Below are 46,236 nucleotides of genomic sequence, written 5' to 3'. Positions count from 1 at the left end.
CCCCGCCGCTTCGCAGCGACCCTCCCCACGAGGGGGAGGGTAAGCCTCACATGCCGGTCAGATCGCTCATCAGACCTGACGCGACCGACAGCCGCGACACGGTGATGTCGCCGCCTTCGGTCAGCGCCTGCAGTCGCTCGCGAATGCGCGCCACCCTCTCGCCGCCGGCTTCCAGCCAGGCCGCCACCGGATCGGCCGTCTTGGCATGGCCGGTGAGTGCCGCCACCGCAATGCCGCGCCGTGCAGCACCGATCGTATCGGTGGCGCGCGACAAAGCGAGCTGGTCATAATAGTCCGACGGCGTGATCGAGCGCGCCGCGTCTTCGACACGCGGGATACGGAAGGCATCGCTGACGGCGAAGAACGCCTTGGCCGCCGCGACGATGTCGGCGCCGGCGGTGCGTGCCGTCAGCGCAATGTCGGGGATCAGTTCCGCCACTTCGCTCAGCGCCAGCTGTTCGGCCAGCCGCTCCGGCGCACCGGCCTTGAACAGCCCGTGCCGCTTCTCCTCGATCCGCTCGCGCGAGAAGGCCGGCAGCAGCGAAACGAGCTTCGGCTCCAGCGCCTTGCGTGCCTCCAGCAGTTCGGCAATGCGCTGGCCGAGGGGCGCCGTGCCGGCATCGTTCTTGAGATACCAGCCGCTGGTGACATAGATCAGCCGGCTCACCATCTGATAGAGATCGAGTTGCACCTGGCCGTCGATCTGGTTGTCGAGCGCGTCGATCTCGCGATAGAGCGCCGGCAGGGCAAAGCCGTCACGCACCACAGCGAAGGTGCGCACCACATCGGCGGCGGTGCGTCCCGTGGCTTCCTGCAGGCGGTTGACGAAGGACGGGCCGCCGCGATTGACCAGATCATTGGCAACGACGCGGGCGATGATCTCGCGGCGCAGCCTGTGGCCGTGGATTTCGGCGGCGTATTTCTTCGCCATGCGGTCGGGGAAGTAGCCCATCAGGTCGCGGTCGAAATGCGCGTCGTCCGGCACGTCACTGGCGACAATGTCGGAAAACAGCACGATCTTGGCATAGGCGAGCAGCACGCCGAGCTCGGCCCGGGTCAGCGGTTCGCCACGCGCCTCGCGCTCGGCAAGAGCAGCCGGTGACGGCAACGTCTCCACCGCGCGATCGAGCAGACCGCGCGCTTCGAGCGCCGACATGAAGCGGGCCTGATGCGCGATGTCGGCAAGGCCGCGCTTGCGGGCGATCGAAAGCGCCAGCGTCTGCTGATAGTTGTTGGACAGCACCAGCCCGCCGACCTCGCCGGTCATCTCGGCCAGCAGCTTGTTGCGGGCCGGGCGCGTCAGCGATCCCTTGCGCATGGCCGACGCCAAAGCGATCTTGATGTTGACCTCGACGTCGGAGCAATTGACGCCGCCCGAATTGTCGATGGCGTCCGAATTGCAACGGCCGCCATTCATGCCGAACTCGATGCGCGCCCTCTGCGTGACGCCGAGATTGGCGCCCTCGCCGATCACCTTGGCGCGCACGTCGAGCGCGGTGATGCGGATGGCGTCATTGGCGCGGTCGCCGACCTCGGCATTGGTTTCGGTCGAGGCCCTCAAGTAGGTGCCGATACCGCCGAACCACAGCAGGTCGACCGGCGCCTTGAGAATGGCGGTCATGATCTCGGCCGGCGTGGCGGTGGTTTTGCTGAGTCCAATCGCCGCCGCCGCCGCGGCCGGCAAGGTGATCGACTTCTGGCTGCGCGAGACGATGACGCCGCCTTCCGACAGCTTGGTCTTGTCATAGTCCTGCCAGCTCGAACGCGGCAGCGCGAACATGCGCTCGCGCTCGGTCATCGAGGCCGCCATGTCGGGATCGGGATCGATGAAGATGTCGCGATGGTCGAAGGCGGCGATCAGCCTTGTGTTCGGCGACAAAAGCATGCCGTTGCCGAACACGTCGCCCGACATGTCGCCGACACCGACGACGGTGAAGGGCGAGGTCTGGATGTCGCGGTTGATCTCGCGGAAGTGCCGCTTGACCGCTTCCCAGGCGCCCTTGGCGGTGATGCCCATCTTCTTGTGGTCATAGCCGGCCGAGCCGCCGCTGGCGAAGGCATCGTCGAGCCAGAAGCCATGCTTCTCGGAAATGGCGTTGGCGGTGTCGGAGAAGGTCGCCGTGCCCTTGTCGGCGGCAACGACGAAATAGGGATCGTCCTGGTCGCGGCGCACGACGCCGGCCGGCGGAATGACCCCGTCCAACCCGATATTGTCGGTGATCGACAGCAGGCTGGAGACGAAGTTCTTGTAGGCCGAGGTGCCGGCCTCGAAGATCGCGTCGCGGCTGCCGCCGACCGGCAGGCGCTTGGGGAAGAAGCCGCCCTTGGCGCCGACCGGCACGATGACGGCGTTCTTGACCTGCTGCGCCTTGACCAGGCCGAGCACCTCGGTGCGGTAGTCCTGGGCGCGGTCTGACCAGCGAAGGCCACCACGCGCCACCGGGCCGAAGCGCAGATGCAGGCCCTCGACCTCGGAACCGTAGACGAATATCTCGCGCCACGGCCGTGGCGCCGGCAGTCCCTCGACCGCCTGCGATTCGAGCTTGATCGCCAGCGACTGGCCTTTCGCTTTCGTATCGGCAACGAAATGATTGGTGCGCAGCGAGGCTTCGATCAGATTGAGGTAGCGGCGGATGATGGTGTCGTCATCGATATTGGGCACATCTTCCAGCGCGTCCTTTATCTTGGCCTTGAGGTGCTTTGCCGCGACCACGCCTTCGGTCTCGGCCGTCGGGCCGAGCCGGGCGATGAACAGCGCATGCAAGCCGCGCGCGATGTCGGGATAGCGGTTCAATGCCGCTGCGATGAAATCCTGGCTTTGCGGAATGCCGACCTGCTGCAGATAGCGCCCATAGGCGCGCAGGATAGTGATTTCGCTAGACCACAGGCCAGCGGTCTGGGCCAGGCCGCTATAGCCGTCATTGTCGACGTCGCCGCGCCACACCGACAGGAACGCGTCCTCGAACAGCGCGCCGCCATCGGCAAGGTCGATCGGCTTGCCGTAGCTGTTCTCCAGTTCCATGTCGTGGATGAAGACCATGCCGGGCTGATCCCTATTGATCATGCCGGACTGCTCGTCGCCGACCTCGAAGGTGCGCTCGCTGATGACGCGGAAGCCGATGTTTTCCAGCACCGGCACGCGCCGCGACAGCGCCACCGGGCTGCCATGGTGATAGATCTTCAACGCCGCCTGGTGCGGCTTCTGCTCGCCATGGCGGTAATAGTCGATAGCGATCGGATTGGCGGCGCTGATCTTCGCGATGCGCCCGGCATCGGCCAACGCCACGGCCGGCGAGAAACTGTCGCGATAACTTTCGGAAAACCGCGCGGCGATCGCCGTCCGTGCGGGATCGGCTCCAGTCTCGGCCGCTGTTTCCCGAAGCGCGTCGTCCCAAGTGCGGACAATGTCGCGGATCGCTTCCTCGATCGTCGCCTGTTCGATTTTCGGTGTCTTGCCACCGGAGCGGCCGATGATGAAATGTACGCGCGCCAGCCCGCCTTCCGGAAAGGCGGGGTAATAGGCCGACAGCCTGCCCTCGAACACCGTCTTCAGGTAGGCGCCGATCTTCTCGCGCACGACGCTGTCGTAGCGGTCGCGCGGCACGAAGACGAGGATCGAGACGAAGCGGTCGAACTGGTCGGCACGCACCAGCGCCCTGACGCGAGGCCGCTCGACCAGGCCCAGAATGGCCTCGGCGTGCTTGCGCAGGATCGGCACCGGCACCTGGAACAGTTCGTCGCGCGGATAGCTCTCCAGCACGTTGATCAGCGCCTTGCCGGAATGATCTCCGGGATTGAAGCCGGATTTGGCGATGATGGTTTCGGCCTTCGACCGGAGGTACGGGATCTTCATCACCGAGCGCGTATAGGCGGTCGAGGTGAACAGGCCGACGATGCGCAGTTCGCCCGACAGCACGCCCTTGGCGGTGTAGGTCTTGACGCCGATGTAGTCGAGATAGATGCGGCGGTGCACAGAAGACTTGGCATTGGCCTTGGTGACGATCAGCGGCTCCGGTCCATGCAGGAAGGCGCGGATCTCGGGCGTCGTCGTCACCGCTTCGGTGCCGCGCCTGAGCACCAGCACATCGGGATCGGACAGGATGCCGAGGCCGGGCTTGTCGGCGCGCTCCAGCATGCCGCTCTTCTCGCTGCCGGTGTATTTGAACTCGCGCATTCCGAGGAAGGTGAAATTGTCGTCGCGCAGCCATTCGAGAAAGGCTATCGCCTCGGTGACGCTGGTCTTGTCGAGCGGTACCGGCGCGTAGCGAAATTCGGAGATCGCCTGGTCCAGGCGGGCCAGCATCGGCTTCCAGTCGGTGACCGCGGCGCGCACCTGGCCCAAAAGCTTCTTCAACCGTCCGGCCAAAGCCTGGGCATGTTCGACGGAAAGCCGACCGATATGGACATGAATCAGGCTCAGTCGGTCGTGGGCGGTGTCGCTCTTGACGGAGCCGCCGTCGCCGAGGATTTCCTCGACGCCGCCCTTGCCATGTTTGACGACAATGACTGGATGGGTGACCAGCAACGGCTCGCCGGCGCCGTCGGTGATTTCGCCGAGGATGGAATCGAACAAGAACGGCATGTTGTCGTTGACGACAGTGATCACCGTCACCGGCCGGCCCTGGCGGACAACCCCGGAATCGACATCTATGGCGACGACGCAGTCACCCTTCTTGTGCCTGGCGACAGCGCGCCCGGCGAGATCGGCGGCGCGCACGAGATCGGCAACGTCATAGGCCGCAATGTCTTCGGCAGGGGCTCGGGCCAGCAGATAGTCGGCTAGCTTGCCGGACTTGTCTTCTCCCCTTGCCGTGCTCTTTTTTTTCGGATTTGCGGATTTCACGCTGGCCATGACGCTATTCCCTCCCGTCGAATGCTTTTACGACTATCGTAGCAGATGACCGCTGTTTGGCGACAAAGGTTTGACGGCTTGCCAAGAATTATCCGAATTCGGCGGCAAGCCACCGCCCAAAGAGGAGAAACGCCCCATGACCGGCAAAATCACCGCACTCGATCTGGCCTCGGGAGAGTTGAGCGAGGCGACGAAAACCTATTTCGCCAAATGCGAGGAGAAGCTCGGCCTGGTCCCCAACGTGCTCAAGGCCTACGCCTTCGACGACAAGAAGCTGCGCGCCTTCACCGATATGTACAACGACCTGATGCTGGGCGAATCAGGCCTGTCGAAGCTGGAGCGCGAGATGATCGCGGTCGCCGTCTCTTCGATCAACCATTGCTACTACTGCCTGACCGCGCATGGCGCCGCGGTGCGCCAGCTGTCCGGCGACCCGGCGCTCGGCGAGATGATGGTGATGAATTTCCGCGCCGCCGATCTCTCGCCGAGGCAGGCCGCGATGCTCGAATTCGCCGTCAAGCTGACCGAGGAGCCGGCCAAGATCGTCGAGGCCGACCGGGCGGCGCTTCGCAAAGCAGGCTTCAGCGACCGCGACATCTGGGACATCGCCTCGACCGCGGCCTTCTTCAACATGTCGAACCGGGTGGCGGCGGCGATCGACATGCGGCCGAACGACGAATACCACGCCATGGCGCGATAGCGGATCCCATCGAATGGCCCGTCGCGCTGTACATTAGCGACAACGCATTCTCGTTGCTTCTCCGCCGGTTTGGTCCGATGATCGGCAGGCGGCATGACCGCATGCCGGTTCGATGCCGCTCATCAAGGGAGGAGAACATGGCGAAGTTTCTCTATGTCTATCATGGCTCCGGCAAGATGCCGACGAGCGAAGCCGAGCGAAAGGCGATGACCGACGCCTGGACAGGCTGGTTTGGAAAGCTCGGTTCGGCCGTTGTCGACCCAGGCAATCCGGTCGGAATGTCGAAGACCGTCCTGCCCGGCGGCAAGATAGAAAACAACGGCGGCAGCAACCCGACCGGCGGCTATTCGATCATCGAGGCCCAAGATATCAACGACGCCGCCGAGAAGGCCAAAGGCTGTCCGATGCTGGCCATGCCGAACTGCAACGTCGAGATCGCACCGATCATCAATATGATGGGCTAACGTCGCCTCAGGATCGCGCCGCGATAGCCGCCGCGGCACCGGCCATCGTCGTGGCGCTGATCCGGTTGGCGATCTTCATGGCGCGCTTGCTTTTCAACAGCTTGCGCGCCTGCGAGGCGGCGAGCACCCAGGCGAGATCGATGGCGATCAGCACCACGGCCATGGTCGCCGTCAGTTCGACCCAGCCGACGATGCTGACCGAAGCGAGGTCGATGATGGTCGGCAGCAGCGCCAGGTAGAACATCATGATCTTGGGATTGCCAAGCGTCACCGCCATGCCGGCGAAGAACAGTTTTATCGCCGAATCCTCGCGCGGCATCTCGCCCTCTTTGGCATCGACAGGCGCCGTCCACATCTTCCAGGCAAGGTAAGCGAGATAGGCGACGCCCACCCATTTCACGACAACAAAGGCGAGGTGAAAAGTCTGCGCCACCACAGCCAGTCCGAACACCGCCAGCGACAGCCAGATGCCCTCGCCGATCCACATGGCGAGCAGGAACGGAAACACATCGCGAAAACCCTTCGAGATGACGCGTGCGACGAGTGCGGCGATCGACGGGCCGGGCGAACCGGCGGCGACGAACAAAGCGGCGGCGAAGATCAGGAGCGAGGTGAGGTGCATGGCACTGCCTTCCAAGCGGTTGAAGGACGGACGATATCCGATCGATATCACCGCTTGCAACGCTGGCGGCGGAAGATCCCAGACCGGCTCCGCATTCGGCCATGCCCTTGACTGCCATGCCTGACTTGCAGTCAGGTTGATCTTGCCCTGCAGGCGGAGGAGGAGTTTTCGTGGTTGTGCAAAGTTGGCGCAAGGTCGTTCGACGGCTCTCCATTCTGGCTGTCCTGTTAGCCAGCATGGCGCTAAACGGAGCGCCCCAAGCCGTAGCATCGTCGAGGAAGCCGCCGAAATATGATCACGTCGTTGTCGTGATCATGGAGAACCACAGCTTTGAGCAGATTTCTCTGGCGGGACGAGCTGCTCCCTATTTGAACAAGTTGGCAAAAGGCGGCGCGCTGTTCGATCGATCCTATGGAGTTGCTCATCCCAGCCAGCCCAATTACTTCGCGCTGTTCAGCGGCTTGACACAAGGCGTCCATGACGATGGCATGCACGGCTTTGCTGCGCCGAACCTGGCCGCTCGTCTTCGGGCTCACGGCAAGACATTTACGGGCTACGTCGAAGCCGGATCGCCGCGAAAACATAATCCGTGGGAATCGTTTGCCGACGCGAAGGGATCTGAGAAGTCTCTTGCCCACCTCCCTCGCGACTACGCGAAGCTACCATCCGTCAGTTTCGTGATCCCCAATCTCGAAAATGACATGCATGACGGCACAATAGAGACGGCTGACACTTGGTTGAGAACTCACCTTGGAGGCTACGCCGCCTGGTCGAAGAAAAACAACAGCCTTTTGGTAGTGACCTTCGATGAAGACGACTACCATACAGAGAACCATATATTCACTGTATTCTACGGATCCGGAATCGAATCAGGACGTTACTCGGAAAGGATCGATCACTATTCGGTCTTGCGAACCATTGAAGACATAGAGAGCATACCCCCCTTGGGCACCAGTGTCATCAGAAGGGTGATCGCAAGTGGCTGGAGCCGACGGTAATTTCGCGCTGGACATGTCACAAGCACCGATCGCCGGCGTCGTCGCTCCTCCCCATCGTCTCGACAATCGGTCGGCTCCAAACAAGTTGGAAAGCCATCATTCGTTTGAAGCCATTGGCACCCTTGCAGTCCTCATTGGCTACGGCTAGAAGGGCCGCCGCGAAACAATCTCGAGCTTCACTTTGCCTCAGTAACCGCCGGTCTCGTCAACTCCCCCGACACACCTGATGGCGCCGCACTCGCGGTGCCTGTTTCATGTTCATGTGTTCCTCTGGGCGGCGGTTCGAGACCGGTTTGGCACTGCTGAACCGCTGTCGCGCGCTTTCCGCCAGCGACACCTGACTTCAAGAATCTCCGCAGCCTACCGCCACGCCGCGCCCGCAGGGGCATCTCGATCGTGCCGACCTGATGAACTTCCCGACGGGAAGGGCTTACCGGCATGTCTTCTACTGTGCGCATCCACTGGGCGATCACGCCTCAAATCGCACCGCAACCCCTGATCAACTGCAATCGCTGCGGCGGTGTGAAGGCCTATCGCTGCAGCGGCAAATTCCGCGTCAACGCCAACGGCAAGCGCATCGACGTGTGGCTGATCTACCGCTGCGTCACCTGCGACAATTCCTGGAATTTCGGCATTTTCGAACGCAGCAACCGCCGCGACATAGAACCGGCGCTGCTTCAGGCGCTCGAAAGCAACGATCCGGGGCTGGCGCGGCGCCATGCCTTCGACATCGTCACCCTGCGCAACCAAGTGGGGCGTGTCGAGGAGTTTCCCGATGTCGCCGTGCACAAGCGGTTGCTCGACGGCGCCAGGCAAAGCGCGGCGGCCCTGGAACTCCGGCTTGGGTTGGAAATGCCGACATCACTCCGGCTCGACCGTCTGCTTGCCAATGAACTCGGCATTTCGCGCTCGCGGCTCCAGGCGCTGGAGGAGCGGCGCCTGCTGGTCGTCGATCCGGAGGGGGCAAAAGCTTTGCGCAAGCCGGCCCGCGCGGGAACAACAATCCGCGTCGCCCTGGCCGGCGAGCCGGATCACGAAGCCATCATCCGCGCGGCCGGCGGATGAACGAAAGAGGGCGGAGCACTTGATGCTCCGCCCTCTCAGAAATCGCCAGAAGAAAAATTACGCCGCGCCGACCGCCTTGGCCGACTTCTCGAAACGCTTGCGCTCATTCGGATCGAGGTAGAGCTTGCGCAGGCGGATGGTCTTCGGCGTCACCTCGACCAGCTCGTCGTCCTGGATCCAGGCCAGCGCGCGCTCCAGCGTCATGCGGATCGGCGGCGTCAGCTTGACCGCCTCGTCCTTGCCGGCGGCGCGGATGTTGGTCAGCTTCTTGCCCTTCAGCACATTGACCTCGAGGTCGTTGTCCCTGGAGTGGATGCCGATGATCATGCCCTGATAGACCTTGACGCCCGGGTCGATGACCATCGGGCCGCGGTCTTCCAGGTTCCACATGGCGTAGGCGACCGATTCGCCCTGCTCGTTGGAGATCAGCACGCCATTGGTGCGGCCGGGCAGTTCGCCCTTGTAGGGCTCATAGGCATGGAACAGCCGGTTCATCACGGCGGTGCCGCGCGTGTCGGTCAACAGTTCCGACTGGTAGCCGATCAGGCCGCGCGTCGGCGCGTGGAAGACGATGCGCTGGCGGTTGCCGCCGGAGGGGCGCAATTCGACCATCTCGGCCTTGCGCTCCGACATCTTCTGCACGACGACGCCGGCATGCTCCTCGTCGACGTCGATGACGACTTCTTCGACCGGCTCCAGCAATTCGCCGTTCTCGCCCTTCTGCATGACGACGCGCGGACGCGACACGGCGATCTCGAAGCCTTCGCGGCGCATCGTCTCGATCAGCACGGCCAGCTGCAACTCGCCGCGGCCGGAGACGAAGAACGAATCCTTGTCGGGCGATTCCTCGATCTTCAGCGCGACATTGCCTTCGGCCTCGCGCAGCAGGCGGTCGCGGATGACGCGGCTGGTCACCTTGTCGCCTTCGGTACCGGCGAGCGGGCTGTCATTGACCAGGAAGGACATGGTCACGGTCGGCGGATCGATCGGCTGCGCGTGCAGCGCCTCGGTCACCGCCAGGTCGCAGAACGTGTCGGCGACGGTGCCCTTGGACAGGCCGGCGATGGCGACGATGTCGCCCGCCTGGGCCTCTTCGATCGGCTGGCGCTCGAGGCCGCGGAAGGCCAGGATCTTCGAGATGCGGCCGGTTTCGATCTGGGTGCCGTCATGGTGCAGCACCTTGACCGCCTGGTTGGCCTTCAGCGTGCCGGATTCGATGCGGCCGGTGATGATACGGCCGAGGAACGGGTTGGCTTCCAGAATGGTGCCGATCATGCGGAACGGGCCAGGATGGACGGTCGGCGCCGGCACATGCTTGATGACGAGGTCGAACAGCGGCGCCAACTGCTGGTCCTTCGGGCCTTCCGGATTCTCGGAGACCCAGCCATCGCGGCCCGAACCGTAGAGGATCGGGAAGTCGAGCTGCTCATCGGTGGCGTCGAGCGCGGCAAACAGATCGAACACCTCGTTGACGACCTCGACATGACGGGCGTCCGGGCGATCGATCTTGTTGATGACGACGATCGGCTTCAGCCCGACCTTGAGCGCCTTGCCGACGACGAATTTGGTCTGCGGCATCGGGCCCTCGGCGGCATCGACCAGCACGATAGCCGAATCCACCATCGACAGGATGCGCTCGACCTCGCCGCCGAAATCGGCGTGGCCGGGGGTGTCGACGATGTTGATGCGGGTATCCTTCCAGTCGACCGAGGTCGCCTTGGCCAGGATGGTGATGCCGCGCTCCTTTTCGAGGTCGTTGGAATCCATGGCGCGCTCGGCGACGCGCTGATTGTCGCGGAAGGAGCCGGACTGCTTCAAAAGCTGGTCGACAAGGGTGGTCTTTCCATGGTCGACGTGCGCGATGATCGCGATATTACGGAGTTTCATGTTCTGGGTCTCGGAAGCGTTGCAGGCAGCAGGCCAAAGGCGCTGCCTCTTTCGGTTGCGCGGCTCATACAGGGTTTTTCGCAGTTGCGAAAGGGGAAGCGCGACACCAAATACTCATCAAATCTTAAGCATCTGCGTGTGAGATGATTTTGTTAACCAAGGCGGGAACCTTTTGAGGGCCCGGGCAGTTCGACCGTCATGACCGATAAACTCAACCGATTTTGGCCGCTCATCGCTTCGGTGGCCTTTGCCTTGCTGCTGGCGGCCAACGCCGCGCAGTCGGCTGCCGCGACGCAGAAAGGTGCGCGCGCTGTTGCGCAGTCTGACACCCAGACCGCCGAGCAGGCCTTTGCCGATGCGCCTGATGGTGTTGACCCGATGGTGACGGGACCGGTCAGCGCCGCCTTCAAGCAGCGCCAAGCCGCTGCCAACTGCGACAGCGCGGTGTGGCCGAACATTCCGATGGTCTGCTACCCCGACTGACGATTGCCAGCGCTTACGCCGATCGCACCGGATCGAGCGTGACCTTGTAGAGTTCGTTGTCGTCGCGATCCATCAGTCGCACTGTGAGCTGCTCGGTCGCGCCTGAGATATCGACAAGGCCGAAGAACTGCAGGCCGGCCGACGGCGGCAAGTTCTGGCCCTGCTCGGTGGTCGGCGCCTTGATGAATTTCAGCTCCGGACCGAAGGTCATGTCGAGATCGTTGGGGCCGAAGGTGCCGGCGTGGATCGGGCCGGAGACGAATTCCCAGAAGGGATTGAAATCCTGGAACTGCGCCTTGTCTGGGTTGTAGTAGTGCGCGGCCGTATAGTGCACGTCGGCGGTGAGCCACACCGTGTTGGTGACGCCGGCAGTCTTGATGAAGCGCAGCACGTCGGCGAATTCCATCTCGCGGCCCTTCGGCTTGCCATTGTCGTTGTTGCTAACGGCTTCGAAGCCGACCTTCTTCGCCGCGTCGTCCCAGACCACGAGGCTGAGCGGCATGTCGGCGGCGATGATCTTCCAGGTCGCCTTGGAGTTGGCCAGTTCCCGCTTCAGCCACTTCGACTGCTCCTCGCCGATCATGCGCGACTGCGGTGTGAGGGTTTCCTGCAGGTTCGGGCCGTTCGGGCCGCGATAGGAGCGCATGTCGAGGAAGAAGACGTCGAGCAGCGGCCCGTGCGAGATCTTGCGGTAGACCCGGCCCGGTTCCGCCGGCTCGTAACGGATGGTGGTCATCTCGTGGAAGGCGCGCGCCGCCCGCGCCGCCAGTACGTGGATGGATTTTTCCTTGTAGCGGTCGTCCTTGCTAAGGTCCTTCGAGTCCGACCAGTTGTTGAGCACCTCGTGGTCGTCCCACTGGTAGAAGGTCGGGCAGATGGCGCTGAGTTCCAGCACGTTCTTGTCCATCATGTTGTACTTCCACTGGTCGCGGTATTCGTCCAGCGTCTCGGCAACCTTGCGTTTGCCGTCGATGAGCACGACGTTCTTCCACTTGCCGCCGCCGGGCAGGTCGACCTCGTCCTTCATGGCGCCGTCGGCATAGATGGTGTCGCCCGAATGCAGGAAGAAGTCCGGCGTGTGCTTGGCGATGGTGGCGTAGGTTTTCATGCCGGTCTCATCGATGCCCCAGCCCTGGCCGGCGGTATCGCCCGACCAGGCGAACTTGACATCGCGCTTCGAGGCCGGCGCTGTGCGGAAGCGGCCGACGATCGGCTCGGAGACGGCGTTGACGTCGGCGAGATCGGCCGCAACCATGCGATAGAAGATGTCCTGGTCGGAGGCGAGATCAGTGAGCAGCCGCTTCACCGTGTAGTCGCTGGCAGGCGAGGTATCGAGCGGCGCCAGACGCGTCGCATTGGCAAAGCTTTCCGTCGACGAGACCTCGAACATGACGCGCGCCGGACGATCCGTGCGCGTCCACACCATGCCGCTGGAGGCATCGACGTCGCCGGACTGGACGCCATGGGTGAAGGCCGGACGCTGGCTCGCGCGGGAATAGTAGGGCAAGGCGAGGCCCGAGGCGCCAAGGAGACCGGCAGCGCTCGCGGAGGTGACAAAGGCGCGGCGGGTCATCGAAAGCTTGTTCATGGCTGTCTCCTGGATGGCTTTGAACGTCGCCATCAAGGTCCGGCCTCAATGTTTCAGCCGCATCTCGGAACCATGACATTTTGATAACAGTGAACAGGCCAGGCAGCCTCGCAACAAAACCGGGCGGCTTGGTCGTCAGGCCACCCGGTTTGAGGTTTGGATATTGCAATCGGCAGCGAAGGTGTGTCGAGATTCAGGTCAGGCCGAGTCGAAAACGGTGGTTTCCGAGAACCGGAGCGGAGCGTACTCAAAGTACGTGAGCACCGGAAGCGCAGGAAATCACCGTTTGCAGGCCGGCATCACCTGAATATCGGCGCGCCTTAAGCGGCCTGCGGTTCCGGATCGAAAGCCGGCCGGCTGGTGTTGATCAGCAACGAGATACAGGCCGCCGCGATGGCCGTCATGCCGGCGATCAGGAAGGCCAACTCGTAATTGCCCTGCAGCTCGCGCATGGTGCCGCCGAAGGCAGCCGCTGCCGCAGCACCAACTTGGTGGCCGGCAACGATCCAGCCGAACACGATCGGCCCGCTGCGGTCGCCGAACGCCTCGTTGGCGAGCCGCAGCGTTGGCGGCACGGTGGCGATCCAGTCGAGGCCGTAGAGCACGGCGAAAATGATCAGGCTGGTCGCCGAGAAGCCGGAATAGGGCAGGTAGATCAGCGACAGGCCGCGAATGGCATAGTAGACGCCGAGCAGCTTGCGCGGGTCGAAACGGTCGGTGAGCCAGCCCGACAGCGTCGTGCCGATCAGGTCGAAAATGCCCATCATCGACAGCAGGCCGGCGGCCTGCACCTCGCCGATTCCCATGTCGCCGCAAAAGGCGATGAGATGCGTGCCGACCAGCCCGTTGGTGGTGAACCCGCAGACGAAGAAGGTAGCGAACAAGTACCAGAACACCCGTGTGCCGGCGGCGCGGCGCAGCGTGTTGAGCGTATGCGCCAGGAAATTACCTTGCGAGGCGGGCGATGTCGGCGGCACGTCATCGGCCTCGGCGCCATAGCGCACCATGCCGATCGAGGCCGGCCGCTCCGGCACCAGCAGCCAGACCAGCGGTATCATTGCCGCCGTGGCGACCGCGACCGCAACGGCAACCGGCTGCCAGCCGCCCGATTGCGCCAAAGCGGCTATCAGCGGCAGGAACACCAGCATGCCCGACGCACTTGAGGCCGACATCAATCCCATCACCAGGCCACGATTGGTCTTGAACCAACGATTGACGATGGTGGCGCCAAGCACGCTGGCGACCGCGCCGGAGCCGATGCCGGAGAAGACGCCCCAGGTGATGAAGAGATGCCAGGGCTTGGTCATCAGTAGGCTGAGCGCCGTCGAAGCCGACATGACCAGCAGCGAGGCAAGCAGCGTGCGACGCAGACCGATTCTTTCCATCAGCGCGGCGGCGAACGGACCGGTCAGGCCATAGAGCAGGATGCCAACGCCGGCGGCCAGCGAGATGACGTCGCGCCGCCAGCCAAAACTGTTTTCCAGCGGCAACATCATGACCGAGGGTGCGGAACGAAGCCCGGCCGCAACCAGCAGGCAGAGAAAGATGACGCCGACCACGACGAAAGCGTAGCGCTGGCCAAACGGACGGGATTGAGCTATCATGTTACTGACCGGTACGTTGCAAGATGGGAGCCTGTATACGTACCGATCGGTAACATTGTCAATCGAGTCCCATGATGCCAACTGACAAAAATATTGAACTAACCATCAGCGACGGTCATGCATCGGCGCCGCCGAAGGCCGCCAAGAAGATCCTCGACGTGGCGTATGATCTTTTCTACCGGCGCGGTATCAGGGCGATCGGCGTCGACGAGATCGTCAAACGGGCCGGCGTCACCAAGCCCAGCCTCTATCGCAGCTTCCCTTCCAAGGACGAGTTGGCCGCCTCCTATCTTCGGCAATACAATCGTGAATATTGGGAACGTTTCGACGAGGCGGTCAAAGCCCATCCGGGCGACCCGCGCACGCAGATCAAGGCTTTCCTGACCCGCATCGGCAAGCGCACGCAAGTGGCGGACTATCGCGGCTGCGGCATGACCAACGCGGCGGTCGAATATCCCGACCACAGCCATCCGGCCCGCGTGGTGAGCGAAGCCAACAAGCAGGAGCTGCGCCGCAGGCTGCGCGCCATGGCCGCCGCGATGGGGGCGCAGGACCCCGACACGCTGGGCGACGGACTGCTGCTCCTCATCGAAGGCGCCTATATCAGCGGCCAGCTGTTCGGCCTCGGCGGTCCGGCACAGTCGGTCGCCCGAAACGCCGATCTGCTGATCGAAGCGAGCTTGAAGAAATAGCGATTGGCGGTACGCTGCTCCGGCCCGAACCGGAGGTGCCCGCCATGCGTGCCGTTCTGATCCCGCTTGCCCTCGCCGGTCTCTGCCAGGCAGCCCATGCCGGCGACATATCGAGCGCCTACACCGATCTCGACTCGAAGAAGGATTGCGTGACCTATGCGCAGGCCGATGAGGGCGATGGCGACTGGGCCGATCTCGCCTGTTCGGGCTATCGCGGCTACCCTGTGCTGATCGCCTATGACGACGCCCGCGAATCGCTGTTCTACGGTTTTCCGCCGGGCGGAGACATGACGTCCGTCTGGGAGAGTTTTTCAGGCTTCAATTCGTCCGGAGCCAAGGTCGAATGGCGCATCGAAACCAATGGCGACAAGGCCGTGCCCTTCGCGGTCATCCACCGCCGCACGATCAGCAATGGCGAGGATCAGAACAAATCAACGGATGTGCTGCTCGTCGCCAAGGTCGGCCAGATGGACGCGCGCGAAAGCTGCACGGTCGGCCTCGTGCTGGCCACCGGCAACCCGCAAGCCAACGACCAGGCGCGAAAACTCGCCGATGAGAAGGCGCGCACCTTCACCTGCGGCAAGGACCGGCACACCGTCATCGGCAATGTGCCGGCCTTCGGCCGGATCGATAACTGACTATTTGCTATTCTTCGCCCGTTCGATCGCGTCGACGATCATCTTCTTGGCATACTTGGAATCGTGCCAGCCTTCGATCTTGACCCATTTGCCGGGCTCGAGATCCTTGTAGTGCTCGAAGAAGTGCTGCACCTGCTGGCGGGTGATCTCGGGCAGATGCGTGTATTCGGTGACGTTCTCGTAGCGCAGCGTCAGCTTGGGCGACGGCACGGCGATGACCTTCTCGTCCTGGCCGGCATTGTCTTCCATCACCAGCACGCCGATCGGCCTGACATTGATGACGCAGCCCGGCACAAGGGCGCGCGTGTTGCAGACCAGCACGTCGATCGGATCGCCATCGCCCGACAGCGTGTGCGGCACGAAGCCGTAATTGCCGGGATAGCGCATCGAGGTGTGCAGGAAGCGGTCGACGAACAGCGTGCCGGCCTCCTTGTCCATCTCATACTTGATCGGCTCGCCGCCGATCGGCACTTCGATGATGACGTTGACGTCTTCAGGCGGATTCTTTCCGGTGGCTATGGCTTCAATGCGCATGGATTTGTCCCTCTCTCGGTTGGGAGGAGATAGCGGGCGGCGCAGAATGGTGCAATGCGGCGAATGGTGCTCGCGCACGTCAGTCGAGACGCGATGGCATCCAACGCGTTCAATCATTAGCACAAGATGTTTCAGCGGCGTGATTTCACGGGGATGCGCACCGCGTACCGGCCTAGCTTTCCACGATCATCTCCGGGCAATCATTCCCAGACGAAGGCGACCTTCTTCAGCGCTTTCTGCTCGAAGATCTCGACACCCTCGGCAACGTCGCGGCCGCCGGCGCCGGCATAGAAGGCCAGCGCGTTCTGGTTGTCTTCCAGCGCCCACACCACCATGCCTTTCAGGCCATGGTCGGCCAGACGCGCCCTGGCTGCCGAAAATAGCCGCCGGCCAAGACCGATGCCCTGATATTCCGGGCGCAGGTACAGTTCGTAGATCTCGCCTTGCTGCTTGAGTTCCCGGGCGCGGTTCTTGCCGATCGTCGCATAGCCGGCGATCGTGCCGCCGATTTCGACGACCAGAACGGTGGCGGCGCGGCGAATCGCATTCGCCCACCAGTCGGCGCCGCGGCGGTTGATCATCGACGTCAGCGTACGATGCGGAATGATGCCGGAATAGGCGCCGCGCCAGGCTTCCAAGTGCACTTCGGCAATGGCGCCTGCATCGCGCGGGTCGGCTTTCCGGATGTCGATCGTCAGCGTATTCATGATTTGTTAACCATAAACCCGCGTCGCCCGATTGCAAGAGTCCGGGCGGCCCGCCGGCCGCTTTCTCACAGCCGATCCTGACATTGCTGACATCGGGCAAAAGCCGTCCGGAAACAGGCCGGATCGGCAAAATGGTGTCTACCAGCAGGCTCTCAGATTTCGACCAGATGGTCGTCCAGCTCGTTGGTATCGCCTGAGGTGACCGGGAAATGCTCGGCCAGCACCGCCCCCACCTGCTCGATCGCCTTGACGAAACCATCGGCAAGCCGGTCGTCGCCGGCGTGCGCCGTGAGGTCACGCACCACGCCATCCCAGACATGCTGGCCGACCTTGGCGTCGATGCCGGAATCGGCGACCACCTCGGCATAGCGTTCGACGATCGAGACGAAGACCAGCACGCCGGTGCGCGCCGTCGTGCGGTGGACGTTGCGGGCGAGGAACTGCTTGACCGCGTTGGCGTGCGCCGCCTGATAGCGCAGCCGCCGTGGCACCATGTGGATGCGCAGGCCGGGAACCGCCCACAACAGAACCAGCACGCAGGCCAGCGCCAGCAATTGGGCGATGACGAAATGCGGCAGGCGGATGGTGAGCCACCAGGCTTCCAGCCCATGGGCGACGGCGAGGCTGACGACCAGCATGCCCAGCGTCGCCATCAAGGCGGCGGGGGCGAAATAACCGTCGCTGGCATGCGCGACGACGCAGTAGATCTCGCCGTCGGTTTTGGTTTCCGCGGCGCGGATCGCATCGGCGATGCGTTCGTGATCTTCGGGACTGATCGGTCGTGTTGCCATTGTCTCACCAGCTTCCTGAAGAACCACCACCACCGGACGAACCGCCGCCGCCCGAGAAACCGCCGCCGCTGCTGCTCGACCCGGACGACCAGCTGCTGCCGGAACTCCCCGAAGACCAGCCGCTGCTTGACGACCCCGATGTCCAGCCGCTGGAACCCGACGACGATCCGCTTGGCCCCCGGCCGTAGCGAAACGTCATGCCCAGCCATTTGTATACGCCCGGTGACAGTTTTGTGCCGAACATCGGCGGCAGGAACGCCATCGCCAGGCCACCGAAGAACATCGTCCCCCACAGGATCAGGAAGATCACGACAATCGGGTCCACTGGGTTGCTGTTGTCGGCGGGATTGCGCTTGCCGCGCGCTTCGAGCTCCTCCGGATTGCCGTCCAGCACCATCACCATATCGTCGACGGCCTTGGAGATGCCGCCGGAGAAATCGCCTGCGCGGAACGCCGGCACCATGTCGTTTTCGATGATCAGCTTGGTATGCAGGTCGGTCAGCGTGCCTTCCAGCCCATAGCCGACCTCGATGCGCATCTTGCGGTCGTTCTTGGCCACTAGCAAAAGCACGCCGTTGTTCTCACCCGCCTGGCCGAGCTTCCAGAAGCGGAACAGCCGGTTGGCGTATGGTTCGATCTCCTCGCCGTCGAGGCTGGGGATCGTCGCGACGACGATCTGGTCGGAGCCCTTTTTCTCGAAATCCGAGAGTTTTTGCGTCAGCGCAGCCTTGGTCCCGGCATCGATGATGCCGGCATTGTCGACGACACGGCCGGTCAGTGCCGGCAACTCAGCGGCGAAAACCGCGAAGCAGGACAAAAGCATCGCCAGCGCCGACAGGACAGCATGGATCACCGGGTTAAAATGGCCGGGCCTCGAAGGGTTGATGGTGCGTGTCGTCATGCTGTCACCAGCTTCCCGAGGAGCCGCCACCGCCGGACGAACCGCCGCCGCCGGAAAAGCCACCGCCGCCGCCACCTGAAGACCAGCCACCGCCGGAACTGCCCGAGGACCAGCCGCCACTAGAGGAGCGCCGGCCAGGCTCGAAGGTCATGCCGAGCCAGCGATAGCGCCCTGGGCCGAGCTTCTGGCCGAAGATCGGCGGCAGGATGGAGGCCGCGATGCCGCCGAAGAAAATGACCGCCCAGATGCCGATGAACACAGCGAAGAACAGATTGTCGGTGTTGATGGGCGGCTGCTGGTTGCGTTCGCCGCGCGCCACCAGCTCCTCCGGATTGCCTTCCAGCACCATGATCATGTCGTCGACCGCTTTGCTGATACCGCCGGAGAAGTCGCCGGCGCGGAAGGCCGGCACCATGTCGTTCTCGATGATCAGCTTGGTGTGCAAGTCTGTCAGCGTGCCTTCCAGCCCGTAGCCGACCTCGATGCGCATCTTGCGATCGTTCGGCGCGACCAGCAGCAAGACGCCATTGTTCTCCTTGGCCTGGCCGAGCTTCCAGAAACGGAACAGCCGGTTGGCGTAGGGTTCGATCTCCTCGCCGCCGAGGCTGGGGATGGTCGCGACGACGATCTGGTCGGAACCCTTGGTCTCAAAGGCGGCAAGCTTTTGCGTCAGCGCCGCCCTGGTCCCGGCATCGATGATGCCGGCATTGTCGACGACACGGCCGGTGAGGGCAGGAAGGTCGGCGGCGATGGCGGCTAGGGGGAGGAAAAGTAGGCTGGCAAGAAGCCCAAGAAGGGTGAGGTAAGCGCGAGGCCCCCCTCTCTGTCCTACCGGACATCTCCCCCTCAAGGGGGGAGATTGGCGGCTTCGCCGCCGGCTCTTAATTTGAGAGATTGAAAATTGGCGAAAGCCTAGACCACGGCTGATCTTCCGCCTTGAGGGGGGTGAGAAGTGGTTCGCGCAGCGGACGGGAAACCAATTGCTTGGCTTTCCGAACGACGAACGCCCGAAGCGACAGCGAAGGGCCGGGTCCGGCAGGACAGAGGGGGGTGTTTGCACGCCAGCGGTCCGTCATTTTTGCGGGATTTATTCCGATGACAAGTTGTCGTTCACCCGCCCTGCTTCGTGCCGAAATCGACCTTCGGCGGCTGCATCTTGTCTTCGTCGACGGTGAAATTGGCGAAGGGTTCGTTGCTGCGGAACCAGAAGGTCGCCCACAGCACGGACGGGAAGGTCTTCAGCGTCAGATTATAATCCCTGACAGCCTGGATGTAGTCGCGCCGCGCCACCGCGATGCGGTTCTCGGTGCCCTCGAGCTGGGCCTGCAGCGCGAGAAAGTTCTGGTTGGCCTTGAGGTCGGGGTAGGCCTCCGATACCGCGATCAGCCGCGACAGCGCGCTGGTCAGCCCGGCCTGGGCATCCTGGAACTTCTTGAGGGCTTCGGGATCCTTCAGCGTTTCCGGCGTCACCGTGATCTGCGTCGCCTTGGCGCGCGCCTCGACCACCGCGTCGAGCGTGTCCTTTTCATGCGAGGCATAGCCTTTGACCGTCTCGACCAGATTGGGGATGAGGTCGGCGCGGCGCTGATACTGATTCAGCACCTCGCTCCAGGCCGCCTTGGCATTTTCCTCAGCCGTCGGGATCGTGTTGTAGCCGCAGCCGGCAAGCAACGGCAGCACGATTGCCATCATCAGGAAGGCGGGCAGCGTGCGGAGTGATGGTCGAGCAAGGCGCTGGGCAAGCATGATGGGATCCCTCGGTAGAAGTTGCATGCGAAGCATTACCACAATCAGCGCGCAAGAAAACGGCCACGGGCGGCAACCGCCGGCCCGGAACGACCCGCGCCGCGCAAGGCCCTGTGATTGGCCGCACGAACGCGATAAGGTCCGGTCAAAACGGGACATCATCCATGGCAGGGCGCCAGGACAGCGACAGGGAATCACGCCGCATCCTCGAGCGCGTCGCGCAAGAGACCGATCCGGCCGGCACCTCCTTCGTGGCACGGACGACGAAAGGCGTGCGCGACCATGTTGGCGCGGCCGACGCCGACCGTACCGACCCGATCGAAGTCTGGGGCACGCGCATTGGCAGGATACTAGGCCTGCTTCTGGCGCTGGGCCTGATGGTCTGGCTTGTGCTTTTCCTCACCCGGGGCAGCTAGGAATCAAAAAACAATGAGCGCCGAAAAACCCGACGCGCCGCGTGCGGTCATCGTCATTTCCAGCCATGTCGCCCGTGGCTCGGTCGGCAACCGTGCCGCCGTCTTCGCCCTGGAGACGCTGGGCTTTCCGGTCTGGGCCGTACCCACGGTCATCCTGCCCTGGCATCCCGGCCATGGGCGGGCGACGCGCATCGTGCCGCCACTCGACCAGTTCAAGGCGCTGATGGCCGATCTCGAGCGCGCGCCATGGCTGGGCGAGGTCGGCGCCGTGCTGTCGGGCTATCTCGGCGAAGCCGGCCAGGCCGAGGCCGTCGCTTCGCTGGTCGCCACGGTCAAGGCCAGGACGCCGGACGCCGTCTACATCTGCGATCCGGTCATGGGCGATTCCGGCGGCCTCTATGTGCCCGAGCCCACCGCCGCCGCCATGCGCGACCGGCTGATGCCGATCGCCGACATCGCCACGCCCAACCGCTACGAGCTGGAATGGATGGCCGGCGCGCCGCTGCCCGACCTAAAATCGGTGATTTCGGCAGCACTTCATGCCGGGCCGTCGACGATGCTGGTCACCTCGGCACAGTCGATGATGACCGGCGGCACCGGCAACCTGCTGCTCGACGGCACCCAGGCGCTGCTCGCCGAGCACCGGCTGATCGACAAGCCGCCGAACGGCCTGGGCGACCTGACGGCGGCCGTCTACCTCGCCCGCATCCTTTCCGGCCAGCCGCCAATCAAGGCGCTGCAGTCGACCACGGCGGCGGTCTACGAAATCCTGGCGCGCACGGCAAAACGCGGCGGCGACGAACTGCAGCTCGAAACCGACGCCCAGAGCCTGTCGCACCCGATGGCCATGGTGCAGCTACGCCACCTCACACATCCGGGGCGGGACCGCCGGGCGTGATCTCTGAGGTCGCGCTTGTCGGCGCCGATGGCTGCAAGGCCGGCTGGATCGCGGTGCGGCGCAACCCCGGTTCGACACCCTCGGTCGAAATCTTCGCCAGTTTCGCGGCACTGGTTTCGGCAGTACCGGACGATGCGGTTGTCGCCGTCGACATGCCAATCGGCCTGCCCGAATTTTCCAGCAAAGGCGGACGCGGACCGGAAGCGCTGGTCAGGCCACTGCTCGGGGCGCGCCAGTCGAGCGTCTTTTCGATCCCGTCGCGCGCCGCGCTTTATGCCGATACCGATGACTTCACCACGGTCGAAGCCTGGTATGCCGCGCATCGCAGGGCAAGCGAGGTGGCCAGTGCCACATCCGACCCGCCGCGCGGCGTTTCGATCCAGGCCTTCGGCATCTTTTCGAAAATCCGCGAAATCGACGCCTTGCTGATCGCGCGGCCCGATCTGCGCGGCCGAATCTTCGAATCGCATCCGGAAGTCGCCTTCTGCCGCCTGAATGGCGATCAGGCGATGCAACTGCCGAAAAAGATCAAGGGCGCCGTCAATCCGGCCGGCATGGCGGAGCGCAAGACGCTGCTGTGCCGGCACGGCTATGCCATGGACTTCCTCGACCAGCCGCCGCCCCGCGGCGCGGCCGCCGACGATTTCCTCGATGCGGCCGTCATGATGCTGATCGCCGGCCGCATCGCCAGCGGCAAGGCCAGGCCGTTTCCGGACCCGCCGCTCACTGACGGTTTTGGCATACCGGTCGCCATCTGGGCATGACAATATTGGCGGACGTCCCGCTTATGCGCATGGCATTTATAGCTAGCCCCCACAATTCTGCATTGCTCGCGACAGGCTTTTACCGTTAGAGCCTTCTCGACCGCAAAGAGCTGCCGCCTCCAACCCCGGAAAGGCCTTAGCCGCCCATGCCTCATCTCCCCGACCATCTCCTCGCCGGCTACCGCAATTTCATGAATGGCCGCTACCTCACCGAGAGCGGCCGCTATCGCGAGCTCGCCCGCGAGGGGCAGGCCCCGGAGACGATGATCGTCGCCTGTTGCGACTCCCGCTCGGCCCCCGAAGCAATCTTCGACGCCGGGCCGGGCGAACTCTTTGTGCTGCGCAATGTCGGCAATCTGGTGCCGCCCTACGAGCCGGATGGCGAGTTCCATTCGACCTCGGCCGCGCTTGAATTCGCGGTGCAGAGCCTCAAGGTCAAGAACATCGTCGTCATGGGCCACGGCCGCTGCGGCGGCATCCGCGCCGCGCTCGACCCCAATGCCGCGCCGCTGTCCCCCGGCGACTTCATCGGCAAATGGATGAGCCTGATCGCTCCGGCTGCCGAAACGGTCTCTTCCAGCACCTTCATGACGGCAACGGAGCGCCAGACAGCCCTGGAACGCATCTCGATCCGCTATTCCATCGCCAACCTCAGGACCTTCCCTTGCGTCTCCATCCTCGAGGGCAAGGGGCGGCTGTCGCTGCATGGCGCCTGGTTCGACATTTCGACCGGCGAGCTCTGGGTGATGAACAAGGAAACCGGCGATTTCGAGCGGCCGGTGCTGGAATGAACGGTAAGGCGCGCCAGGTGAGGAACGTCCGCTCGGTCGTTTTCACGGCGGCCGCCCTGCTGATCGCGATCGTTGCCGCGCGCGCCGATGACGGCGCCATCATCAGCCGCTGGTATTCGGCGCTGCTGATCGCAGACCGCACCGAACTCGCCGACCTGCTTGCCGACGACGTCCGCATCAAGCTCGATGACCTCGGCATCGTCCAGAGCAAGCAGGAATTCATCGCCTCGCTCGATGAATGGAAAGGCGCGGTTGCAGGCGCCGCGATCCGGCACCGCATCGAAAAGAGCGAGGGCGGCGTCACCACGGTGATCGCCTGCTACGACTTCCCCGACAATGACATGCTGATGCAGGAAACCTTCGCGGTGACCGACAACCGCATCACCGCCAGCTCGCAGGCGGCCATCGCCGAAAACTGTGAAGGCTATTGAGGCGGATCGGTCAGCTGCCATATTGCGGCCTCGTGGGCCGCGCCCTACATCGGTGACATCCCTCCTTGATGCCCAGCGAAAGACCCTCCATGCCCTCTCCGAAAGCCGTCAACCTCGCCGCTCATCCGCTGACCACGTGGCAGGGGCCGCTCGGCCTGCCCGACTTCGCCCATATCGGCGACGACGATTTCTCCCCGGTCTTCGACGCGGCGCTGAAAGCGCATGAGGTCGAGATCGAGGCGATCGCCGGCAACAAGGATGCAGCGACCATCGAGAACACGCTTGAGGCGCTGGAACTCGGCGGCGAAGCGCTCGATCATGTCTCGTCGATCTTCTGGTGTCGGGCCGGCGCCTACACCAACGACGCGATCCAGGCGCTGGAGCGCGACATTTCGCCAAAGATGTCGAGACACTTCTCGGCAATCTCGATGAACGAGAAACTGTTTGCCCGCATCGACGACCTCTACCAGCGCCGCGAGAGCCTTGGCCTCGACGCCGAGACCCTGCGGGTGCTGGAGAAGACCTGGAAAGGTTTCGTCCGCTCCGGCGCCAAGCTCGATGCCGAGGGCAAGAAGCGGCTGGCCAAGATCAATGAGGAACTGTCCTCGCTCGGCACGACTTTCGGCCAGAATGTGCTGGCCGACGAGCGCGACTGGGCGCTGTTCCTCGACGTATCAGACCTTGCCGGCCTGCCGGATTTCCTGAAAAGTTCGATGGCCGAGGCCGCCGAGATGCGCGGCCAGAAGGGGCGCTACGCCGTCACTTTGTCGCGCTCGATCTACGAGCCGTTCTCGACCTTCTCGGAACGCCGCGACCTGCGAGAGATCGCCTTCAAAGCCTTCACCATGCGCGGCCAGAATGGCGGCGCTTCCGACAACACGTCAGTCGTGCGCGACATGCTGAAACTGCGCGCCGAAAAGGCCAAGCTGCTCGGCTACGCCTCCTTCGCCGCGCTGAAGCTCGACGACACCATGGCGAAGACGCCGAAGGCGGTGCACGACCTGCTCGATCCGGTCTGGGAAAAAGCGCTGGAGAAGGCCGCAGCCGACCAGAAGGAGTTGGAGCGGCTGGCAACGGAGGCCGGCAGCAACGAAAAATTCGCCGCCTGGGACTGGCGCTTCTACCAGGAAAAGCTGCGCGCGGAAAAATTCGCTTTCGACGAGGCGGAGCTGAAACCCTATCTGCAGCTCGACCGCGTCATCGACGCCTGCTTCGATGTCGCGACAAAACTCTTCGGCATCACCTTCGAGGAGAAGAAGGGCATCGTCGCCTGGCACCCCGACGCGCGTGTCTTCGTGGTGAAAAACGCCGATGGCAGCGAGCGCGGCCTGTTCCTCGCCGATTATTTCGCGCGGCCCTCGAAGCGTTCCGGCGCCTGGATGAGCGCGCTGAAGTCCGGTTATAAGCTTGGCCACGGCTCGAAGCCGATGATCTACAACATCATGAACTTCGCCAAGCCGCCGGCCGGCGAGCCGGCACTGCTGTCGGTCGACGAGGCGAAGACGCTGTTCCACGAATTCGGCCATGCGCTGCACGGCATGCTGACCGACGTCACCTGGCCGTCAGTGTCCGGCACTTCGGTCAGCCGCGATTTCGTCGAACTGCCCTCGCAGCTCTACGAACACTGGCTAACCGTGCCGGCTGTGCTGGAAAAACATGCGCTGCATGTCAAGACCGGCAAGCCGATGCCAAAGGCGCTGCTCGACAAGATGCTGGCCACGCGCACCTTCGGCGCCGGCTTCGCCACGGTCGAATTCACGTCTTCCGCCTTGATGGACATGGCCTATCACGCCCGGCCCGATGCCCCACAGGAACCGCTTCGTTTCGAAGCCGAAACGCTCGATAAGCTCGACATGCCCGACACCATCGCGATGCGCCACCGCACCCCGCATTTCGGCCATGTCTTCTCGGGCGACGGCTATTCGGCCGGCTACTATTCCTACATGTGGTCGGAAGTGCTGGACGCCGATGCCTTCGCCGCCTTCGAGGAGACCGGCGATCCCTTCAACCCGGCACTGGCCGAACGGCTGAGGAAGAACATCTACGCCGCCGGCGGCTCGAAGGACCCGGAAGAGCTCTACACCGCATTTCGCGGCAAGATGCCGTCGCCGGAAGCAATGATGGTGAAGCGCGGGCTGGTGTAGCGCCAGCCTTTCCCTTCTCCCCCTGTGGGGGAAGGTGGATCGGCGCGCAGCGCCGAGACGGATGAGGGGTGTTCCAGCGGAGTGAGGCGTTGGCGAGAGGCCCAGTCGTGGCTTGGTAAGCGATGACGCCAAGCTGGAACACCCCTCATCCGACCTCGCTTCGCGAGGCCACCTTCTCCCACAAGGGGAGAAGGAAGAACCCTACACCTTCCACGGATCCGCCACCCTTGGCCACACCGGCCGCGTCAGCTTCCTGTAGTCCGTCACCGCCGGATTACTAGGATACGAACTCGGCGCGGAGACATAAATAATCTCCGCCGCGATCGGCTCGAAGCCGGCATAAAAATGGTTGGTCGACTTGATCAGCAAGATATCCTTGCTCATCGGATCGACGCCGATATTGGAGAAAATGTCCGGCTCGAAAGTCTGGGTGCGGTTGGTGTTGAGGAGGATGTCGACCTCGGTGCCTTCGATCCGGATGAGTGCGGTTGGCCCGAGCGTCACCCGGCTCGGCCCGAAACTCTGCCAGCCCTCCGGAACGGCCTTCAGCACCTTGACGCGCGCGTCGATCGGCTCGCCAGCCAATGGCCCGGCCTTACCGCCAAAGCGCAGATCGATGACGGCTCCCTCGCCCGCCGCCTGACAGAAGGTCACGGCGATCGGATCCCAGATCGTCGCCACGCCGACATTGTTCAGGCCACGTTCCAGCATGGCGCGCAGCACGACCGTACCGTCGCCGGCAACGCCGCCGCCGGGATTGTCCCAGATGTCGGCTATCACCACCGGCTTGCCCGGATTTTCGACGCGAACAGCCAAGGCGCGATCTATGCCGTCCTCGGTGCTCAGCATCGTCATCGCCGTCTTTTCGCGCAAGGCATAGAGCTCGCGTCCCAGCCGCTCCGCCAGCGCGTCACCCTTGGCCTTGTCATTGTCGGTGACGACAAGGATGCGCGTGCCCATTTCCGGCACGTCGGCGGCCATGAAGCCGTGGACGACGGAGACCGACAGCACGCCGTCCTTGCCGTGCAGCGCTTTGATGCGGTCGACGAAGGAGCGCATCGGCTCGCGGCTGGTCGGCAGCACCTGGATCATGCGGCAGTCGAAGGTCGAGATGACAGGTTTGATCTCACCGCGCGCGGCGGCCAGCCCCAGCTCGACGACATGCTCGCCGCGTTCGTAGAAATCAGTGTGCGGGAATTCAAGGAAGTAGGCCATGATATCGGACGCCGCCACGCGCTTTGGCGTCAGATGGCTGTGCGGGTCGAACTCGGAAGCGACCACCACATCCGGTCCGACGATTGCCCGCACACGTTCCAGCAGATCGCCCTCGCAATCGTCATAGCCTTGCGCCACCATGGCACCATGCAAGCCGAGGATAACCGCATCGACCGGCAGCGCCGCCTCGAGTTGGCCGAGAATCTCGTCGCGCAGCGCCTCGAAGGTCTGGCGCTGCACCAGACCGCCGGGCTCGGCCCATGTGGCGGTGCCTTCGATCACGGTCAGGCTTTCTTTCGCCGCACGCCGCCGCAAGGCGACGATCGGCGAGGAGCACAGCGTCGGCGTGTCCGGATGCTTGCCTGGCCCGGCATAGAACGCCATCTCGAACGAGGCCCGGTCGGTCGGCACCGGCGAGAAGGTGTTGGTTTCCGTCGCCAGCGAGGCGGTGAAGATGCGCATACAAGCTCCGTGGAATGCTAAGTCTATTTGACGGCCCCGAGCGCCAGGCCTCGGACCAGGTAGCGCTGCAGCCAGATGAACAGGATCGCCACCGGCAAGGTCGCCAGCAGTGTCGCCGCCATGACGTGGTGCCACTCGATCGTGTAGCGGCCGGCGACCAGCGAAAAAACCTGGATCGGCAGCGTGTAGCTTTCCTGGCTGCGCAGCATGGTCAGCGCCACGACGAATTCGTTCCAGGCGTTGATGAAGGTGAAGATCGCCGTCACCGCGATCGCCGGCAGGCAGAGTGGCAGGAACACTTTGCGCAAGGTCAGCCAGCGGCCGGCGCCTTCCATCCAGGCGGCTTCCTCGAGATCGCGCGGAATGGTGTCGAAATAGCTCTGCAGCATCCACACGGTGAAGGCGACGTTGAAGGCCATGTAGATGAAGCCGAGCGCCGTGGTCGATTCGACCAGCCCCCAGGCCGCCATCAGCCGGAACAGGCCGAGCACCAAGACGATCGGCGAGATCATCTGCGAGATCAAAAGGAACTGGCGGAAGGCGCCATAGCCGGCAAAGCGAAAGCGCGACATGGCGTAGGCGGCGGGAACGGAGATGAGGATGGCGCCGACCGTGGCGATGACCGAGACGTAGAGCGAATTGGCTAGCGCCTGCCCAAAACCGGTGGCCACCCACATGTCGGCGAAATTCGACCAGCGGAACTCGCTCGGCCACCATGTCGGCGACAGCACCTCCTGCCGTGGCTTGACCGCGGTCAGGAACATCACCGCGAAGGGAAAGAGCGTCACCACGATCAGCGGCGCCAAAAGCAACCAGGCGATGACGGTGCGCTTGAGCTTGCTGGTCATGCGCGCTGCTCCCGCATCGCCAACCGCACATAGATCATGGTGAAGACCAGCAATATGGCGAACATCACCAAGGACACCGCGGAGGCTTCGCCGAGTTTGCCGATGCGGAAAGCGAGCTTGTAGAGGTGGGTGACCAATATGTCGGTCGAGTTGGCCGGGCCGCCCTGCGTCATCACCCAGATGATCGGGAACGAATTGAAGACGTAAATGGTGTTGAGCACGATGGCGATGTTGATGAACGGTTTTAAGAGCGGAAAGGTGATCTCGCGGAACTGCTGCAGCGGCGTCGCCCCTTCGAGCGCCGCCGCCTCGTAGAGATCGTCGGGGATCGACGACAGGCCGCCGAGGAAGATCGTTGTCGTGAACGGCACCGTCACCAATATGCCGATCAGCACCTGCATCGGGAACGCCGTCTCGGCGCTGGCCAGCCACTGGATGTTGTGGTCGATCAGGCCAAGCCCGAGCAGCGCCGAATTCAGCATGCCGCTTTCGCCGCTGAGCGCCCAGCGCCAGACCACCGCCGTCATGGTCAGCGACACCGCCCAGGGCAGCATGATGATGACGCGGGCAAGGCCACGGCCGTAGAAATCGGTGTTGAGGATCATTGCCACCGGGACCGACAGCAGCAGCGCGCCGCCGACCACCAGCACGGTCCACAGGCCGGTGCGCCAGAGTGCAGCGACGAAGTCGGGATCGGCGGCGAGTGCCGCGAAATTGGTGAGCCCACTGAACTCGCGCAACTGGCCGAAGCGGTTGACGTCATGCGTCGAAATCTGGATCAGGTCCCAGACCGGCCAGAAGATGACGACCGCCGCCAGGAACAGGCTGGGCAAGGTCAGGAGATAGGGCAGGAAACGATTTTGCATCGGCTGACCTGGCTGGCGAATCCAAAATTCGCAACGGCAAGATGTGGCGCGCCCCGCCTGAGTCTGGGGCGCGCCACGGGGCGCAGGGAGATACGCCCTATTTCTTCAGCACCGCGTTGGCCTTCGCCGCCGCGTCCTTCAGGCCTGCCTCGGGGTCGCCGCCGAGATAGATCTTCTGCATGGCGTCGGACGTAATCTGGGCGACTTCTTCCCAGCCCGGAATGACCGGCGCGAAGCGGGCGTCGGGCAACAGCGCGGTGAAGGCTGCGAGATCAGCATTGTTGACGTAATAATCCATCTTGGCCTCTTCCTTGTTCACCGGCAGGAAGCCTTCGCCTTGCGTGAACTTGGCGCGCTGCTCCGTGGTGAACAGGAAGTCCATCAGCTTCCAGGCCTCATCCTTGTTCTTGGAGTTCTTGAACATGATCATGGAATCGGTGACGCCATAGGTTCCGCGCGCGCCGGTCGGGCCGGCCGGAATGGCGGCGACGCCATATTTCAGGGTCGGGGCCTCATCCTTGATCTGGTTGGACAGGAAGGGCGCGGTGATCATCATGCCGACCTTGCCCTGCTTGAACAGGTTCTGCACATCCTCGCGGTTGTTGGAGGTGACGCCGGGCTCGGTCAGCCCCTCGTCGATCATCGACTTGTAGAGCTTGGCGGCTTCCAACGCGCCCGGCGTGCCGAGGCCCGACGTGCCGTCCTTGTTGAGGATCTCCGCGCCTTGCGACCACATGGCGTAGTAATAATAGACGTCGGTCTCGATCTCCTTGCCCTGCAGGCCAAAGCCGAATGCGCCGGTTCCCAGCGCCTTGATCTTGCGCGCATCGTCCTGCAGCTCGGTCCAGGTTGCCGGCGGCTTGGCGATACCGGCCTTCTCGAACAGCTCCTTGTTGTAATACATGGCGCGCGCCGAGGCGGCGATCGGCAGGCCGTAGGTCTTGCCGCCCATGATCGAGGGCGACAGGAAGGTGTCGATGAAGCGGCCTTTGAATTCCGGCGTGATGTAGCCGTCGAGCGGCTCGGCGACATCCTGCTGGACGAAGTCGATCAGCCAGCGTGTGCCGATGATCGACAGATCCGCATTGGTGCCGGCGGTGATGTCCGTGGTCAGTTTCTGCAAAAGCACATCCCACGGCACCACTTCGAACTTGACCGTAATGCCGGGGTTCTTCGCCTCGAACTCCTTCTTGACCGCTTCGAAATACGGACCGGTCTTGGCGCTGTATTCGGCGACGGTGACGCGCACTTCACCTGCATTCGCCTGCGCCGCGAGGGCCAGCATGCTCATTCCGGCCATCAGGCCGACAGTCCATTTGGCAAGGCTCATCTGATCTCTCCCATTGTTCCGCGCATTTGCGCTCCTTGTGCCGATGGCTGGCACAAGATTTATGTGACTTTCCTACATTATCGAGGAATTCAGCGCATGCAAGCGGATTATCATGTTGCTTAATTACATTCCTTTCAGTAGCCTGCCGGCATCTGCCAGACCTGCGGGAGGAGCAAGCGCCGTGGTTTCGAAAGCCGAATTCGAAGGCCGCACTGTCGTCGTCACCGGTGCCGGCGGCGGCCTTGGCTCGGCGATCGTCGCATTGCTGGCGGGCAGGGGCGCCCGGGTGGTCGGCTGCGACCAATCGCAGGAGGCGCTGGCAAGCCCGCACCTTGCCTCGCGCCACGTCTTCAACCTTCTCAACCGGGCTTCGATCGAGGCGGGGATCGCCGCCGTGCTGGACAAGGACGGCGTGCCCGACATCCTGATCAACAATGCCGGCTGGACGCGCGCCGAGACGATTTCCGCGCTCAATGCCGACAGAATAGAGCACGAGCTCGACCTCAATCTGACCGGTGTGATGACATTCGCCGACCCTATCGCTAAGGCGATGGCCGCGCGCGGGTCAGGCAGCGTCGTCTTCATCTCCTCCGTCAACGCCATCGCGCATTTCGGCAACCCTGCCTATGCCGCGGCCAAGGCCGGCATCAACGCCTATGCCAAGGCGATCGCCGTCGAGCTTGGCCGCAGCGGCGTGCGCGCCAATGTCGTCTGCCCCGGATCGATCCGCACCGCCGCCTGGGACCATCGCCTCGCCAAGGACCCGGAAATCCTCGGCAAGCTCAAGCGGCTCTATCCGCTCGGCCGCATCGTCAATGCCTCGGAAGTGGCCGAAGCCGTGGCTTTCCTTGCCTCGGAGCGCGCATCGGGCGTAACAGGCGTGGTGATGCCCGTGGATGCGGGGCTGACCGCCGGCTGCCTGCCGTTCATCGACGACATATTGGGAGCGTGACCATGACCGATGTCCTGTTTCGCAACCTGTCGAAATCCTTCGGCCAACACAGGATCCTCGAGAACATCGATCTCGATATCAAGACTGGCGAGTTCGTGGTGCTGGTCGGCCCATCTGGCTGCGGCAAATCCACCTTGTTGCGCATGCTGGCCGGCCTGGAGACGATCAGCTCGGGCGATCTTCTCATCGGCGGCACACGTGCCAACGATTTGCCGCCGCAGCAGCGCAACATCGCCATGGTGTTCCAGTCCTATGCGCTGTTCCCGCATTTGAAGGCCTCGGACAATATCGGCTTCGGCCCGAAGATCCGTGGCGAGAGCCGTGCCGCGATCGACGACAAGGTCAAGAAGGCCTCAGGCGTGCTCAACCTCTTCTCCTATCTCGACCGTTATCCGCGCCAGCTCTCGGGCGGCCAGCGCCAGCGTGTCGCCATGGGCCGCGCCATCGTGCGCGAGCCGTCGGTGTTCCTGTTCGACGAGCCGCTCAGCAATCTCGACGCGCAATTGCGCGTGCAGATGCGCACCGAGATCAAGGCGCTGCACCAGCGGCTGAAATCGACCATCGTCTATGTCACCCACGACCAGATCGAGGCCATGACCATGGCCGACCGCATCGTCGTGATGGATCGCGGCCGGATCCAGCAGGTCGGAGCACCACTCGAACTCTATGACAAGCCAGCCAACAAGTTCGTCGCCGGCTTCCTCGGCTCGCCATCGATGAGCTTTGTCTCCGGGGCCCTCAAGACAACGCCCGAGAAAAGCTGGTTCGAATCGGCGGGTGGCGGGCGGCTTGCGCTTGCCGGCAAGGCAGCATCCGCGGGCAATGCGGTAGAGGCCGGCATTCGGCCCGAGCATTTCATCATCGGTGAAGCCGCCGACGCCATGGCGCTCAAGGTGGATGTCGTCGAGCCGACTGGCTCTGAAACCCATGTCTATGGCGCGATTGGCACGGATACTGTACGCGCCGTGTTCCGCGATCGGGTACCGGTCAGGCCAGGTGACCTACTGCCGGTCTCGGTCGATCCCGGCAACATCCATCTGTTCGACAAAGCGACGGGCCTGCCGCTATAAGGCCTACCCCTGCGAAGGCAATGGCATGAAGACGAAGCGACAAACATGAAGACGCCGGCCGACATCATCACGCGGCTGCAGCTGATGTCGCAGGACGGCACCAAGTCGGATCGCCGGCTGGCCAGCCTTGTGCTCTCCGATCTCGATTTCGCTTCCAAGGCGGCGATCTCCGAGATTGCCGCGCGCGTCGGTGTCAGCGAACCGACGGTGACCCGCTTCTGCCGCAATCTCGGCTGCGAGGGGCTGCGCGATTTCAAATTCTATCTGGCGCAGGCCATCGCCATCGGCGGCCAGTATCTCTCGCCCGAGCCGCTGAGCCGCGACGCGCGTGAGCAGCGCATCGCCTCGGCCATCACCGAAGCCGCGATCTCGGCCATCCAGCGCGCCAGCGAGAACCTCGACATGACGACGCTGATCGCCGTCGCCGAGCGGCTTGCGACGTCGGGCAATGTGCTGTGCATCGGTTCCGGCGGCATCTCCTCGATGATGGCGACGGAGATGCAGAACCGGCTGTTCCGGCTCGGCCTGCCGGTGCTGGCGCAGATCGACGGCCAGTTGCAGCGCATGTACGCCGCCGTCGCCACTCCGGACACAACTGTGGTCGCTTTTTCGGTGTCCGGCTATGCCCGCTCGGTCATCGAGGCGGTGCAGGTCGCCCAGCAATACGGCGCCACCACGGTCGCCATCACCGCACCCGATTCGGCGCTGGCCAAGGCCGCAGACACGGTCATCCATTTGCAGCCGCTCGAGGACGGCAACATCTACAAGCCGACATCGTCGCGCTACGCGCTGCTGGCAATCGTCGACATGATCGTGACATCGGTTGCCGAGACGCGCGGCCCGAAGGTGCTGGAGAATTTGCGCCGCATCAAGCAGAGCGTGCACGCTGAAGGTTGATGATCCACGGCTGCCGCTGGGGGATTGAGTGCGACCGGGGTGATTGCGCCGAGCTAAGGCCCCCTCGGCAAACCGGGCTTCGGGCCGAGCGCCTCAACGCGCTGCGCCAGCGTCTCCGGATCACCCGCGACATGCAGCGTCTTGAGCCGCGCCGTGCCACCCGCGACCACCGAAACAGCCGACGCCGGCACACCCAGCGCCTTGGCGACCAACTTCTCCAGCGCTTGATTGGCGGCGCCGTTCTCCGGCACGGCACGGACCCGCGCCTTGAAATGGCTTCGCCCGTCCGCCGATGTTTCGACGCCTTCCAACCTGTCCACGGAAGATTTTGGTGTCAGCCGCATGAACAGGTCGATGCCGTTCTCGCGGATGCGGAGCGGCGCACTCATACGGTCGCCGGGCTCACAGCACCAGCGGCGCTATCGTGGTCAGAATGAACTGCCTGATGAAGAACAGGATCAAGAGCAGGATGATCGGCGAAATATCGATGCCGCCAAGGTCGGGCATGAATCGACGGATCGGCCGCAGTGCCGGCTCGGTCAGCCGATAGAGCATGTTGCCTATGCTGCCGACGAACTGGTTGCGCGAATTGACGACGTTGAAGGCATAGAGCCAGGAGAAGATCGCCGAGGCGATGATGATCCACCAATAGAGGTCAAGCGCCATGACGATGGTTTGAATGAGGGCGAGCATGCCGGTCTCCAATTGTTGCCGACATGTAGCCATTGCGCGCCAAACCGGCAAGGGCCGCCGGCCGGTGGGCTAGGCAACAAGGATTTCGGCAAAACGCCGCCTTGACATAAATCCGCCGCGCCCGATAAATGCGCCATCCGTTGGACGGGGCTGTAGCTCAGCTGGGAGAGCGCGTCGTTCGCAATGACGAGGTCAGGAGTTCGATCCTCCTCAGCTCCACCACCGGATCATCTCGAAGTTTTGGTTGTCTCTGACAGATAGGGCCCGCGCAGAGGGCAAGGCGTGCTCGATTGGCACCGCATCCTGACGCCTGTTCATTGATCTTGTCGCGCGCGCTACCCAATTCCCGGGCACGACAGGTTCACTCGGCAGTATTCTCCTTGCGATGCCGTCCCTGTTCCTCGACCGCTTTCAACCGCACGACTGAAACCGAACAAAAGGCCCGCGCCACGACTTTGGTCGAGACGCTGCCAAGGTGCCGGCGAATTGCCGAGGAAGACCGGGCACCGACGACGATATGTCCGACGTCGTTGTGCTCGGCATAGTTGAGGATCGCATCGGCGGGGCTGACAGCCTCCAGCACATGATAGCTGATGCGGTCCTCCGGCATATGCAGCGGATGCGCCCAGTCCTTCAATGCCACGAGCCGCTTCACGTAGGCCGAGCTTCCTGATTCGTCAGTCGCCGGCGTGTCGCCGATGATCTCGGTCTTCAGCACAGTCACGCAGGCCAGCCAGGAATCCTCCCTCGACGCTAGCACACGCGCGGTTTCATTCAGTACCTCGCGTGCCAGCGCATCGCTTCCGTTGGCCAGATCGACGGCGGCGAGGACAATTGATGGCCCAGCTTGCCCCCTCGGACCTGCCGGTCTTCCCACAAGCGATTTGTCGTCCACCTTGCGAAACAGATTGGCGATCGCGGCCCACATCCCCTTCTCCGGGCGCGCGCGCCCCCTGGCGACCACGACCTGGTCGGGGTTCCGGAGATCGGAGAGGACATGCGCCGCCTCGCTATATCGCCGAGACCTGTCCACCTCCATGCACCGCAGGATGATGGCCTCCAGCCAGCGTGGGATGGCGTCGTTGATGTCTCGCGGTGGCCTGGGGGCATGATAAAGCCTGCGCTTCATCCCTGCGAAAGTCGCCGGACGTCCGAACGGCTCTTCGCCGGTAGCCAGTTGATAGAGGATGCAGCCCAGCGCAAACACGTCGCTTGCCGGATCGGATCTCTCGCCGAGCACCTGTTCAGGTGAAATATAGGCGGCGGTGCCCATCGGCACGGAGCTTTCCGCGCCGAGAAGATCGGGGAGCTCCGCGTGCCGGGCGAGCCCGAAGTCGAGCAGCACCGCGCCGCGCGTGGCAAGGATGATGTTCTCGGGCTTGAGATCGAGGTGAACCACCTTCTGCCGATGGAGGGCGGCGAGCGCCTTGGCGATCTCGACCCCGAACCTTGTCACCTCGTCCGCTGGCCGTGGCGCATTGTCGATCTCGTCCGCCAGGCTCCGCCCGGTCACGAACTCCATCGCTATGTAGGGAACTTCGGCGAGGCTGCCGGATGCGGCGAAGCGCGGCACATGCGGCCCCGTCAGGCGCTTGAGGATCAGCTCTTCCGTCTCGAAGCCGAGAATGACGGAAACATCGGCGCCTGGATCGAGAAAGGGGATTTTCAGCACAAGCGGGAAGTCAAACCGCGGATTGGTCGCCCGCCAGACTCCCGCCATGCCACCGGACGGAAGCCTTTCCACCAACTCGAAACCATCGATCTCCGTCCCTGCTTCAAAGCGCTGCATCGATCGTCTCCAGCAAAACTAGCGGCCGATCTTCAACCGCATGCCGAGCCACGCCGGCAGACCGGCGGCCTTGATCTTGCGTTCCGTCTCTTCGTGATCATAGGGAACCCGCACCATGGTGACCTCGCGTCGATCCGTATCGACAACAGCAAAGCACGCCGCCGGATTGCCGTCGCGGGGTTGGCCGACCGCGCCGACGATCACCAAATGCCGCGCAAGAGCGGACAAAGGCGCCGCCACATTGTCCAACGGCTGAAAATGGATCGGCCGGCGGCCGGGCAGCGCATAGTAGACGGCTGGAATGTGGGTGTGGCCGCAGAAAATGAAACGAGCGTCGCTTGAAGACAGGCAGCGTTCCGCCGCGTCGACGTCGCGTATGTAAAGCCATTTTGCCGGCCGCTCCGCGCTGGCGTGCACATACAGTCGGTCTTCGGATTGCAGCGAAAGTGGCAGCCGCGCCAGGAAATCGAAATGCGCCGGTGCGAGGCGCTCGCGGGTCCACTGGACGGCGAACCGTGCGTTCTCGGTCATGTCGGTCCGGTTCAGCACCACGGCCTCGTCGTGGTTGCCAAGAACGCAAAGCGCGCCCTGAGCAATCAGGCCAGCAGCTTTCTCGACCACATGGACGGGATCAGGCCCATAACCAACCAGGTCGCCCAAGAGTACCAGCTGGTCTGGCCCAAGCTTGTGCACAGCATCGAGCACCGCGTCTAGCGCCTCACGATTGGCATGGATGTCGGACAGGATCGCGACGCGCATTCGACATAATTCCGACGACGGGCAACCATCGCAAGGCACTTGCCACGAATGATTTGATCCGGCTCAGTATCACCATGCGCGCCGCCAGGCTGGAAAACCAGACCCCGGCCACGAGGCTGCCCACCTATTGCACATTGCGGACGATCCAGGCCAAGAGGCCTTTGTCGATGCGAGGGATGCCGGCGCGCTGCCGGATCAACTCGGCGGAATACTCTTCCCGTGACTGCCTGGATACGAACCCCTGTTCGACCGCCGTCTTGTAGGCCGCCCGCAAGGCATGAAAATCCTTCGTACACAGAAGCGGTCTTGAATCCCCTTTTCCCATATGGATCAATCTTACGACAGACGTGGGTACCCCCAGCCCTCGACCAACCCTAGCGTCATCACGACGCGAAACCTTCGACTTGAATCAAGCTCGGCCAGCCGGGGAGGCGGTAATGTCCTGCATCAACCGTTGCTCTATGGAGAGCAGGCGTCTGGTGGCTTCATGCAGATTTCGGATTCCCACGGAATCAGTTCGGGGCAACGGTACTCACGATCGGTTATGGCAATCGATTTCCGATACTCGCGACAGGGGCGCTACGGCGTTTGCCGCCGCGATCGCACGATATTTCGTGCGGCAACGTCCATCGAATCAGGATCAATGGTTCTGCGCCTGGCGCATTGAGCAAAGGGGCGTCAATTGGACTTATGGCGATGGCCGCTGCCGGAATCGGCGCTATTTTTTTTGAAAGCCATCCCATTAGACTGGCGTTCTCAAATCAGTTTTTTCTGTGTGTTGTGACAAGGCGTTTCGGCGGGGGCGACCGAAGGCGCTATATGGATTCCTGAGTCGAAATGAAGAATTCGCCTGTGAAAGCAAAGACGTGTCCATTCGCGAGAACCTCGCTGCAAATCTCAGACGGCTCTGCAAGGACCATGCCTCCGTTAGCGCGGTATGCCGTGAGTTGGGTATCAACCGCACGCAGTTCGAGCGTTACCTGCAGGGGCAGACCGTACCGAACAAGGCCACTGCCAAGCTGATCTGCGACTACTTCCGCATCGACGAAGCGGAACTCTACCAGGACCCTGGTGCCCCCGAGCCCAGGGACCCCGGCCTGCCGCCGATTTCCGAAAGCCTGTTCAACCAGATGATCCGCCCACCCGCGCCATCGATCGCGGGCGGCACCTATTTCACCTACTTTTCGATCCCGGCCCGTTCCGACCTCTTGATGCGGTCGGTGACCTTCGTGCGGCGCGAAGCCGAACTGGTCACATTCCGCCGGGTGACCGGATGGTCGGAGCGCCGTGGCTCCACATGGGCGCGGGCGCGCGGCAACCACTATGGCGTGGCGATCTCGCGCCTGAACTGGATCTATTTCAGCGGCGTCAACCGACGCCAGACCGGCGAACCCTCGCTGATCTCCGTGCAGTGGGCGCCCATCTCCGAACCGGTGCTGATGGGCAAGGCCATGCTTCTGACCGAGGCTGGACCGGCATTCGTATCGGTCATCATGCGGCAGGATATGTCCGGTATCCGGCCACGACATGCGATCCGCATGGCGCATGTCATCAAGCCTGACGATCCGAGCATCGATCAGCTCGTCGTCAGCCTCGCCCGGGACGGGTTGGGCTAGCTGTCCGGTTACGCTAAATAAGAATAAGAATATCCCGAAAAAGCGTATGCTAGCGACTGCCTACTCCATATCTGAGCAAAATCGATATTTTAGACTTTAACGCCAAGAAAGATATTTTAGACCACGTTGTCTTTACTACAATTTTAACAAACCATTAACTCTTTCGACCTTACCTTTCTTCACGCAGATCCCCCTGTGGGGATCTTTCAACAGATCCCACTGGGGGGTCGGGAAAGGGACGAAAATGGCCAAAAAAGTGAACAATGCCCCGAAGCTGACGGTCGCCGCAGGCACGCAGACCGTCTTCTTCTCGCAGGGCATGCACTACAACAAGCGCTGAAGTCGTTCGGCGCCGATCGGCTCTTCGCTTGTCGGCGCCTCACACTCGCAAACGGCATTCAGCATCATGAAAATGCGCTCTTCAAAAACGCTTGTTTTCTATCCCGGGACCAACAAGGTCACGGCCTGCAACTTCCTGACCAGAAGCGTCTTCGAATGCAGCCCCGAGGTGATCGGCCTTCTTGCATCCTGGGACGAATGGGCGTCCACAGCGGAAATCGCACGCACCCACGGATGGTCGAAATCCGACCTCAATGCCGTCGTCCCGCAGTTGCTTGATTTTTCCGCACTGGTCACCGCCGGTTCGCCGCTGGCCGAACAGGAAACGAAATTCTCAGGACAGTGGAACTGGGGCATCCCGACCGCGCTGATGCATTTCTGCGTCCAGGACTCGGAGTTCATGACCATTGAACAGGCCGAGGCACGCCAGATCGAACGCGCCGGTCACGTCGCTCAGCCCGACCTCCTGCTCAAGAATGCCACGGGTGCCATCCGGCTGCCGAACGCACTCGACGACAACGAACTTCTGAGCCTGATGGCGCGGCGCCGCACCAACCGCACCGCGGCCGCGCCCACCATCACCGCGCAGCAGCTTTCCGACTGCCTGTTCGCCGGCATGGGTATTACCGGCGAAACCAGCAACTGCGTCGGGGCCCTGCCGCTTGGCATGACCCCTTCGGGCGGCGCGCGGAACCCCTATGAGGCCTATGTGGTTGCGCTTGGCGTCGAGGGTCTGGAGCCCGGCGTCTATCATTATTCGGCCGCCGATCACGACCTCGGCAGGATCTCGGCCAACCATCTGCCGAAGATCTCCGAGCTGGTCGGCGGGCAGGAATGGGCTGACGCCATGCCGTGCCTGATCCTGCTTTGCGCCAGGCTCGACCGCACCATGTGGAAATATGAGGATGCCAACGCCTATCGCGTCGTGCTGATCGAGGCCGGCCATATCGGTCAGAACATGATGCTGGCGGCGACCAGGCATGGCCTGTCGGCCTGCCCGACGGCGGCGCTCAGCCATTCGGTGATCAAGCGCCTTCTCGGCCTCGACCGCCTCACCGACGCACCCATCTATGCGTTGACCCTTTCGGCCCCGGAACCAAGCCCACATTCGGCGGGTCAGTCACTTAATTAGCCGTCTTATTATGTCTGTTGTAGCCGGTACGCGTTCCCTGAGTTCCACCAGATGACAGGAGAAGCACGTGGCAAATCAGTCCCTACGTCAGTCAGAGATCGATAGCCTTCAATACATCGCGACGATGAGCAATGAGCTGGTGCAGATGGCCGAAGCAAGCCGTTTTCCCATGATCTCTTATCTGCTCGGCATGGCCTATGCCGAAGCCTTCGATGTCCTGCGCGGCGCGCGGCCGGCAAGGCATGCCCAGCTCAGCGGCAACCCGATGCACTCCAAGCCGAAGGAAAACCACGCTCAGCCAAGGAGAGCGTAGCGGATGCAGCCGTCAGCCCTGTGCGCGCCGGCAGGCTCTTCGCCGAACCGGTGGGAGACGCTGTGTGCGCTGCAAAGCCTGCTGCCGCTCCTGAAAAAGGCCGCCGCCGACATTGACCGGCCCGACATGGTCTACTGGTTCGCGCAGGCCGACGCCGGGCTTGCCAACGTCATCAGGGGCCGGCCATCCGATGCCGCGGCGATCCCCGCCTTGATCGCCCGCAGCCCGCAAATGGACTTTATGCATAAAGATTTGAGGGGGCCCCACCAATGAACATGATCGCACCCATCAGGAGCGCCGACGCCAGGGACAGCGTCTTTGGCCGGCTCCAGGCCCTGATCGCCAGCCGGCCGGCATCGCCGGATGCCGCACGCGTCGAGGCCCGGCACCTGATTTCCCTGGCGATGGCCGACACCTGGCAGGCCGATAGCCTGTGGGGCGCGGCGGACGCCTTTCACGCCCATTTCGATTTCATGATGCAGACCATTGGGATCAATGGCGCCGACGATCCGAACCTCAGGATCCTGCGCACGAAATGCCGCTTCTACCTGGAGCAGGTCGAAGCCCTGTGCCAGTCAATGAGCCACTGACTGCGGTTCTTACGGAGGTCGCACGCTACCAGTATTTGGTCGCGCCAAGCCCTTGCTCTAATTCCGCAAATTGAACACGAACGGCGCCGTGCGGCTGACGCGCGCGCCGAGTTCCGGCGGCGGGGCCGGCACCGTTGCGCCCTGCAGCACGGCGAGCGCGGCGCGGTCGAGGTCAGGATCGCCCGAAGAACGGGCCACGCGGGCCGACATCACCCTGCCGGATGCATCCACCGTGAAGGTCACGTTCACATTGCCCTGCGCGCCCCTGGATTTCGCGGCACTGGGATAACGCTTGTGCCGATTGATCCATACCGTCAGCCGGGATTCCCACTTGGCCGGGCTGACGCCTGAAACCCCGGCCGCCGATTTCAGCGCGGCCGCCCTGGCCGCCGGCTTTGTCTCGGCGCTTGCGGTGGCAACGGTCTTTGCCGGCTCGGCCTCTTCCTTCTTTGGCCGCGGCTTGGGCTTTTCGACCAGCTTTTTCGCCTTGGCCTGGACCGGTTTCTTTTCCTTGGGCTCCTCGACCGGCTTTGGCTGCGGCAGCGGAACGACGACCTCTGGCGTCACGGCCTCGGCGATGTCGGGAATGACCGCATCCGGCGGCGGCTGGTCGACCGGTTCGGCCTCGGCTGTCTCGGTCTGCTCGGTCTTGTCGGGCGGCACCGTTTCCGGTTGCTCGACGGTCGGCTCGGCCTGTTCGGCCACTTTCTCGGGCTCGGCCTCAGTGACCTTTTCGGTCTCCCCGACGGGTTCGGTCTGGTCGGGCATCGCCGCATCCAGCATCGCGGCCTGTACGGGCACCGCCGGCGTCACCACCATCGGCGCCATTTCGATCACCGGGGCCGGAGGCGGCCCGCCATCCATCTCGATCGGACTGAAGCTCTGCACCGCATAGGCGACCGCGACATGGGCGCCAAGCACCAGCACCGCCGCACCCATCCACAAGCCAAGATCGCGCCAGCCGAAGCGCGACAACTGCATCGTGGGCAAGGCGGCGGACTGTCTCATGGCGCGGCCGTTCCCGCTGGAGCGGGTGCCGGTGCATCGGCCGCGGGCGCCGTCTCCAGCCCCACCAGTGCGATCTTCAGATAGCCGGCGCCGCGCAGCAGGTTCATCGCCTCCATCAGGTCGCCATAGGCGACCGCCTTGTCGGCGCGCAGGAAGATGCGCGTCTGCTTGTCGCCCTTGGTCTTGGCTTCCAGCGTCGCCGCGAAGGCCGGACGCGGCACGCTGTCGTTGCCGATCGCCAGCGTAAGATCATCCTTCAAGGTCAGGAACAGCGGCGTTTCGGGCCGGGGCGCCGGCGTCGCGGTCGAGCCCGGCAAGTCGACATTGACGTCCACCGTCGCCAGCGGTGCGGCGACCATGAAGATGATCAGCAGCACCAGGATGACGTCGATGAAGGGCGTGACGTTGATCTCGTGGTTCTCCTCGAGATCGTCGTCCATGGTCTGTCGGATTCTGCTTCCCATGGCGTCGCTACTCCGCCGCCAGCGCCGTCGCCGGCGCGACCGTGCGGAAATCCAGGTCACGGCTGACCAGCCTCTCGACGCCCGCCGAGGCATCGGCGAGTATCTGCCGGTAGCCGGCAATCGAGCGGGCGAAGACGTTGTAGATGACGACGGCCGGTATCGCCGCGACAAGACCCATCGCGGTGGCCAGCAGCGCTTCGGCGATGCCGGGCGCGACCACGGCCAGATTGGTGGTCTGCGCCTGCGAAATGCCGATGAAGGCGTTCATGATGCCCCAAACCGTGCCGAACAGGCCGACGAAGGGTGCCGTGGAACCGATCGTCGCCAGCACGCCGGTGCCGCGTGACATGCGCCGCGACGCTGCCGCCTCGATGCGCGACAGGCGCGAAGAGACCCTTTCCTTCAGCCCGTCGCCACCGACATGGTCGAGCGCCCCGGCCGAAAGCGCGGTCTCTTCCTCGGCCGCCCGCACCAGAAGCGCGCCGGGACCACCGCTGCGGTCGAGCGCGCGGCTGGCCTGCTTCAAGGTGGCGGCCTCGCCGATCGCGCGGACGGCACGGCTGATGCGCAGCTTGCCGCCGAAAATCTCCAGCGATTTGGCCAGCCATATCGTCCAGGTGACAAGCGAGGCGAAGGCCAGTCCGACCATCACCGCTTTCACGATGATGTCGGCGGCCATGAACATGCCCCATGGCGACAGATCGTGCGGCAGGCTCAGCTCCATCGCCCCCGCGGGCGCGGCCCCGGTCGGTGCCGCCGGCGCCATGGTGGCCGGTGCTGCAGCCGCCGGTGTGGCAGGCGCTGGTGTGGCAGGCGCTGGTGTAGAGGGTGCCGGTGCGACAGGCGCTGGTGCGAGTGGAGCAGCAGGTGCCATCGCTGTGGGCGCGGCGGGTGCCTCGACTGCCGGGGCAGCGCCAGCCGGCTGTTCCTGGGCCGTGGCGCTGCCGCCTGCCAGGATCACCGATGTGACCAACGCCGCCAACAAACTGGTTCTAGACAAAAGCTTCTTCCTTGTTCTGACAGCGGCCAGCCGCCTTCCGTTTCCTGCCGCCTACTGCACATAGCCGACGGGTTGGCCGGTGACGGGATGCGCGAAGACGCCCATCTCCACGCCGAAAATGCCTTTCAGCACGTCGCCCCGCATGATTTCGCCCGGTGTGCCGCGGGTCAGCAGCTTGCCGTCCTTCAGCGCGATCAGCTCGTCGCAATAGCGCGCCGCCATGTTGGGATCGTGCAGCACGACGACGACGCACAGGTCGCGTTTGCGGCTGAGTTCCTTGACCAGCCCCAGCACCTCGACCTGATGGGCGATGTCGAGTGCTGAGATCGGCTCGTCGAGCAGCATGACGCCGGCATTCTGCGCCACCAGCATGGCAAGCCAGGCGCGCTGGCGCTCGCCGCCGGACAATTCATCGACCAGCCGGTCGGCAAAACCGTCCATGTCGGTCAGAGCAAGCGCCTCCTCGACATGGCGCCTGTCTTCCGCGCTGAAGCGGCCGAGCGCGCCATGCCAGGGATAGCGCCCGAGCGTCGCCAGTTCGCGCACGGTGAGGCCGGTTGCGGCCGGCGTCGTCTGTGGCAGATAGGCGAGTGCGCGGGCGAGCTCACGCGCGCCCCATTGCGGCAGTGGCCGTTTGGCGAAAGTGATGGCGCCCGAGCTTGCCGGCTGCTGGCGGGCCAAAAGCTTGATCAGCGTCGACTTGCCCGAACCATTGTGACCGATCAGCCCGTAGACGCGCGAGCGTTGCAGTTCGAGCGAAACCGGACCAAGCAGCGTCCGCTCGCCGACGGCAAACCGCACCGCGTCGATGTGAAAGGCAGTCTCAACTCCAGCCACGGTCACGGCTCTCTCCAATGCGGCCGCCGATCGCCCATTTCTGGCCTCGGCAGTCCGATGTCCGGATTATGAAACATGACCTTACTAGTCAACATTGAAGATGGCTGCAACGGTCAACAATTCGTCGTGGCAGCCGATGCCGCTGGCCAGAGGCAGCACGACCGCCCCCAGCATCCTGCTTCTTCGCGTCAGGGCGGCGACCTGAGTGGACGACTTGAATTTCGCCAGTCAGGATGGCTCTCACGACCGGTAAGGAGACACCTTCGGATGATCAAGGCAACGCCCTTCGACTTCCCCTATGACGGCAGGCTGGTGGCCGGAAACACGGCACTTGTCGTCATCGACCTGCAGCAGGATTTCCTGTCGACCACGGGCTACTTCGCCCGAAAGGGATATGACCCCTCGCCGCTGCGGGCGATCCTGCCGACGGTGAACCGGCTGATATCAGCAGCGCGCAGGGCCGGGGTGAGGATCATCCACACCAGGCAGGGCTATCGCGCCGACATGGCCGACATGACGCCTTACGAGAAATGGCGCCGCAAGCGCTCCGATCTCGACGGCACCGATGTATTGCTGCGCTCGGGCGCGGGGTTCCAGATCGTCCCGGAGATCGATGTCGCGCCCGATGACATCATCGTCGACAAGACCTGCAACAGCGCCTTCACCTATACGGATTTCGAGCTCGTGCTGCGCGCGCAAGGCATCACGCATCTGATGTTTTCCGGCTGCACGACCGACGTCTGCGTCCACACCACGCTGCGCGAGGCCTGCGACCGCAATTTTCAGTGCCTGACGATCTCCGATGGCTGCGCCAGCGGCGACAGACAAGCCCACGAGGCGGCGCTTCACATGGTGACGGTCGAGGACGGCGTCTTCGGCGTGTTAGCCGATTCAGCCGCCGTCATCGACGGCCTGTCGCGGCTTGGCGGCAGGCGTCACGCGGACGATTGATCGGCTTCAGCCTGCTGCCCGCGTCTCCAGCCCGGTGCGAGGCGCATAGGCCCCCGGCTGGAAGGCATCCTGTTCGCGGCGCGCCAGCGAATTGCGCAGCAGGGCGATCGTTTCGCGGCCGACTGTCGCGATCTCGCGCGGCGTGTCGACGCCGACGATCATGAATTCGTCGATCCCGAGCCCGGCATAAGCAAGCAGCGACAGCGCGACCTGGGCCGGCGGCCCGGACAGGTCGACCGCCTTGTGGCCGGCGGCGGAAGCGCCCTGGTGGATCCTGACCGGAAGCGCGAAGCGCAGCTTGCTGGCCCGGCCATGTTCGGCCGCGGCGCCACGCACCCGCTCCATCAACTGCCGGACCTCGTCGATCGAGCCGGGCGCCAGTTCGAAGACATCGGCATGCCGGCCCGCCACTTTCAGCGCGGTTCCGGATTGCCCACCCATGCGGATGGTCAGGTCGGCACCGTGCGGGCCTTTGCGCGGCACATAGCCGCCCTTGATGCTGTAGAAGGCGCCTTCATGGTCGAAGGGCCTGTCGTTCGACCACAGCCGCTTCAAAAGCACGAGATATTCGTCCATGCGCTGCCAGATGACGCTGTGCCCCACCGGCCGTGACTCGGCATCGTCATCATTCAACGGCTCGCTGATCATCCTGAGCGCCAGCCGTCCGCCGCTCTCCCTGTCGATCGACGCCAACTGGCGCGCAGCCACCGTCGGGTCGATCACGCCGGCCCAATGGGTCAAAACGACTTCCAGTGACGCGGTGCGATTGAGCACCTGGGCACCAAGATCCATATTGGTCAGCAGCCCGGCTGGATCGTCGACGACGATCTTCTGGAAGCCGCCATCCTCGATCAGCCCGAGCTTGGTCGCGGTCTCGGCAAAGTCGTAGAAGAAGGGAACGGCGGCATCGGCGGTCTTGCCGGGGACATAGGTGAATTCGATCGGCATTGTCATCTCCTCCATCGCTGGAATCATGGATGCGGTGAAATTCGAAGCACGGCCGCGCGCAAACGCACCGGGATCCGGTTCATTCAACTCCGATTGTCTTGATACAGCGGGGCAACTAACCCCTGTCGATCCTGTGCCTTAGGGAATGAGGCCCAGAACGACGGCCCCGGTGAACACGAACGCAAGGGCAAAGACGAGATAGGCGAACGCTCCGGCATAGGCCGGGCGAAAGGTCTGGGCATTGGCCAACCTCTGGCCGCTGCTGTCAGTCTGAGCGTTCTGGATATAGGACATATCGACCTCCGTCTCGCTGGTTAATCTATAAAACTTGTAGACTTTGTCGATTGCTATTTTTGAGCGATAGGCAGAATAATTTTCTCATTTCACCCGCTAGATTGGTTGTGAATTGCTGGGATTGCCTGTCGCGCGATCGATCGGCGG

The 46,236-nt window shown here is 63.3% G+C and carries 46 protein-coding genes, 1 tRNA gene and 1 pseudogene; 23 read left to right on the top strand and 25 right to left on the bottom strand.

Features of this window, described 5'->3' with window-relative positions; all coding sequences use genetic code 11:
• Window positions 1-46: 46 nt before the first annotated feature.
• A complete protein-coding gene (locus AC04SF_RS31505; protein ID WP_488480955.1) occupies window positions 47-4,852 on the bottom strand; it encodes an NAD-glutamate dehydrogenase in 4,806 nt (1,601 codons plus the stop codon).
• 136 nt (window positions 4,853-4,988) lie between these two features.
• Between AC04SF_RS31505 and AC04SF_RS31500 the strand changes: the two genes are divergently transcribed.
• Window positions 4,989-5,552, top strand: a complete 564-nt coding sequence (locus AC04SF_RS31500; protein WP_488480954.1) for a peroxidase-related enzyme — start codon at window positions 4,989-4,991, stop codon at window positions 5,550-5,552.
• Window positions 5,553-5,689: 137 nt separating this feature from the next.
• Entirely contained in the window at window positions 5,690-6,016 is a 327-nt protein-coding gene (locus tag AC04SF_RS31495) for a YciI family protein (RefSeq protein ID WP_488480953.1), read from the top strand.
• A 7-nt stretch (window positions 6,017-6,023) separates the two neighbouring features.
• Here AC04SF_RS31495 and AC04SF_RS31490 read toward each other — a convergent pair whose 3' ends face one another.
• Window positions 6,024-6,638: a LysE family translocator gene (locus AC04SF_RS31490; RefSeq protein ID WP_096458118.1), complete on the bottom strand. Its 615-nt coding sequence runs from the start codon at window positions 6,636-6,638 to the stop codon at window positions 6,024-6,026.
• 170 nt (window positions 6,639-6,808) lie between these two features.
• Here AC04SF_RS31490 and AC04SF_RS31485 point away from each other — a divergent pair, with 170 nt between their 5' ends.
• On the top strand, window positions 6,809-7,636 hold the full coding sequence (locus AC04SF_RS31485; RefSeq protein WP_488480952.1) for an alkaline phosphatase family protein: 828 nt from the start codon (window positions 6,809-6,811) through the stop codon (window positions 7,634-7,636).
• A 438-nt stretch (window positions 7,637-8,074) separates the two neighbouring features.
• The gene (locus tag AC04SF_RS31480) at window positions 8,075-8,701 is read left to right on the top strand and encodes a DUF1062 domain-containing protein (RefSeq protein WP_488480951.1); all 627 of its coding nucleotides are present in this window, start codon (window positions 8,075-8,077) and stop codon (window positions 8,699-8,701) included.
• A gap of 57 nt (window positions 8,702-8,758) precedes the next feature.
• Here AC04SF_RS31480 and typA read toward each other — a convergent pair whose 3' ends face one another.
• The gene (gene typA, locus AC04SF_RS31475) at window positions 8,759-10,588 is read right to left on the bottom strand and encodes a translational GTPase TypA (RefSeq protein ID WP_095204316.1); all 1,830 of its coding nucleotides are present in this window, start codon (window positions 10,586-10,588) and stop codon (window positions 8,759-8,761) included.
• 198 nt (window positions 10,589-10,786) lie between these two features.
• Here typA and AC04SF_RS31470 point away from each other — a divergent pair, with 198 nt between their 5' ends.
• Window positions 10,787-11,071 (top strand): hypothetical protein, encoded by a 285-nt coding sequence (locus AC04SF_RS31470; RefSeq protein WP_096451442.1) that lies wholly within the window; start codon window positions 10,787-10,789, stop codon window positions 11,069-11,071.
• Between the two features lie 13 nt (window positions 11,072-11,084).
• Here AC04SF_RS31470 and AC04SF_RS31465 read toward each other — a convergent pair whose 3' ends face one another.
• Window positions 11,085-12,659 (bottom strand): alkaline phosphatase D family protein, encoded by a 1,575-nt coding sequence (locus tag AC04SF_RS31465; protein ID WP_488480950.1) that lies wholly within the window; start codon window positions 12,657-12,659, stop codon window positions 11,085-11,087.
• A 320-nt stretch (window positions 12,660-12,979) separates the two neighbouring features.
• Window positions 12,980-14,263 carry an MFS transporter gene (locus tag AC04SF_RS31460; RefSeq protein ID WP_488480949.1) on the bottom strand — a complete coding sequence of 428 codons (1,284 nt, stop codon included), beginning with the start codon at window positions 14,261-14,263 and terminating at the stop codon, window positions 12,980-12,982.
• A gap of 74 nt (window positions 14,264-14,337) precedes the next feature.
• Between AC04SF_RS31460 and AC04SF_RS31455 the strand changes: the two genes are divergently transcribed.
• Both AC04SF_RS31455 and AC04SF_RS31450 read left to right on the top strand, forming a co-directional pair.
• Entirely contained in the window at window positions 14,338-14,955 is a 618-nt protein-coding gene (locus tag AC04SF_RS31455; protein ID WP_488480948.1) for a TetR/AcrR family transcriptional regulator, read from the top strand.
• A gap of 44 nt (window positions 14,956-14,999) precedes the next feature.
• Window positions 15,000-15,593: a hypothetical protein gene (locus AC04SF_RS31450; RefSeq protein WP_488480947.1), complete on the top strand. Its 594-nt coding sequence runs from the start codon at window positions 15,000-15,002 to the stop codon at window positions 15,591-15,593.
• On the opposite strand, the gene ppa is transcribed toward AC04SF_RS31450, so the two are convergent.
• The 6 genes from ppa to AC04SF_RS31420 form a co-directional block, all read right to left on the bottom strand.
• On the bottom strand, window positions 15,594-16,127 hold the full coding sequence (ppa, locus tag AC04SF_RS31445) for an inorganic diphosphatase (RefSeq protein ID WP_488480946.1): 534 nt from the start codon (window positions 16,125-16,127) through the stop codon (window positions 15,594-15,596).
• A gap of 200 nt (window positions 16,128-16,327) precedes the next feature.
• Window positions 16,328-16,834 carry a GNAT family N-acetyltransferase gene (locus AC04SF_RS31440; protein WP_010912199.1) on the bottom strand — a complete coding sequence of 169 codons (507 nt, stop codon included), beginning with the start codon at window positions 16,832-16,834 and terminating at the stop codon, window positions 16,328-16,330.
• Window positions 16,835-16,986: 152 nt separating this feature from the next.
• A complete protein-coding gene (locus tag AC04SF_RS31435) occupies window positions 16,987-17,625 on the bottom strand; it encodes a TPM domain-containing protein (protein ID WP_096451450.1) in 639 nt (212 codons plus the stop codon).
• Window positions 17,626-17,629: 4 nt separating this feature from the next.
• On the bottom strand, window positions 17,630-18,526 hold the full coding sequence (locus tag AC04SF_RS31430; RefSeq protein ID WP_488480945.1) for a TPM domain-containing protein: 897 nt from the start codon (window positions 18,524-18,526) through the stop codon (window positions 17,630-17,632).
• A 4-nt stretch (window positions 18,527-18,530) separates the two neighbouring features.
• Complete coding sequence (locus tag AC04SF_RS31425; RefSeq protein ID WP_096451454.1) at window positions 18,531-19,376, bottom strand: TPM domain-containing protein; 846 nt, start codon at window positions 19,374-19,376, stop codon at window positions 18,531-18,533.
• Between the two features lie 260 nt (window positions 19,377-19,636).
• Entirely contained in the window at window positions 19,637-20,272 is a 636-nt protein-coding gene (locus tag AC04SF_RS31420) for a LemA family protein (protein ID WP_202352300.1), read from the bottom strand.
• A gap of 164 nt (window positions 20,273-20,436) precedes the next feature.
• On the opposite strand from AC04SF_RS31420, the gene AC04SF_RS31415 reads away from it, so the two are divergent.
• The 6 genes from AC04SF_RS31415 (at window position 20,437) to AC04SF_RS31390 (ending at window position 25,716) form a co-directional block, all read left to right on the top strand.
• The gene (locus tag AC04SF_RS31415) at window positions 20,437-20,688 is read left to right on the top strand and encodes a hypothetical protein (protein ID WP_096451458.1); all 252 of its coding nucleotides are present in this window, start codon (window positions 20,437-20,439) and stop codon (window positions 20,686-20,688) included.
• Between the two features lie 13 nt (window positions 20,689-20,701).
• Complete coding sequence (pdxY, locus tag AC04SF_RS31410) at window positions 20,702-21,586, top strand: pyridoxal kinase PdxY (protein WP_096451460.1); 885 nt, start codon at window positions 20,702-20,704, stop codon at window positions 21,584-21,586.
• The gene (locus AC04SF_RS31405) at window positions 21,583-22,350 is read left to right on the top strand and encodes a DUF429 domain-containing protein (protein WP_488480944.1); all 768 of its coding nucleotides are present in this window, start codon (window positions 21,583-21,585) and stop codon (window positions 22,348-22,350) included. Before pdxY ends, AC04SF_RS31405 begins: the two co-directional genes overlap by 4 nt.
• A 146-nt stretch (window positions 22,351-22,496) precedes the next feature.
• Window positions 22,497-23,141: a carbonic anhydrase gene (locus AC04SF_RS31400; RefSeq protein ID WP_095204325.1), complete on the top strand. Its 645-nt coding sequence runs from the start codon at window positions 22,497-22,499 to the stop codon at window positions 23,139-23,141.
• Window positions 23,138-23,572 carry a nuclear transport factor 2 family protein gene (locus AC04SF_RS31395; protein ID WP_488480943.1) on the top strand — a complete coding sequence of 145 codons (435 nt, stop codon included), beginning with the start codon at window positions 23,138-23,140 and terminating at the stop codon, window positions 23,570-23,572. Before AC04SF_RS31400 ends, AC04SF_RS31395 begins: the two co-directional genes overlap by 4 nt.
• An 89-nt stretch (window positions 23,573-23,661) precedes the next feature.
• Entirely contained in the window at window positions 23,662-25,716 is a 2,055-nt protein-coding gene (locus AC04SF_RS31390; RefSeq protein ID WP_488480942.1) for a M3 family metallopeptidase, read from the top strand.
• 201 nt (window positions 25,717-25,917) lie between these two features.
• Here the strand turns inward: AC04SF_RS31390 and AC04SF_RS31385 are convergent, their stop codons facing one another.
• The 4 genes from AC04SF_RS31385 to AC04SF_RS31370 form a co-directional block, all read right to left on the bottom strand.
• Window positions 25,918-27,393: a M81 family metallopeptidase gene (locus AC04SF_RS31385; protein ID WP_488480941.1), complete on the bottom strand. Its 1,476-nt coding sequence runs from the start codon at window positions 27,391-27,393 to the stop codon at window positions 25,918-25,920.
• A 23-nt stretch (window positions 27,394-27,416) separates the two neighbouring features.
• On the bottom strand, window positions 27,417-28,241 hold the full coding sequence (locus tag AC04SF_RS31380) for a carbohydrate ABC transporter permease (RefSeq protein ID WP_488480940.1): 825 nt from the start codon (window positions 28,239-28,241) through the stop codon (window positions 27,417-27,419).
• Window positions 28,238-29,107 (bottom strand): carbohydrate ABC transporter permease, encoded by an 870-nt coding sequence (locus tag AC04SF_RS31375; protein WP_488480939.1) that lies wholly within the window; start codon window positions 29,105-29,107, stop codon window positions 28,238-28,240. Before AC04SF_RS31375 ends, AC04SF_RS31380 begins: the two co-directional genes overlap by 4 nt.
• A gap of 97 nt (window positions 29,108-29,204) precedes the next feature.
• On the bottom strand, window positions 29,205-30,437 hold the full coding sequence (locus AC04SF_RS31370; RefSeq protein WP_096451474.1) for an ABC transporter substrate-binding protein: 1,233 nt from the start codon (window positions 30,435-30,437) through the stop codon (window positions 29,205-29,207).
• A gap of 181 nt (window positions 30,438-30,618) precedes the next feature.
• On the opposite strand from AC04SF_RS31370, the gene AC04SF_RS31365 reads away from it, so the two are divergent.
• The 3 genes and pseudogenes from AC04SF_RS31365 (at window position 30,619) to AC04SF_RS31355 (ending at window position 33,384) form a co-directional block, all read left to right on the top strand.
• The gene (locus tag AC04SF_RS31365; RefSeq protein ID WP_488480938.1) at window positions 30,619-31,389 is read left to right on the top strand and encodes an SDR family NAD(P)-dependent oxidoreductase; all 771 of its coding nucleotides are present in this window, start codon (window positions 30,619-30,621) and stop codon (window positions 31,387-31,389) included.
• Between the two features lie 2 nt (window positions 31,390-31,391).
• Window positions 31,392-32,459, top strand: a complete 1,068-nt coding sequence (locus AC04SF_RS31360) for an ABC transporter ATP-binding protein (RefSeq protein WP_488480937.1) — start codon at window positions 31,392-31,394, stop codon at window positions 32,457-32,459.
• 45 nt (window positions 32,460-32,504) lie between these two features.
• Window positions 32,505-33,384: pseudogene (locus AC04SF_RS31355) on the top strand (MurR/RpiR family transcriptional regulator).
• A gap of 25 nt (window positions 33,385-33,409) precedes the next feature.
• Here AC04SF_RS31355 and AC04SF_RS31350 read toward each other — a convergent pair.
• Window positions 33,410-33,745 carry a DUF167 domain-containing protein gene (locus tag AC04SF_RS31350; RefSeq protein WP_488480936.1) on the bottom strand — a complete coding sequence of 112 codons (336 nt, stop codon included), beginning with the start codon at window positions 33,743-33,745 and terminating at the stop codon, window positions 33,410-33,412.
• Window positions 33,746-33,758: 13 nt separating this feature from the next.
• Window positions 33,759-34,049 (bottom strand): YggT family protein, encoded by a 291-nt coding sequence (locus tag AC04SF_RS31345; protein ID WP_027053128.1) that lies wholly within the window; start codon window positions 34,047-34,049, stop codon window positions 33,759-33,761.
• 146 nt (window positions 34,050-34,195) lie between these two features.
• Between AC04SF_RS31345 and AC04SF_RS31340 the strand changes: the two genes are divergently transcribed.
• Window positions 34,196-34,271: transfer RNA gene (locus tag AC04SF_RS31340), tRNA-Ala, on the top strand.
• A 139-nt stretch (window positions 34,272-34,410) separates the two neighbouring features.
• Here AC04SF_RS31340 and AC04SF_RS31335 read toward each other — a convergent pair.
• Together AC04SF_RS31335 and AC04SF_RS31330 are read right to left on the bottom strand one after the other, a co-directional pair.
• A complete protein-coding gene (locus tag AC04SF_RS31335; RefSeq protein WP_488480935.1) occupies window positions 34,411-35,838 on the bottom strand; it encodes a protein kinase domain-containing protein in 1,428 nt (475 codons plus the stop codon).
• Window positions 35,839-35,856: 18 nt separating this feature from the next.
• Window positions 35,857-36,597: a metallophosphoesterase family protein gene (locus AC04SF_RS31330; protein ID WP_488480934.1), complete on the bottom strand. Its 741-nt coding sequence runs from the start codon at window positions 36,595-36,597 to the stop codon at window positions 35,857-35,859.
• Between the two features lie 866 nt (window positions 36,598-37,463).
• Between AC04SF_RS31330 and AC04SF_RS31325 the strand changes: the two genes are divergently transcribed.
• The 5 genes from AC04SF_RS31325 (at window position 37,464) to AC04SF_RS31305 (ending at window position 40,587) form a co-directional block, all read left to right on the top strand.
• The gene (locus AC04SF_RS31325) at window positions 37,464-38,213 is read left to right on the top strand and encodes a helix-turn-helix domain-containing protein (protein WP_488480933.1); all 750 of its coding nucleotides are present in this window, start codon (window positions 37,464-37,466) and stop codon (window positions 38,211-38,213) included.
• Window positions 38,214-38,625: 412 nt separating this feature from the next.
• Window positions 38,626-39,684 carry a SagB/ThcOx family dehydrogenase gene (locus AC04SF_RS31320; RefSeq protein WP_488480932.1) on the top strand — a complete coding sequence of 353 codons (1,059 nt, stop codon included), beginning with the start codon at window positions 38,626-38,628 and terminating at the stop codon, window positions 39,682-39,684.
• A gap of 67 nt (window positions 39,685-39,751) precedes the next feature.
• Window positions 39,752-39,997 carry a hypothetical protein gene (locus AC04SF_RS31315; protein ID WP_096451492.1) on the top strand — a complete coding sequence of 82 codons (246 nt, stop codon included), beginning with the start codon at window positions 39,752-39,754 and terminating at the stop codon, window positions 39,995-39,997.
• A 3-nt stretch (window positions 39,998-40,000) separates the two neighbouring features.
• Window positions 40,001-40,270 (top strand): hypothetical protein, encoded by a 270-nt coding sequence (locus AC04SF_RS31310; RefSeq protein WP_488480931.1) that lies wholly within the window; start codon window positions 40,001-40,003, stop codon window positions 40,268-40,270.
• Window positions 40,267-40,587, top strand: a complete 321-nt coding sequence (locus AC04SF_RS31305) for a hypothetical protein (protein ID WP_096451496.1) — start codon at window positions 40,267-40,269, stop codon at window positions 40,585-40,587. The genes AC04SF_RS31310 and AC04SF_RS31305 overlap by 4 nt, the downstream gene beginning before the upstream one ends.
• Before the next feature lie 57 nt (window positions 40,588-40,644).
• Here the strand turns inward: AC04SF_RS31305 and AC04SF_RS31300 are convergent, their stop codons facing one another.
• The 4 genes from AC04SF_RS31300 to AC04SF_RS31285 are packed head-to-tail and all read right to left on the bottom strand — an operon-like array spanning window position 40,645 to window position 43,896.
• A complete protein-coding gene (locus AC04SF_RS31300; RefSeq protein ID WP_488480930.1) occupies window positions 40,645-41,595 on the bottom strand; it encodes a TonB family protein in 951 nt (316 codons plus the stop codon).
• Window positions 41,592-42,059: a TonB system transport protein ExbD gene (gene exbD / locus AC04SF_RS31295; RefSeq protein WP_488480929.1), complete on the bottom strand. Its 468-nt coding sequence runs from the start codon at window positions 42,057-42,059 to the stop codon at window positions 41,592-41,594. Before exbD ends, AC04SF_RS31300 begins: the two co-directional genes overlap by 4 nt.
• A gap of 7 nt (window positions 42,060-42,066) precedes the next feature.
• Window positions 42,067-43,059 carry a tonB-system energizer ExbB gene (gene exbB, locus AC04SF_RS31290; RefSeq protein WP_488480928.1) on the bottom strand — a complete coding sequence of 331 codons (993 nt, stop codon included), beginning with the start codon at window positions 43,057-43,059 and terminating at the stop codon, window positions 42,067-42,069.
• 51 nt (window positions 43,060-43,110) lie between these two features.
• Window positions 43,111-43,896 carry an ATP-binding cassette domain-containing protein gene (locus AC04SF_RS31285; RefSeq protein WP_488480961.1) on the bottom strand — a complete coding sequence of 262 codons (786 nt, stop codon included), beginning with the start codon at window positions 43,894-43,896 and terminating at the stop codon, window positions 43,111-43,113.
• 267 nt (window positions 43,897-44,163) lie between these two features.
• On the opposite strand from AC04SF_RS31285, the gene AC04SF_RS31280 reads away from it, so the two are divergent.
• Complete coding sequence (locus AC04SF_RS31280) at window positions 44,164-44,847, top strand: cysteine hydrolase family protein (RefSeq protein ID WP_488480927.1); 684 nt, start codon at window positions 44,164-44,166, stop codon at window positions 44,845-44,847.
• Between the two features lie 6 nt (window positions 44,848-44,853).
• On the opposite strand, the gene AC04SF_RS31275 is transcribed toward AC04SF_RS31280, so the two are convergent.
• Window positions 44,854-45,795, bottom strand: a complete 942-nt coding sequence (locus AC04SF_RS31275) for an LLM class flavin-dependent oxidoreductase (protein WP_488480926.1) — start codon at window positions 45,793-45,795, stop codon at window positions 44,854-44,856.
• A 138-nt stretch (window positions 45,796-45,933) separates the two neighbouring features.
• Entirely contained in the window at window positions 45,934-46,089 is a 156-nt protein-coding gene (locus AC04SF_RS31270; RefSeq protein WP_010912229.1) for a hypothetical protein, read from the bottom strand.
• Between the last annotated feature and the right edge of the window lie 147 nt (window positions 46,090-46,236).

The sequence above is a fragment of the Mesorhizobium sp. CNPSo 4671 genome, from assembly GCF_057784245.1.
Note: the sequence above shows the minus strand (reverse complement) of the source record. Positions and strands in the feature narration are given on the sequence as shown.

Coding starts and splice junctions, on each gene's coding strand:
- AC04SF_RS31505 (WP_488480955.1), bottom strand. CDS start 4,852: ATGGCCAGCGTGAAATCCGCAAATCCGAAAAAAAAGAGCACGGCAAGG.
- AC04SF_RS31500 (WP_488480954.1), top strand. CDS start 4,989: ATGACCGGCAAAATCACCGCACTCGATCTGGCCTCGGGAGAGTTGAGC.
- AC04SF_RS31495 (WP_488480953.1), top strand. CDS start 5,690: ATGGCGAAGTTTCTCTATGTCTATCATGGCTCCGGCAAGATGCCGACG.
- AC04SF_RS31490 (WP_096458118.1), bottom strand. CDS start 6,638: ATGCACCTCACCTCGCTCCTGATCTTCGCCGCCGCTTTGTTCGTCGCC.
- AC04SF_RS31480 (WP_488480951.1), top strand. CDS start 8,075: ATGTCTTCTACTGTGCGCATCCACTGGGCGATCACGCCTCAAATCGCA.
- typA (WP_095204316.1), bottom strand. CDS start 10,588: ATGAAACTCCGTAATATCGCGATCATCGCGCACGTCGACCATGGAAAG.
- AC04SF_RS31470 (WP_096451442.1), top strand. CDS start 10,787: ATGACCGATAAACTCAACCGATTTTGGCCGCTCATCGCTTCGGTGGCC.
- AC04SF_RS31465 (WP_488480950.1), bottom strand. CDS start 12,659: ATGAACAAGCTTTCGATGACCCGCCGCGCCTTTGTCACCTCCGCGAGC.
- AC04SF_RS31460 (WP_488480949.1), bottom strand. CDS start 14,263: ATGATAGCTCAATCCCGTCCGTTTGGCCAGCGCTACGCTTTCGTCGTG.
- AC04SF_RS31455 (WP_488480948.1), top strand. CDS start 14,338: ATGCCAACTGACAAAAATATTGAACTAACCATCAGCGACGGTCATGCA.
- AC04SF_RS31450 (WP_488480947.1), top strand. CDS start 15,000: ATGCGTGCCGTTCTGATCCCGCTTGCCCTCGCCGGTCTCTGCCAGGCA.
- ppa (WP_488480946.1), bottom strand. CDS start 16,127: ATGCGCATTGAAGCCATAGCCACCGGAAAGAATCCGCCTGAAGACGTC.
- AC04SF_RS31440 (WP_010912199.1), bottom strand. CDS start 16,834: ATGAATACGCTGACGATCGACATCCGGAAAGCCGACCCGCGCGATGCA.
- AC04SF_RS31435 (WP_096451450.1), bottom strand. CDS start 17,625: ATGGCAACACGACCGATCAGTCCCGAAGATCACGAACGCATCGCCGAT.
- AC04SF_RS31430 (WP_488480945.1), bottom strand. CDS start 18,526: ATGACGACACGCACCATCAACCCTTCGAGGCCCGGCCATTTTAACCCG.
- AC04SF_RS31420 (WP_202352300.1), bottom strand. CDS start 20,272: ATGCTTGCCCAGCGCCTTGCTCGACCATCACTCCGCACGCTGCCCGCC.
- AC04SF_RS31415 (WP_096451458.1), top strand. CDS start 20,437: ATGGCAGGGCGCCAGGACAGCGACAGGGAATCACGCCGCATCCTCGAG.
- pdxY (WP_096451460.1), top strand. CDS start 20,702: ATGAGCGCCGAAAAACCCGACGCGCCGCGTGCGGTCATCGTCATTTCC.
- AC04SF_RS31400 (WP_095204325.1), top strand. CDS start 22,497: ATGCCTCATCTCCCCGACCATCTCCTCGCCGGCTACCGCAATTTCATG.
- AC04SF_RS31395 (WP_488480943.1), top strand. CDS start 23,138: ATGAACGGTAAGGCGCGCCAGGTGAGGAACGTCCGCTCGGTCGTTTTC.
- AC04SF_RS31390 (WP_488480942.1), top strand. CDS start 23,662: ATGCCCTCTCCGAAAGCCGTCAACCTCGCCGCTCATCCGCTGACCACG.
- AC04SF_RS31385 (WP_488480941.1), bottom strand. CDS start 27,393: ATGCGCATCTTCACCGCCTCGCTGGCGACGGAAACCAACACCTTCTCG.
- AC04SF_RS31380 (WP_488480940.1), bottom strand. CDS start 28,241: ATGACCAGCAAGCTCAAGCGCACCGTCATCGCCTGGTTGCTTTTGGCG.
- AC04SF_RS31375 (WP_488480939.1), bottom strand. CDS start 29,107: ATGCAAAATCGTTTCCTGCCCTATCTCCTGACCTTGCCCAGCCTGTTC.
- AC04SF_RS31370 (WP_096451474.1), bottom strand. CDS start 30,437: ATGAGCCTTGCCAAATGGACTGTCGGCCTGATGGCCGGAATGAGCATG.
- AC04SF_RS31360 (WP_488480937.1), top strand. CDS start 31,392: ATGACCGATGTCCTGTTTCGCAACCTGTCGAAATCCTTCGGCCAACAC.
- AC04SF_RS31350 (WP_488480936.1), bottom strand. CDS start 33,745: ATGAGTGCGCCGCTCCGCATCCGCGAGAACGGCATCGACCTGTTCATG.
- AC04SF_RS31345 (WP_027053128.1), bottom strand. CDS start 34,049: ATGCTCGCCCTCATTCAAACCATCGTCATGGCGCTTGACCTCTATTGG.
- AC04SF_RS31335 (WP_488480935.1), bottom strand. CDS start 35,838: ATGCAGCGCTTTGAAGCAGGGACGGAGATCGATGGTTTCGAGTTGGTG.
- AC04SF_RS31330 (WP_488480934.1), bottom strand. CDS start 36,597: ATGCGCGTCGCGATCCTGTCCGACATCCATGCCAATCGTGAGGCGCTA.
- AC04SF_RS31320 (WP_488480932.1), top strand. CDS start 38,626: ATGCGCTCTTCAAAAACGCTTGTTTTCTATCCCGGGACCAACAAGGTC.
- AC04SF_RS31310 (WP_488480931.1), top strand. CDS start 40,001: ATGCAGCCGTCAGCCCTGTGCGCGCCGGCAGGCTCTTCGCCGAACCGG.
- AC04SF_RS31305 (WP_096451496.1), top strand. CDS start 40,267: ATGAACATGATCGCACCCATCAGGAGCGCCGACGCCAGGGACAGCGTC.
- AC04SF_RS31300 (WP_488480930.1), bottom strand. CDS start 41,595: ATGAGACAGTCCGCCGCCTTGCCCACGATGCAGTTGTCGCGCTTCGGC.
- exbD (WP_488480929.1), bottom strand. CDS start 42,059: ATGGGAAGCAGAATCCGACAGACCATGGACGACGATCTCGAGGAGAAC.
- AC04SF_RS31280 (WP_488480927.1), top strand. CDS start 44,164: ATGATCAAGGCAACGCCCTTCGACTTCCCCTATGACGGCAGGCTGGTG.
- AC04SF_RS31275 (WP_488480926.1), bottom strand. CDS start 45,795: ATGCCGATCGAATTCACCTATGTCCCCGGCAAGACCGCCGATGCCGCC.
- AC04SF_RS31270 (WP_010912229.1), bottom strand. CDS start 46,089: ATGTCCTATATCCAGAACGCTCAGACTGACAGCAGCGGCCAGAGGTTG.